Source organism: Streptantibioticus ferralitis (assembly GCF_029223525.1).
In the GTDB taxonomy this organism is placed as follows: domain Bacteria; phylum Actinomycetota; class Actinomycetes; order Streptomycetales; family Streptomycetaceae; genus Streptantibioticus_A; species Streptantibioticus_A ferralitis.
On sequence record NZ_JARHTQ010000038.1, the window covers coordinates 1 to 55,752 of the forward strand.

A 55,752-nucleotide genomic window follows, 5' to 3' on the forward strand; every position below is an offset into this window, starting at 1 on the left:
GGCGGGGTGTCTCCGCGGGTGGCTCCCCGCACCCGGAACGGATCCTGCTGGGAAGTTCGATCGCCACCCTGCGGGGACACCCCGCCACGTCCCCTTCGGTCTCCTGCGCGCTGCGGCTTGGTGGGTTGCGGAGCCCTGGCGAACCGCTACGCGCTCCCGGCCCGGACGAGTCCCGTCTCGTACGCCAGGACGACCGCCTGGACGCGGTCCCGCAGGTCCAGCTTGGTCAGGATGCGGCCGACGTGCGTCTTGACCGTCGCCTCCGACAGCACCAGCCGCTGGGCGATCTCCCCGTTGGACAGCCCCTGCGCCACCAGCAGCAACACCTCGCGCTCGCGCTCGGTGAGCCGGGACAGCTCCGCGCTGGTGGGCTGGTCGCCGCTGGGCGGGAGCATGGGCGCGAAGCGGTCCAGCAGGCGGCGGGTGGTGCTGGGGGCGACGACCGCGTCGCCGCTGTGGACGGCGCGGATCGCGCCGAGCAGTTCGCCGGGCGGCACGTCCTTGAGCATGAAACCGCTGGCCCCGGCCTTGAGCGCGGCGAACGCGTACTCGTCCAGGTCGAAGGTGGTGAGGATCAGCACCCGCGGGCCGTCCTGGTCCGGGTCGCGGTCGGCGCTGCCGCAGATCCTGCGGGTGGCCTCGACCCCGTCGAGCTTCGGCATGCGCACGTCCATCAGCACCACGTCGACGTCGGCCGTGCGCAGCACCTCCAGCGCCTCCGCGCCGTCCCCCGCCTCGGCGACCACCTCCATGTCCGGCTGCGCCTGCAGCACCATCCGGAAGCCGGTGCGCAGCAGCACCTGGTCGTCGACGAGCATTACCCGGATCGCCATTCCCTCAGCCCTCATCCCTCTGCGTTGACAAATCTGATGGAGCGTCAGCGGCCGGGCTTGAGCGGCAGCGCTGCGCTGATCCGGAAGCCTCCGCCCGGCCGCGGCCCGGTGTCCAGCGTGCCGCCGACCATGGCGATGCGCTCCCGCATGCCGATCAGGCCCTGGCCGAGGCCGTCCGCCCCGCCCTCCTCGTACAGCTCGTGCTGCGCACCGCGCCCGTCGTCCTCGATCAGCATCTGCAGTTCGGAGTCCCCGTAGGTGATGTGGACGGCCGCACGGGCGTCCGGGCCGCCGTGCTTGCGGGTGTTGGTCAGCGCCTCCTGCACGATGCGGTACGCGGTCAGCTCGACGCCGCTGGACAGCGGCCGCGGTGTGCCGTCGACGGCGAAGTCCACCGGCAGACCCGCGCCGCGCACCTGGTCTATGAGGTCGCCGAGCTGGTCGACGCCGGGCTGCGGTACGTACTCGCCACCGCTGTCGTCCGACGCGCGCAGCAGTCCGAGCAGTCGGCGCATCTCGGCGAGTGCCAGGCGACCGGTCTGCGAGATGGTGGACAGCGCCTGCTTGGCCTGGTCCGGTGAGGCGTCCAGCACATAGGCGGCGCCGTCGGCCTGCACCACCATCACCGAGACGTTGTGCGCCACCACATCGTGCAGTTCCCGGGCTATCCGGGCCCGCTCGGCGGCGACGGCGGCCTTCGCCTGCGCCTCGCGTTCCCGCTGCAGCCGCTCGGCGCGCTCCTCCAGCTGCGCGTAGTACGCGCGCCGGGTGCGCAGACTGTCGCCGATCACCCAGGCGAGCGCGAACGGGATGGTCATGAAGACGGCGGTGACCATATGCCCCCAGGTGGTCTCCGCACCGGACGGCCAGCGCAGTTCGTACAGCCCCGCCGCGCTCAACGACCCGAGCAGCGCGAGCCTGCGGGCCCACCGGGCGCCGACCGAGGCGACCGTGTAGACGATGACGAGCATCGCGAAGTTGCCGGGTGTGGGGGTGATCTGGAAGACCAGCTGTGCGATGCCGGTGGCGATCGCGAGCAGCAGCATCTTCTCCGGCGCCCGCCGACGCAACGCCACGACCAGCGAGAGCGCCACCGCGGGCGGAATCTCCAGCTCGTTGCTCTGCGAAACGATCTGCAGCGCCGAGAGCCCGAGCAGGACGAACGCCCAGAAGCCGTCGACCATCGTCGGGTGTCTGCGGAAGAAGTCGTAGAGGCGCTGCACGTAACCCAGCGTAGGCACGGGTGATACGTGATGGGGTCAACCGCTAGAGCGATCCTGGGCGATACCCGCTACTCCGCAGGGTGGATGGCCGGTCGCCACGGAGTCACCGCCTACGGTGGAGCGGTGACGACGCGGTGGCAGGGGTGGCGGGAGGCCACCGAGCGTGCGCTGTACGGCCCGGACGGGTTCTTCCGGCGGCCCGAGGGCCCGGCCGGGCATTTCACGACGTCCGTACACGCGTCGCCGCGGTACGCGGCCGCCGTGACGGAGTTGCTCGACAGGGTCGACAAGGCGCTGGGATGCCCCGGCGAGGTGGCGCTGGTGGACATCGGCGCCGGGCGCGGGGAGCTGCTGCACGGGGTGCTGGAGTGCGTGCCCGCGAAGCTGGCGGGACGGCTGACGCTGTACGCGGTCGAGCGCGCAGGACGACCGGACGGCGTGGACCCGCGGATCCAGTGGTGCTCCGGACCGCCGCGCGGCGTGACCGGGCTGCTGTTCGCCAACGAGTGGCTGGACAACGTCCCGGTCGAGGTGGCCGAGACCGACGGGCACGGTACGCCCCGCTACGTTCTGGTCCGCGCCGAGGACGGAGCGGAGCGGCTGGGCGATCCGGTGGCCGGAGCGGACGCCGCCTGGCTTGACCGGTGGTGGCCGATCGCGGGCGCGCCGGGCACGCGCGCCGAGATCGGGCGGCCCCGGGACGCGGCGTGGGCCGAGGCGGTCGGTTCGCTGGCCCGTGGTCTGGCGGTCGCCGTGGACTACGCGCACGAGCGGGACACCCGCCCGCCGTTCGGTACGTTGACCGGCTTCCGGGCGGGGCGCGAGGTCGATCCGGTGCCGGACGGCTCATGCGATCTGACCTCGCATGTGGCGCTGGACGCCTGCGCCGCCGCGTCCGGCGGGACGCAGGAACTGCTGCTGTCCCAGCGGTCCGCGCTGCGCGCCCTGGGGGTCGGCGGCCGGCGCCCGCCCCTCGCCCTGGCCTCGACCGACCCGGTGGGCTACGTCCGTGCCCTGGCCGCGGCCACGCAGGACGCGGAACTGACCGCACCGGGCGGGCTCGGTGACTTCCGCTGGCTGGTGCGGCCGGTCGGCATTCCGGCGGAGGCGGTTTTCACCGCCGGAACGCCGTCGTAGGAGACTGTCCCCATGACGGAGACCACGGTCGGCATCGGCGGCGCCGCGGAAGGCACCGACATGGTGCTCAACATCGGCCCCCAGCACCCCTCCACGCACGGCGTACTGCGGCTGCGGCTGATCCTCGACGGAGAGCGGATCAGCCATGCCGAACCCGTCATCGGCTATATGCACCGCGGCGCGGAGAAGCTCTTCGAGGCACGCGACTACCGCCAGATCATCATGCTCGCCAACCGGCACGACTGGTTGTCGGCGTTCAGCAACGAGCTCGGCGTCGTCATCGCCGTCGAGCGGATGCTCGGCATGGAGGTACCGGAGCGCGCGGTGTGGACGCGCACCCTGCTCGCCGAGTTGAACCGGGTGCTGAACCATCTGATGTTCCTCGGCTCATACCCCCTCGAACTGGGCGGTATCACCCCGGTCTTCTACGCGTTCCGCGAGCGCGAGGAGTTGCAGAACATCCTGGAGGAGGTCTCCGGCGGCCGGATGCACTACATGTTCAACCGGGTCGGCGGCCTCAAGGAGGACCTGCCGAACGGCTGGCTGGGCCGGGCCCGCGAGGCGGTGGCCGACGTGCGCTCCCGGATGGACGTCTTCGACCGACTCGTCCTCGGCAACGAGATCTTCCGCGGTCGCACCCGCGGCGTCGGCGTCCTGACCCCGCAGACGGTGCACGCCTACGGGGTCAGCGGACCCATCGCCCGCGCCTCCGGCGTGGACTTCGACCTGCGGCGCGACGAGCCCTACCTCGCGTACGGGGAGCTCCAGGACACCCTGAACGTCGCCACCCGCACCGAGGGCGACTGCCTGGCGCGGTTCGAGTGCCTGCTGGAGCAGACACACAACTCCCTTGACCTGGCGGACGCCTGCCTGGACCGGATCGCCGAACTGCCGCCCGGGCCGATCAACCAGCGGCTGCCGAAGGTCCTCAAGGCCCCCGAGGGACACACCTACGCGTGGACCGAGAACCCGCTCGGCATCAACGGCTACTACCTGGTCTCCAAGGGCGACAAGACCCCGTACCGGCTCAAGCTGCGCTCGGCCTCGTACAACAACATCCAGGCGCTGACCGAACTGCTGCCGGGCACGCTGGTCGCCGACATGGTGGCGATCCTCGGCTCGATGTTCTTCGTCGTCGGCGACATCGACAAGTAGCCGCCGACGCCCGGCTACTGGGCGCGCAGCGCCCGTACGTCGATCTGCTCGGTCTCGTCGTGCGCGGTCAGGTCGATGACCTCGGGGTCGTCGTCCTGGCCCGCCGCGTGCTCGGCATACGCCTCGTCGCCGATCACATCGGCGAGGTCACGCGCCGCCGGGGTCTTCTGCACTCCGAAGAAGTCGAAGCCGCCCTGCGGACGCTTGGCGACCGCGTTACGGGCCTGGGCGTACGGGAGTACGGCGGCCGACGCCGGGACGAGGCGGGGCTGCTCGGGAAGCGGCGCGTGGTCCTCCTGGGTGCGGGCCCGCGGCGCCGGGTCCTGGCGGGCGCGGGTCTCCAGGGCCTTGGCCTGGCCGCGCTCTTCGCTGGCCGCCGCCCGCTGCGCAGCCTGCTGACGGGCAGCGTTGCGCTCGAAGTTGCGCAGCGCGTTGGCGGCCTTCAGATACGCGGACGCGCTGACCGGGTTGCCGTCGGATGCCGTGGAGGAGGTGATGGCGCGCGGTGCGGCGGCCGCCTCGATCGCCAGCCTGCGGCGGCTTTCCAGGGCGCGGGCCCGCTCGCTCTCCGCGGTCGCGTACCGCCGCAGCAGTTCCGCGTGTTCACCGCGCAGCCGGGAGAGTTCGGTGCGCTTGGCGCGCAGTGTGCTCTCCAGCCGACGGCGGATCTCGCGGGACTCCTCCACATCGGTCTCAAGCTCGGCTATGCGCTCGTCGGTACGCCATTCGTCCCGTACCCGGGCGGCGGTCAGCTCTGCGACCCGCTTGCCCGCGGCGCGGTCCCAGCTGCGCAGCAGGACCGCGCCGGTGCACGCGGCGGCGGCCGCCGCCGCGACGAGCGCGCGGAGGACCACCGCATGATCACCGCTGGGACTGAACCAGGCACCGACGGCGAGGGCCGTTGCCGACCCGGCGACCGTCAGTGGGAGAAGGAGCCTGTGCAGCGGCGGTGAATGGCGGTGTCGTCCACGTGGCATGGCTTGAAACTTAGCGTGCGAAAGGGGCTTGTGGGAGGGGACTGCCCGATTCATCCCGTTCTGTTCTGTCACATATCGGATTGATCTTGCTTAACTCTTGATCAATCCCTTCGATTTGAGGTAGTCCGTGGCGACATCTGATGGCTTCTTCCGCTCCGCGTCCACCTGCTTGTCGAGAGCGGTCAGATCGGCGGTGGTCAGCGCCTTCGTCAGCTTGTCGAGCGCCTCGGCTATCTGCGGCGAACCCGCGTGCTTGGCGTTCACCACCGGCAGCACGTTGTCGGCGTTCTGCAGCTTCTTGTCGTCCTGCAGCAGGACCAGGCCGAACTGGTCAAGAGTGGCATCGGTCGTTGTGGTCAGCACCAGTTGGTCGGTGGCGTCCTTGACCGCCTGCTTGGACTGCGGGGTGCCCACGCCCTTGGGGTCGATGCCGGTCACATCGATGCCGTAGGTCTGCTTCAGTCCGGGCTCGCAGAACGGCCGGTCCGGGCACTCGTCGCCGGCCGCCAACTTCACCGGCGCCTTGGACCCGCCCAGATCGCTCAGGGTTTGCAGATGGTGTTGGTCCGCGAAGGTCCTGGTCACCGCGAACGCGTTCTGGTCGACCGCGCCGCCGGCGCTGAGCACCTTCAGCCCGCGCGGCTCGGCGAGCTTGGTCAACGCGGCCACGGTGGCGTTCACATCGGACGAGGCGACGGGCTTCGCCTTCGGGCCGTTCGCCTTGGCGTTGAGGAACTCCGCGAGCGTCGCCGCGTACTCCGGGACCACATCGATCTGGCCCTTCTCCAGGGCGGGTTCGTACAGCTCGCGGTTGTTCAGCGTCTGGACCGACGTGGAGTATCCGGCGTCGCTGAGCACCTTCGCGTAGAGCTGTGCCAGGACCGAGCTCTCGGTGAACCCGGCGGAGCCGATCACCAGCGAGCCCTTGCCGCCGGAGCCGCCCGAGGCCGACGGGTCGCCGCCCTTCTGCTCCAGACTGCCGCCACCGCAGGCGGACAGTCCCACGGCCAGTACCACCACGGCCGAGGCCGCGCCGACGGCGCGTATGCCGCGCAGACCCTTGTTCATTCGGTTACCCATCTCTTCGGCAGTCCACGGGAGTTGACAGATTGGCGACGGGCGCGGCGCCGGTGGCGCAGCGGGTCGGTGAGCCGCGACAGGGCCACGAAGGCACCCTCGACCAGCAACGCGAGCACGGCGACCAGCAGCGCTCCCGCCACCACCTGCGCTGTGTCATAACGGTTGAAACCGGCTGTGATCAGTCGCCCGAGGCCGCCGCCGCCCGGCAGCGCGGCGAGCGTCGCGGTCGCCACCACCTGCACGGCGGCGGTACGCACCCCGGTCATGATCAGCGGGAAGGCCAACGGGAGTTCCACCCGGGCCAGCAGTTGGCCGCCGGTCATCCCCATACCGCGCGCCGACTCCACGACATCCCGGTCGACCTCGCGCATTCCCACATACGCGTTGGTCAGCAGCGGCGGTATGGCGAACAGCACCAGCGCGATGATCGTCGGCCACTGCCCGTACCGTCCCAGCGGGCTGAGCACCAGCAGCACCAGCACCGCGAAGGTGGGCACCGCGCGCCCGGCGTTGGAGATGTTGATCGCCAGTGCGCCGCCACGGCCGAGATGGCCCAGCAGCAGCCCGAGCGGCAGCGCGATGGCGCAGCTGATCGCCAGACAGACCACCGTGAGGTACAGATGCTCCCCCAGCCGGTGCCATACGCCGTCCCCGCCGGCCCAGTGGGCGCCGGTGGCCAGCCAGGTCCATGCCCCCGAGACCGCCCCCATCACACAGCCGCCTTCCGGGCGCGTATCCGTATTCGGCGCGCGGCGCGCGCGTTCGTCCGCCCTCGCGTCCATGGCGTGAGCAGCCGCTGCACGCCGAGCAGCAGCAGATCGGCGGCTATGGCCAGCACCACGCAGATCGCCGACGCGGTGAGCACCTGGGCCTTGAACAGGCTGTTCATGCCCTCGTAGATGAGGTTGCCGAGGCCGCCGTAGCCGACGATGGCACCGACCGTGGTGAGCGAGACCGCGGAGACCGTGGCGATCCGCAGCCCCGCCATCACCGCGGGCAGCGCCAGCGGGAGCTCGACGCCGAACAGCAGCCGCAACGGCCCGTACCCCATCCCGCGGGCCGCCTCCCGGGCGTCCTCGGGGACCGCCTCAAGGCCCGCCAGTATGTTGCGGACCAGAATCGTCAGCGAGTACAGCACAAGGCCGGTGACCACCACCGCCGCCGAGACCCCGAAGACCGGCAGCAGCAGTGAGTACATCGCCAGCGACGGCACCGTGTACAGGACCGTGGTGAAGCCCAGCACGGGACCGGCGGCCGGGCGCCAGCGCCGGGCGACCAGCGCCAGCGGAAACGCCAGCAGCAATCCGATCGCCACCGAGGCGCCGGTGATCCACAGGTGTTGCAATGTCGCGTCGGTCAACTCCTGGCTGCGGGAGCGCACATACTCCCCGCAGATCCAGTCGTTGGCCGCCAAGCAGTCAGAACCGGCCATCTCGCTCACCTCCCCCGTCTAACCCGTGACGCGAATCCAATGCCTCATGCGAAGCCTGGTACTCGCCGGACGCCGTGTCCTCGCTCGACGTCCTGTCCTCGCTCGATGCCTCGTTCTCTTCCCCGCGTTCGCATTCGATGTCGGAACGACCCTAACCCGCGGCACTGACAATCGCCCTCGGCCGCCACATGGCGGTAACACCGCCTTCACAACCCGCGTGCAATGTCAGCGGTGCGGGGTACGGTCGAGGCCACCGGCCATCGCGGCGACCAAGAGGCGACCAACGAGGACGCATGATCCGATTCGAGCACGTCACCAAGAGCTACCCGGACGGCACCACCGCCGTGGACGACCTGTCGTTCGAGGTCGCCGAGGGCGAACTGGTCACGCTCGTCGGCCCGTCCGGCTGTGGCAAGACCACCACCATGAAGATGGTCAACCGCCTCATAGAACCGACCGAGGGCCGGATCTTCCTGGGCGATGACGACATATCCAGCCTCGATCCGGTGGCGCTGCGCCGCCGGATCGGATACGTCATCCAGCAGGTCGGCCTGTTCCCGCACAAGACCGTGCTGGAGAACACCGCGACCGTCCCGCATCTGCTCGGCTGGCCGCGCCGCAAGGCCCGCGAGCGCGCCGCCGAACTCCTCGACCTGGTCGGGCTCGACCCCGCCGTGCACGGCGAGCGCTATCCCGACCAGCTCTCCGGCGGCCAGCGGCAGCGTGTCGGAGTGGCCCGCGCGCTCGCCGCGGATCCGCCCGTGCTGCTGATGGACGAGCCCTTCGGCGCCGTGGACCCGGTGGTCCGCGAACACCTGCAGTCCGAATTCCTCCGCCTCCAGGAGCAGGTCCGCAAGACCATTCTGTTCGTCACCCATGACATCGAGGAGGCGGTACGGCTCGGCGACCGCATCGCCGTCTACGGCAGCGGGCGGATCGAGCAGTTCGACACGCCCGCGACCGTGCTGGGTGCTCCGGCGACGCCTTACGTCGCCGACTTCGTGGGCTCCGACCGGGGTCTGAAGCGGCTCTCGGTCACCCTGATCGAATCCGGTGACCTCGAACAGCCGCCGGTCGTAAGGCTGGGCGACGGCGCGCGGGAGGCCGCCGGACGGCTGGCCGACGAAGGCGCCCGGTGGGCCGTGGTGCTCGACGGCGAGGGCACGCTGCACGGCTGGGTCGCCGCCGACGCGCTCGGCGACGGGGCGGTGCGCGATCACGCGCGTCGTATGGAGGCGTGGCTTCCCGTCGGGTCCAGCCTCAAGCAGGCGTTCAGCGCGATGCTGCAGCACGATGCGGGGTGGATCGCCGTCCTTGACGGCGACCACTTTCTTGGGGTGCTCACCCCGGGGCGGCTGCATTCCGCTCTACGGCGGTCCATCGGGGCGGATTTGCGGGATGTTGAGCGGGGAGAGGTCCCGCTGGACGCGGTTCCTGGGGCGTGATCTTGCCCTTGGCGGGGGTTCCCCGGGGGGTGAGCTGCCGTTGGCGGGGGTTCCCCGGGGGGTGAGCTGCCGTTGGCGGAGGTTCCCGGGGGGTGATCTTGCCGTTGGCGGGGGTGCTGTAGGTCTCCGCCCGCGGGCGGGGGGCATCGCGCCCGGGGGCGGGGGCATCGCGCCCGGGGCGCGGCCGGGCACGGTGGACGGCAGCGGCCTCGCGCCCCGGTCCGCCGGGGTGGGTGTCAGCGGCCGCGCGCCCGGGGGCGGCCGGGGTGAGCCTCAGCCAGATTCGCGCCCGGGGCGGCCGGGCAGGGTAAGCGGCAGCGGCTTTCGCGCCCGAGCCGGGCGGCGGGGTGTCAGCAGCCTCGCACCCCGGGGGCTGTACGGGCGCGGGCTCGTGCCCGGGGGCGGCCGGGGTGCGTGTCAGCGCCTCGCGCCCCGGTCCGCCGGGGTGGGTGTCAGCGGCCGCGCGCCCGGGGGCGGCCGGGGTGAGCCTCAGCCAGATTCGCGCCCGGGGCGGCCGGGCAGGGTGAGCGGCAGCGGCTTTCGCGCCCGAGCCGGGCGGCGGGGTGTCAGCAGCCTCGCACCCCGGGGGCTGTACGGGCGCGGGCTCGTGCCCGGGTCGGCCGGGGTCCGTGTCAGCGCCTCGCGCCCCGGTCCGCCGGGATGGGTGTCAGCGGCCGCGCGCCCGGGGGCGGCCGGGGGCGAGGGCGCGGGCTCGTGTTAGCGGGGGCGGGCCGGGGTGGGGCCGTTGTTCTCGTCGTCGGGGAGGCGGCAGACGCGCTCGAGGAACATCGCCGCCGCGCACACCGCCGCGCCGGTGAGTACCGAAAGGCCCGCGTACAGCGCCTGGTCGCGGCGGGAGGGAGAGTCCATCGGCGAGGTCAGCAAGAAGACCCCGACGCCGCCGTAGAGCCCGGCGACCAGCGCGGCGACCAGCGCACTGGCATGCCCGAAGACCACCGCGCGGGCGGCCAGCAGCGGGTCCACGCCCTTGGCGCCCGGCCGCCGCTCGCGCTGGGCACGCAGCCTGGCCCGCAGCGACAGCGCTGCGGCCGCCAGCACCACGGCGATCAGCCCGAGCACGATCGGCGCCGCGGCGGGTACGCCAGGCAGCGTGCCCACCGCGTCCCACAGCCGGGCACCGGCCCAGCCCAGCACTCCGGCCAGCAAGAACAGCCCGACCAGCACCCGGAACCGAAGCTGCTTCAACAAGGTCTCCTCATCACAACGCTGCCCCACGGCGCCTCCGGCCGGACGGCGCCCCAAGCCTCAAGGCAACGTCTACTCCGGCAGGCGCAGTTCCACGTCCCCGCGCGGTGTCACGCCCTCACGGCCCACATGCGACAGCAGTTCCTCGACCGGCCCACGGCCCGGCAGCTCGGCCGCCGGGTCCACGTCGTGCCACGGTACGAGAACGAAGGCCCGCTCATGCGCCCGCGGATGCGGAAGGGTGAGCAGCGGGTCGTTGGACACCACGTCCTGGTACGAGACGATGTCCACGTCAATGGTGCGCGGGCCCCAGCGCTCGTCCCGGACCCGGACGAACGCCTCCTCGATCGCATGGGCCCGCTCCAGCAGCGAGCTCGGCGGGAGGGTGGTCTTCACGAGCACCACGGCGTTGAGGTAGTTGGGCTGACTGCCCGGCTCAACGCCCCACGGTTCGGTCTCGTACACCGGGGAGACCGCCTTGACCCGCAGACCGGGGGTGTCGGCGAGGGCGTCGATCGCGCCCTGGAGGGTCTCCAGGCGGTTGCCAAGGTTGCTGCCGAGCGAGACCACCGCCCATTTGGGGTTGTGCAAGGTGGTGTCAGCGGCATCGACGCGTTCCTCAACGGAGGCGGGTACCGGCTGGACGGTGGGGTCGGAACTCACGGGCGCCTCCTATGGATGGTGATGGTCACGTCGTCAAACGGAACGGTGATCGGGGCATGCGGCTTGTGCACGGTCACCTCGACCTCTTCTACCGGCTGGTGCGTCAGGCACTGGTTCGCGATGCGCTCGGCAAGCGTCTCGATGAGGTTGACCGGCTCCCCTTCGACGACCCGTACCACCTCTTCGGCCACCACGCCGTAGTGCACGGTCTTCGTCAGGTCGTCCTCCGCCGCGGCGCGGGACGTGTCGAGTCCGAGCACCAGGTCCACCAGGAAGTCCTGGCCGTTCTCCCGCTCCTCGGGGAAGACCCCGTGATGCCCGCGGCCCTTCAAGCCGCTTAGCGCGACGCGATCCACGAGACATCACTCCTGCTGGTTGTCGGACAGACGGGGGTCCGCCGGTCGTGTGCGGGTCGGCCCGGTTCGCGACTCCACGCCGGAGCCACGAGTCGAAGGTACCTATCGAATCTACCTGCGAGCACCGACAACCCGTGCTGACGGGGTCCCGCCCAACGCCTCTCGGGCCGCCTCGCCCTGGCGGAGACCGCCTGGGCGAACTCGCATGCAGGCGCCTTTACCCGACACTTGGGCGGCCACTCCTGCCTTGGGAAGTTCTTGGCTCGAACGGGTGGCTCGACATGCCCCGGCTGACCATCGGTCGCCTCTTGGACACCAGCCGTACCGCTAGACGCCAGTCGCACCATCTCCGTACTCGTCGTCGTCCTCGTCCTCGGTGCCCTCGGCCATGACCGGGGAACCGTGGTGCGACCACAGCTTCCAGCCCTGCCGGGTGCGCCGGAAGACATTCGTGGCCACCACCAGACCGCCGACCAGCTCGCCCGCGGAGCCGTCCGGCTGGGCGGGGCCGCCGCTGAGGATGTTCTCGCTGCAGGTGACCAGCGCGGCGTCGCCCGCCACCGCCACCTCGACGTCGGTGAGGAAGAACTGCATGTAGTCGGTGTTCGCCATGATCAGTGCGTACGAGCGCAGCACATGGCCGCGGCCGCGCAGCACCGGCCACCCCGGGTGCACCACGGTCACCGAGTCCGCCAGCGGGCCGTCCAGCAGGATGTCCTCCAGAGCGGGCAGGTCGCCGCCCTCCACGGCGTCGTAGAAGGCCTGGTTGACGCGCTCGACCGCCTCCCGCTGGTCTTCCCGCCCGGTGGTCACCCGGCTCCCTCGATCGCCCTGGCCACCCGCACCGCGTCCGCGGTCGGCCGCACGTCGTGGACCCGTACCGCCCAGGCGCCCTCTCGGGCCGCGATCGCGGAGACCGCGGCCGTCGCCGCGTCCCGCTCCCGCGCGGGCGGCGGATCGCCCTGCTCACCGGCGAGCACTCGCCCGAGGAACCGTTTGCGCGATGCCGCCACCAGCAGTGGCCGGCCCAGCTCACGCAGCCGGTCCAGATGCGCCACCAGCACCAGATCGTGCTCGGCCTCCTTGGCGAAGCCGAGTCCCGGGTCGATCACGATGCGTTCCGGGTCGACACCCGCCGCGACCACGGCGTCAAGGCGCTGCCGCAGTTCACCCACCACTTCCGTGGCGACGTCCCGGTAAACCGCCCGGCTGTTCATGTCGATGCTGGCGCCACGCCAGTGCATCACCACGAACGGGATCCGGGCGGCGGCGGCCATCGGCACCATCGCCGGGTCGGCGAGGCCGCCGCTGACGTCGTTGACCATCCGCGCCCCGGCCTCGACGGCCCGCTCGGCGACCGACGCCCGCATGGTGTCCACGCTCACCACAGCCCCGGCGGCGGCCAGCTCCCGTACGACCGGGATCACCCTGCGCAGTTCCTCGGCCTCCTCGACACGCTGAGCGCCCGGCCGGGTCGACTCACCGCCGACGTCGACCAGGTCGGCACCGGAGGCGATCAGGTCGAGGCCGTGTTTGACGGCGAGCTCGGGGTCGAACCACAGACCGCCGTCGGAGAACGAATCGGGCGTGACGTTGACCACGCCCATCACCGCGCACCGGTCCCATTCGGGCAGACCGGCCACCCGGCCTCGTGCATTCACCATGCCCAAAGCGTAGGGCCTGACCGGCCGGATCTCCGTTGGCCCGGCGGGGCCCATGCGTAGGGCCGGTCTCCCACGTGGGAGACCGGCCCTGAGGCACCGCGAGGTGTCAGGCCGCGCGGCCGCCGACCGCGGACAGCCGCTTGTGCTCGGGGTGAGCGCAGTCGCGTTGCTGCGGCTCCCGGCTGACGAAGGGGATCCAGCGCCGCACCCGGGCGGGCAGTTCCAGGGTGATGAAGGCCTCGGCCTGCATCACGGCGAAACCGATCCGGGGCAGGTCGCGGTGGGTCGGGAAGACCATGAACCGCGGTTCCCAGGTCGGCTGGAACTTCGCGTTGAACTTGTACAGCGACTCGATCTGGAACCAGCGGGAGAGGAACACCAGCAGCCCGCGCCAGAAGCGCAGCACCGGTCCAGCGCCGATCCGCTCGCCGCGGGCGAGCGCGGAGCGGAACATCGCGAAGTTCAGCGACACCCGCGCGATGCCCAGCTCCTGCGCGTTCTGCAGGGCGTGCACGATCAGCAGCTCGTTCATGCCCGCGTCCGCCGAGCGGTCGCGGCGCATCAGCTCCAGCGAGATGCCGTCATCGCCCCACGGGACGAAGTGCAGCACGGCCTTGAGGTCGCCGTGCGGCGACGGGTCGTTCTCCTCCGTCTTGTGCGCGGTGACGACGACGCAGTTGCCGTCCTCCGGGTCGCCGAAGCGGCCCAGCGCCATGGAGAAGCCGCGCTCGGTGTCGGTACCGCGCCAGTCGGCGGCGGCCGAGCGGATCCGGGCCCGCTCCGCCTCGTCCAGGTCGCTCACCCGGCGCATCCGGCAGCTGTAGCCGTTGCGCTCGACGCGCTTGACCATCTGCCGGACGTTGCGCATCGCACGGCCGGACAGGGAGAAGGCAGCGGTCTCGACGATCGCCTCGTCGCCCAGCTCCAGGGCGTCCAGGCCGGTCTCCCGGGTCCAGACCTCACCGCCGGTCTCGGAGCAGCCGACCACCGCCGGAATCCAGGCGTGCGCCCTGGCCTCCTCCATGAACCGCTCGATGGCGCCCGGCCAGGCCTCCACATCGCCGATCGGGTCACCACTGGCGAGCATCACGCCGGAGATCACCCGGTAAGAGACCGCGGCCTTGCCGGTCGGCGAGAAGATCACGCTCTTGTCCCGGCGCAGTGCGAAGTGGCCGAGTGAGTCACGGCGCCCGTGCCTGTCGAGCAGCCCGCGGATCTGCTCCTCGTCCTCCGGGCTGAGCACCGCGGTCGGGTGCTCAGGGCGCAGCACCAGGTACGCGGTGCTGAGCAGGATCAGGAAGCCGAGGCCGCCGAGGGAGTAGCCGACGATGTCAGCGGTGCGGTCGTGCACGTAGTGCACCGGGCCGCCGAAGCCGAACAGTCCGTAGAACACCGTCATGACCCGGTCCAGGAAGGACGGGTTGCCGATCTCCGAGTTCGGGTGGGCGTTGACGATCAGCAGGCCGATGCCGAAGCTGACGACGGACAGCACCACGAAGTTGAACGCCGCCCGCCAACGGGTGCGCGGGTCGGACAGCGCCGTGAACTGGCTGCGGTGTGTGAGCAACACCACCAGGAGGCCCACCGAGAGGACGGTGTTGACTATCGACACCCGGTGGTGCAGCACCTCCGCCAGCAGACCGGCTGGCAGCAGCGCCACGGCGGCCATCCAGGCCCGCCGCTTGCGGCGCTTGAGGCCGTGGGCGAGCATCAGCATCAGCAGACCCAGAATGATCGAGGCTGCTGCCGCGATGCTGCTCACCGCGCCCGGCAGGTATCCGGCCCAGGCGTGTACGCGGCTGTGCCGGAGCTGCGGGATGATCCCGGTCGCGAGGTCCAGCAACCCGATCACGGCGCCCACGGTGCCCACCAGTGCGGGCACCTTGCTGCTCGGGGTGAACCGCGGGAGGCGTGCGCGTGAATCCTGTGTGGCGGACGACTCAGTCATTGATGCCGCCCCCTGACGGAACCCTTTTAAGGCGTTCGGCATCTTTGTGTGCAGACATCGGTCTCCCAGCCCCGATAAGTGGATCTTCCGGTCCGATGTGCGTCGGCCGTGCAAGCTCTGTGCGCCCTTTAGGACGAGAGCTTTGGCCGTGAGGTTCCACTTGCCGGGGCTGGACGACCGGTCCACCGAACGGAAAGCGCCTCATGGGTCTCACTAGTAAGAAACTCCTGGTCCTGGTCATCGTGCTGGCGGTGGCCTTCTTCGTCGCCACCATCTGGCTGTGGCCTCGGCTGTCCCGTCAAGGGGTCAAACCCATAGCGGGCCGGATCGGCCTGCTGTTCGGTGGCCAAATGGCGATCCTCGCCGCATTGGGCCTGTCGATCAACTCGTACTTCGGTTTCTACGCCTCGTTCGCCGATCTTTTCGGTACGAACCAGGATCCCGGCCAGGTCGTGGACTACACCGCGGGCGGCACCAGCGGTAAGGACGGTCTGCAGCACCTCAGCTCCCAGGGCGTCGGTGTGCCGGGCGGCGGGTCGCCGGAGAAGGCGGGCCGTATCGACAAGGTCCAGATAAAGGGCCCCAAGACGGGCCTCACCACCCCGGCCTATGTGTACCTGCCGCCGCAGTACTTCCAGAAGGGATACAGCAGGCAGAACTTCCCGGCCACGGTGATACTCACCGGCTACCCGGGCACCGCCGAGTCGCTGATCACCCGGATGAAGTACCCGCAGACAGCGACGGAGCACATCCAGCAGGGCAAGATGCAGCCGATGATCATGGTGATGCTGCGTCCGACCGTGGCTCCGCCGCGCGACACCGAGTGCATGGACGTCCCCGGCGGCCCGCAGGTGGAGACGTTCTTCACCAAGGACCTGCGGCAGACCATCTCCGCGAACTACCGCGTCGGCAACGCCTCCCAGAACTGGGGCATCATGGGCGACTCCACCGGTGGCTACTGCGCCCTGAAGATGTCGATGCGGCACCCGGACAGCTTCTCCGCGGCCGTTTCGCTGTCGGGCTACTACAACACCCACAACGACCCGACCACCGGCGACCTGTTCGGCGGCAGCAAGCAGCTGCAGAACGAGAACGACATGATGTGGTGGCTGAAGAACAAGCCCGCGCCGAAGATCTGGGCGCTGGTCACCAGCAGCAAGCAGGGTGAGTGGGACTACAGCCGCACGGTGGCCTTCATGAACGCCGTCAAGCCCCCGATGCAGATCTCGTCGATCATCCTGCCGAGCGGTGGTCACAACTTCACCACGTGGAACCGCGAGGTGCCCAGCGCCCTCGACTCGCTGAGCCAGCACGTCACCCAGTAGCACCCATCCCCTGCGGGGGCGCACCGTTCAACGCGGCCGGGAGGACAAACGTCCTCCCGGCCGCGGCGCGTTTCGCCCTTCCGGCGGATTTGCGGTCTGGGGTGCGGGCCCTTTTCGGCAGCGCGGCCGCCCGCCGGGGCGCACCCAGTGCGGGGCGCCGGTCGCAGTACGGGGGGCGCCACGGCACGCAGGCGGGCCCGGTACGAGGGCGGGCTCCACGGCACGCAGGCGTGCCCAGTACGGGGGGCGGGTGCCGGGGGTCCTGGCCGTGCCCTAGCGGGCCAGTATCAGGCTCATCGCCTCGGAGCGTGTGGCGGAATCGCGCAGCTGGCCGCGTACGGCGGACGTGGTGGTCTTCGCGCCCGGCTTACGGATACCGCGCATCGACATGCACATGTGCTCGCACTCGACGACGACGATCACACCGCGCGGTTCCAGGATCTCCATCAGGGAGTCGGCGATCTGCGTGGTGAGACGTTCTTGCACCTGAGGGCGGCGGGCGTACACATCGACCAGGCGAGCCAGCTTGGACAGACCGGTGATCTTGCCGCTGGTGGCCGGAATGTAGCCGACGTGGGCGACACCGTGGAACGGCACCAGGTGGTGCTCACAGGTGGAGTACACCTCGATGTCCTTGACCAGCACCATCTCGTCATGGCCGAGGTCGAAGGTGGTGGTGAGCACCTCCTGCGGCGTCTGCCAGAGGCCGGCGAAGACCTCCTTGTAGGCCCGCGCCACGCGTGCCGGAGTCTCCCGCAGACCCTCGCGGTCCGGGTCCTCTCCGACCGCGATCAGAAGTTCGCGGATGGCGTTCTCGGCCCGCTTCTCGTCGAACTCGCCGACGGGAGCCGCGTCGACCAGCGTCACCGGGTCGGTCATGGGAGCCTCGTTCCTGGTACACGTAAGACTTGTGCAAAGCGGAAATGCCGCGCCTCCCAGGCTAGAACCTGGGAGGCGCGGCATTTCATTCCGGGCCGGTACGGCCGGGCTCAGCTGTCGCTGGGGCTCGGCTTGCCGGTGTCCTCCGGCAGCTCGACCGTGTCGGTCGGCTGGGCCTGCGGCTGCTTCACCGTGGAGACCGTCGGCTGGGTGCTGCCGTTGGCGGTACCCGCACCGTTGGCCATCGCCAGCTCGCGCGGCGAGAGCACCGGCGGGCGGGTCGAGGGCGTACGGCGCGAGGAGCCGGTCCACGCCGGGCGGGTCGGACGCTTGACCACCGGCTTGAAGATCTCCGCGACCTCCTCCTTGTTCAGCGTCTCCTTCTCCAGGAGGGCCAGAACCAGGTTGTCGAGGACGTCGCGGTTCTCGACGAGGATCTCCCACGCCTCGTTGTGCGCGGTCTCGATCAGCTTCTTGACCTCTTCGTCGACCAGGCCCGCGACCTCTTCCGAGTAGTCGCGCTGGTGACCCATCTCACGGCCGAGGAACGGCTCGGAGTTGTCGGTGCCGAACTTGATCGCGCCCAGCCGCTCGGTCATGCCGTACTGGGTGACCATCGCACGGGCGGTGGCGGTCGCCTTCTCGATGTCGTTGGCGGCACCGGTGGTCGGGTCGTGGAAGACCAGTTCCTCGGCCGCCCGGCCGCCCATGATGTACGCCAGCTGGTCGAGCATCTCGCTGCGCGACTGGGAGTACTTGTCCTCGTCCGGCAGCACCATCGTGTAGCCGAGGGCGCGGCCGCGCGGCAGGATCGTGATCTTGTGTACCGGGTCGCTGTTCGGGCAGGCCGCGGCGACCAGGGCGTGACCGCCCTCGTGGTACGCGGTCGCCTTCTTCTCCTTGTCGCTCATGATCCGGGTTCGCTTCTGCGGTCCGGCGACAACGCGGTCGATGGCCTCGTCCAGCATCTTGTTGTCGATGAGCTTGCGGTCGCTGCGCGCGGTGAGCAGCGCGGCCTCGTTGAGGACGTTGCTCAGGTCGGCGCCGGTGAAGCCGGGGGTGCGGCGGGCGACGGCCTGCAGGTCGACGTCCGGAGCGACCGGCTTGCCCTTCTGGTGGACCTTGAGGATCTCCAGACGGCCCTGCAGGTCCGGACGGTCGACGGCGATCTGGCGGTCGAAGCGGCCCGGGCGCAGCAGCGCCGGGTCCAGGATGTCCGGCCGGTTGGTGGCGGCGATCAGGATGACGCCGCCCTTCACATCGAAGCCGTCCATCTCGACCAGCAGCTGGTTCAGCGTCTGCTCGCGCTCGTCGTGACCGCCGCCGAGGCCGGCACCACGGTGCCGGCCGACGGCGTCGATCTCGTCGACGAAGACGATCGCCGGGGCGTTCGCCTTGGCCTGCTCGAACAGGTCGCGGACCCGGGAGGCACCGACACCGACGAACATCTCGACGAAGTCGGAACCGGAGATCGAGTAGAACGGCACGCCCGCCTCGCCCGCGACGGCGCGTGCGAGCAGCGTCTTACCGGTACCGGGCGGACCGTAGAGCAGTACGCCCTTGGGGATCTTGGCGCCGACGGCCTGGAACTTGGCGGGCTCCTGCAGGAACTCCTTGATCTCCTGGAGCTCCTCGACCGCCTCGTCCGCGCCCGCCACGTCGCTGAACGTGGTCTTCGGCGTGTCCTTGGTGATCAGCTTGGCCTTGGACTTCCCGAAGTTCATCACCCGGGAGCCGCCGCCCTGCATCTGGTTCATCAGGAACAGGAAGACCACGACGATCAGCACGAACGGCAGCAGCGAGAGCAGAACGCCGACGAACGGATTCTGCTTCGACGGCGAGATGGTGTAGCCCTCGGGCAGCTGCGTGCCACCGCGCTGGTGGTCATCGACCTGGGTCTGCAGCTTCGCCGCAAGGTCGGCGCCCTGGCGGCCGATGTAGCTGGCCTTGATCTTGTCGCCCAGGTCCTTGCCGTCGACCTTGGCGCCCGGCTTCAGCTGGACCGAGATGGTCTGCTCGTCGCCGGTGGTGATTTTGGCTGACTGGGCCAGCCCCTGGTCGACCGCGGCGACGACCTGGCCGGTGTCCACCGTCTTGTAGCCGCCCGTCGAGCCGACGACCTGCATCAAGACGACCACGGCAAGGACGGCCAGCACGATCCACATGACCGGCCCACGGAAGTAGCGTTTGACGTCCATCCATGCGGGGCGGCGACGCCCCGTCCCTCCTGCCACAGTGAGAGCACCTCGGCCCCTTCGGCCGCTGTGCGCTAGCTAGGTGTTATGACCCGACCTTCGGACGGTACCTCAGCATTGTCACCCGAAGCTGCCGAGGACCGTTAACAAACCCCTCTTCCCTTGCTCCAACGGCAGGAAACCGGGGTCGGTTCCCCGGCCCCCGGACCGGGTTACCGCGGACTCGTCCAGACGGTCGGCGTGTCAGCCGCCGTAGACGTGCGGGGCCAGTGTGCCGACGAACGGCAGGTTGCGGTACTTCTCCGCGTAGTCCAGCCCGTACCCCACCACGAACTCGTTGGGGATGTCGAAACCGATATATGTCACATCGATGTCGACCTTGGCCGCCTCCGGCTTGCGCAGCAGGGTGCACACCCGGAGCGAGGCCGGACCGCGCGAGCTGAGGTTGGACAGCAACCAGGACAGGGTAAGGCCGGAGTCGATGATGTCCTCGACGATCAGCACATCGCGGCCGGCGATGTCGGTGTCGAGGTCCTTGAGGATACGGACCACGCCGGAGGACTTGGTTCCGGCGCCGTACGAGGACACCGCCATCCAGTCCATCGTGACGTCGGAGGACAGCGCGCGGGCCAAGTCCGCCATCACCATCACAGCGCCCTTGAGGACACCGACGATCAGCAGGTCCTTCCCGGCGTAGTCCCTGTCGATCTCCGCGGCCAGCTCGGCCAGTTTGAGGTCGATCTCTTCCTTGCTGATGAGCACCTTCTCAAGGTCGGTGCCCATGTCCTTCTCGTTCACCCGCGCTACTTCCTGCAAGGCCTACCGGCTCGGTACGTCATTCGGCTGCGGTCGTCCGCCGGAAAACCAGTTTGCCATTCGCGCGGCGGGCCTCGACGCCCCCGGGCAGGTTGATGGGGCCCTGACCACGCCAACCGGTGATCAGCCGGTCGGTTTCCTCGATGTGACGGGAGAACAACGATCCGGCCGGGCTGCCCGCCATGATGGCCGCGCGGCGCAGGACCCGGCGGCGTACGGCGGACGGCAGGGAGAACAGCTTGGCGGGGTCCAGCGCGTCGTCCGGGTCGCCGTCCACCGCGGCCTCCCGGGCGGCCGCCACGGCCCACTGGTCGAGTGCGTCGGCATCGTCGCGAAACAGCTGGGCGGTGCGGGCGAGCGAGGCGACCACCCCGCGGCCGAGCGACTTCTCCAGGACCGGCAGCGCCTCGTGCCGGACCCGGGCGCGGGTGTACGCGGGGTCGGCGTTGTGCGGGTCCTCCCAGACGTCGATGCCCTGGGCGACGCAGGCCTTGCGGGTGGTCTCACGGTCGAGCAGCAGGAACGGACGGCGGTAGCGGCCGCCGGGCCCGGAGACCGCGGCCATGCCGGACAGCGAACGGGTGCCGGAGCCGCGGGCGAGTGCGAGCAGGACGGTTTCCGCCTGGTCGTCGCGGGTGTGTCCGAGCAGCACGGCGGCGGCGCCGAGCGAGTCGGCGGCGGCGTCCAGGGCGGCGTACCGGGCGTCGCGGGCGGCGGCTTCCGGGCCGCCCTGGCGGCCGACGGTGACGCCGAGCGCCTCCACGGGGTCGAGTCCGAGGTCGCGCACCCGGTGCACGACGTCGAGGGCGCGGGTGGTCGAACCGGCCTGCAGTCCGTGGTCAACGGTGACGGCTCCGGCCCGTACGCCAAGCTTGCGGGCCTCGAAGGCGAGGGCGGAGGCGAGCGCCATGGAGTCGGCGCCGCCGCTGCAGGCCGCGAGAACCAGCGGCCGGTCGCTCAAGGCGCAGGTGGTGGCGGTGGTGGAGGTAGCGGCGGGGGTGCGGGCCAGGTCGTTGAGCACGTCGTGGAGTACGCGGCGGACCGCCAGGCGTATCGCGGCGACCGCGGGATGGGGACCCATATCCATTCCTCCTGAAATACACAGCCCACCTGAGGATTATGGGAGGGCCGTGGGGGGATGACGGAGCGTGGCTAGATGGTGACAGATATGGAGCGCTACCCGAGCATCGCACGCCTACCCATCGGCCATGGTCCCTCGGATGGGTGAACTGTGGGGCGCTCAGGGTTCACGTGTCAGAGCGACGATGCACCCTTGCGATCCAGTCCGCCGGTTTGGCGATCTCCGTCTTGGTGGGCAGGGTGTTGGGCGAGGTCCAGATCCGGTTGAAGCCGTCCATACCGACCTCGTCGACCACGGAGCGTACGAAGCGTTCGCCGTCGCGGTACTGGCGCAGCTTGGCGTCGAGGCCGAGCAGCTTGCGCAGCGCCTGGTCGAGCCGGCCGGCGCCGGTGGCGCGGCGCTTTTGGAACTTCTCCCGGATCTCGGCGACGGACGGCACGACGTCCGGCCCGACGCCGTCCATCACGTAGTCGGCGTGGCCTTCGAGCAGCGACATCACGGCGGTCAGCCGGGCCAGGATCTCGCGCTGGGCCGGGGTCTGGACGATCTCGACGAGGCTGCGGCCCTCACCGCTGTCGGAATCGCCCTCCGGCCGGGCGCCGACGAAGGACTGGGCGGCCTCGCGGACCCGCTCCAGCAGCGTCGCGGGGTCGACCTCGGTCTGCGCCAGGAACTCCTGGATCTCCGACTCGATGTGGTCGCGCAGCCAGGGCACGGCAGTGAACTGGGTGCGGTGGGTCTCCTCGTGCAGGCAGACCCAGAGCCGGAAGTCATGCGGGTCCACGTCGAGTTCCCGCTCCACGTGGACGATGTTGGGGGCGACGAGCAGCAGCCGCCCGGAGCGCGGCTCGCCGGGCTCCGGGACGGCCGGGCCCGCGGGCAGTTCGCGGGTGGCGGGGGCGAAGGTCTCGTACTGGCCGAGCACCCGGGAGGCGAGGAACGACAGCAGCGCGCCGACCTCGACACCGGTGACCTTGCCGCCTACGGCGCCCAGCACCGCGCCGCCGGGGAGCGCGCCGCGGCGCGCCTGCATCTTGTTGAGCAGCGGCTTGAGGATTTCGCGGAAGCCCGCCACGTTGGCCTTGACCCAGCCTGCGCGGTCGACGACCAGTACCGGGCTGCCGTTCTCGTACGAGTCGGGGCCGCCGGAGCCGTACATCCGCGTGAAGGACCGAACGTGTTCCTCGGACGACTTGGCGTGGCGGCGCAGTTCGGTCACCACGGCGCGCGCCTCGTCACGGCTGACCTCCGGACCCGGCCGTACCAGTCGGGTCGCGGTCGCCACCGCGAGGTTCCAGTCGACCATCTCCGCACCACCGATGCTCGTCATGGGTTCACGGTACGTGGCGTCGGTCGGCTTTCGCCGCCCGGCGCCGAATTCCGCACCTCCCGGGTGCTGGCCCCCAGCCCCCCCGACCGGGGGTTCTCCCGGGCCTCCGCAGGCCCGGCCCCGCGGCCGAGGGCCAACTCCGGGCGCCCGTACGGCCGTCCGCCGCCCGAGCACGCGGCGGTTGCGCATGAACCGCCGCTTCGGCGTGGCAAGCGGTGCGAGACCGCCACCTGCGGCAGTCGGATGACCGCCGAGCCGCGCCATCCCGGCTGTTCGCCGTCGCGGCGAAATCGCCCAGCGTCCCCTACGGCACGAAGCGGCGCACCCGGAGGCCGGCAACCCAGCGATCACCCACCGGACAGCCGCTGACCTGAGGCCGTCGAAATACCGCCGAGCCGCGCCATCCTGGCTGTTCGCCGTCGCGGGGCGGAACTGCCTGGCGTCCCCTACGGCGCGCCGGGTCGGTGGCGGAGCAGTGGGCATCGGCGGCATCGGCGGGCCCGGCCGCCGTCGGAAAGGTCGTCACGGCGCCGATACGTGCCGCAGAAAGGCGCTCCGGGGGCGCGAGCCCCCGGAGCGTCAGCGGCAGCCGCAGTTGGTGACCGTGGAGGCCAGGCGGTCCAGGGCGGAGACGGCGGTGTCGGCGTGCGCCGTGCCGGAGGCCATGAAGGCGAACAGCAGGAGGCGGCCGTCGGCGTCCACCACCGTGCCGGCCAGGGTGTTGACGCCGGTGAGGGTGCCGGTCTTGGCGTGTACCAGGCCCGCCGCGTCGGAGGCGGTGGTCTCCTGGGAGCCGCGGAAGCGGTCGCTGAGGGTGCCGGTGAACCCGGCGATCGGCAGTCCGCTGAGCACCGGCCGCAGCTGCGGGTGGCCCGGGTCGGCGGCGGTGAACAGCAGGCGGGCGAGCAGCTGCGCGGTGAGTCGGTCATCGCGGTCCAGGCCGCTGCCGTCGTGGAACGTGGTACCGGCGAGCGGCAGCCCGAGCTTGCCCAGCGCCTGGCTGATCGCCTGCGCTGATCCGTCGAAGCTCACCGGCTTGCCGAGGCTGATCGCGGTCTGCCGGGCGAGCGCCTCGGCGATGTCGTTGTCGCTGTTGGTCAGCATCCGTTCGACCAGCGCGGACAGCGGCATGGAGTCCACCTCGGCGATCCTGGCCTCTTCGCCCGCCGGTGCGGTGCCGGGGCCCACGTTGCCGTCCACGGTGATCCCGCGGTCGCGCAGCAGGCCCGCGAAGGTCTGCGCCGCCGAGCCTGCCGGGTCGGCGACGCGCGGGGCGGCCTCGGTGGAGTTGGGGTCGACGCGGCCCTCGTCGGCCATGAGCGCGGTGACCGGCGTGATGTTGTCGCCGACGTCGAGGGCGCGCAGCAGCGGCCCCGAGTAGAGCGAGGTGTCGTAGCTCAGCCGCACGTTCGTCCAGCCCCGCTCCTTGAGCGTCCTGGCGGTGGCGTCCGCGAGATCGCGCAGGCTCGCCGGGTTGGAGTCCGGATCGGCGCCGGGCGGGGTCGGTTGCGCGGTGAGCGTGGGGTCGCCGCCGCCCACGAGGACGATGCTGCCCGGGGCGCCGCCGGGGACGACGGTGGTGGGGATCCGGAAGTCCGCTCCCAGGCTCTGCAGGGCGGCAACCGCCGTGGCGATCTTGGTGGTTGAGGCGGGGGCGGAGGGGGTGTCCGCGTCATGGCCGTACAACTGCCGCCCGGTGGCCGCGTCCAGGACCACCCCGGTGCGCACCGCGCCGAGCGCGGGGTCGTCGAACAGCGGGGAGAGCGCGTTGTCCAGGCCCTGCGCGGTGGGCAGCGGTACGGCGGAACCGGTCTGCGGCGCCGGGCCCGGGCCGAGCCCGGCGAGCACCTCGGGTGCGCTCGGCGGGACGCCGGCCGCCGTGTCACCGGTATGGCCGGTACGGCCCGCACCATCCCGCCCGGCCGCCCAGCTGCGCTCCGCCACTCGCTGGCCGCCCGACCAGGGGCCGGTCGCGGCGATCGCGACCAGCGCGATGACCAGGCCGACGGCGCCGGCGCCGACGGCCACCCGCACCGCCCCGTCGACCCGCCGCAGCTCGGTGGCCGCCCACGCCGTACCCCGGCCTAGGCCCGCTCGGCGGAGCAACGCGGCGGCGCGGGGCGACACCAGGCTCGCCCAGCGCCATACCCGATCAGAATGCCGTACACGATCAGCAAGCCGTACGCGATCAGAATTGATCCGGCTCCGGTCGCGACCGATCATGAACGGACCCCTCCGCGGCAGCTGCGGACAGCGTCCGGGACGCGGCCGGAACCGCCCGCTCGCGGCCGGTCACGTCCCACCCGTCGCCCGCCACCGCCCTCAACGGTCGCCCTTCGGGCGGCTGCGAGCCCCCGCCGTCGCACTCTGGACCAGCCCCTTTCGCGACCACACACCTGCGTGGGGGACACTTAATCATCCGAAGTATGTGCTGATCACGGCTGATGTTGGAGGAGCCTTGGAGTTCGACGTAACGATCGAGATCCCGAAGGGTTCGCGGAACAAGTACGAGGTGGACCACGAGACCGGTCGTATCCGCCTGGACCGACGGCTCTTCACCTCGACCATGTACCCGGCCGACTACGGCTTCGTCGAGGACACCCTGGGCGAGGACGGCGACCCGCTGGACGCCCTGGTCCTGCTGGACGAGCCGACCTTCCCCGGCTGCCTCATCAAGTGCCGTGCGATCGGCATGTTCCGGATGACCGACGAGGCGGGCGGCGACGACAAGCTGCTGTGCGTGCCGGCGTCCGACCCGCGGGTGGAGCACCTGCGTGACATCCATCACGTGAGCGAGTTCGACCGCCTGGAGATCCAGCACTTCTTCGAGGTCTACAAGGACCTGGAGCCGGGCAAGTCGGTCGAGGGCGCCAGTTGGGTGGGCCGCGCCGAGGCGGAGGCCGAGATCGAGGCCTCGTACAAGCGGCTGAAGGAGCACGGCGGCCACTGAGCCCGCCTCGCGCCGAAGCGCTGAAGGCCCCTGCCACCGTTGCGCGGCAGGGGCCTTCAACACGCTTGGGGACAGCGGCGGTTGGCGCTCGCCGGATTGTCCGCCGACCCGGTCCGCCGCCGGTCAGAATCCGCGGGTCCGCTTCGCGGCGCGGCGCGACGGTCCGCCGCCCGGGAACTTGATGACCATACGGGCGACCTCGCCACCGAGGTTGACGCCGATGGCCACCGCCAGCGCCAGGGCGGCCGCCTTGGCGAGCGAGGCGACGCCCGCGTCCTGCTTCCCCTGGGTGAAGGCGAGCAGACCGAAGTACGTCGCGCTACCCGGCAGCAGCGGCCCGATGGCGGCGGTGACGTACGGCAGCGCGGAGGCGAACCGGTACCGCGACAGCATCTGGCCGAACAGGCCGACGAGTCCGGCGGCGACGGCCGTCGCGGCGATCGGCGAGAGCCCGGCCTGGTAGTGCAGCGCCCCGTAGACGACCCAGGCGACACCGCCGTGGAGCGTGACGATCGCCAGCACCCCCCGCTCGCACTGCAGCATCACCGCGAAGGCGAGCGTCAGCGCCATGGCAGCGAGCAGCTGAACCGGCGCGTTCTGGTAGGTGTGCAGCGCCTCGTCGGGGTTGAGCTGGGCATGCAGGCTCACCCCCACGTACAGCACCATCGTCACCCCGAAGACGATGCCGACGATCAGGTACATGACCTCCAGCAGCCGGGCGGAGGCGGTGATGTAGAAGCCGGTCAGACCGTCCTGCACACCGGCCACCAGGGCCCGTCCGGGGATCAGCGCGTACAGCCCACCGGTGATCACCGCCGAGGACTGGATGTGGCCGCCGCCCGGCAGGTGGGAGCCGTAGAGGTTCATCAGCACGCCCATCGCGGCGGCGGGCATGGCCGCGGCGACGAACTGGTAGAACTCCGGCAGCCCACGTCCCGCGCACAGCCAGGCCAGCCGGTCGCCGAGCATCGCGCCGATGGCGGCCGCCACGAAGACCGTCGGGCCACCGCCGACCAGCATGCTCGCCGCGCCCGCCAGGAACCCCGCGGCGGCGGTGAGCAGCCAGCCGGGGTACGGGTGCCGGTTGCGGCGGATCTCGGCGAGCGTGCCGTAGGCGTCCTCAAGGGTCGCCTCGTGCGCCATGATGTCGTCGATCAGCCGGAAGACGGCGGCGAGCCGGGTGTAGTCGGTGCCGCGGCGGCGGACCGTGCGGCTCGCCGTGATCGGGTCGTCGACCAGCGACGGCTGGTGGCTGATGGACAGCAGGGTGAAGGTGACGGTCGGTTCGACGCGGTCGAGTCCGTAGGCGTGGGCGACACCGAACATCGCCGCCTCCACGTCCTCCGCGCCCTCGCCTCCGGCCAGCAGCAGCTCGCCGATACGCAGCGTCAGGTCGAGGATGCGGGGTACCGGAGGCCCTTCGGACTCCGGCTTCTCGGACCGCTCCGGCGCCGGGCGTTCGGCGACCGGTATCCGCAGCATGGCGCGCATCCGGTCCTGCCAGGGCGCCTCACTGGGGAGCCGAACGACGGGTATGCCCTCGGGCGGGGTGAAGGCGGGGTGCTGCGCCGCCGAACGGGAGGGCAGAGGGTGGTTTCCGGTGGTGCTGCCGCTCGCCGGGGAGCCCGCCGCGAGGGTGGGCGGCTGAAACGCCGAACCCTCCGGTTCCGGTACGGGCGGCAGGGGCACGCCGAGCGGTGGGGTGAAGGCGGAGCGCGCCTCGTCAGAGTCGGGCTTGGCGTCCTGCGGGCTGGTACCCAGCGCGCCGCCGTCACCAGTCCGCTTGCTCTCCGTCACCTGTTGCGATCCCTTTCCCGCTCCTCTTCGCCGGTTTACCAGACAAGGCTACGGGTAGAAACCAAGGTTCAGCGCTTGGCCGCCCGATGCCTGCCACGCTGGTGGACGACGACCGGTGCTGGGGCAGCGCCTTCCCAGTCGGGGGCAGTGGCAACCGCCTTCGCCGACTTGCGCCGCGACCGCAGGAATTCGATGGCGATCGGGACCACCGAGACCAGCACGATGACGATGAAGATCGCTTCGACGTTGTCGCGGATGAACGCGATCTGGCCGAGGAAGTAACCGAGCACCGTGATGCCCGCGCCCCACAGCGTGCCGCCGATGAGGTTGAAGAGGATGAACGAGCGGTAGTTCATCCGGCTCACCCCGGCGATGATCGGGGTGAAGGTCCGTACGATCGGCACGAAGCGCGCCAGGATGATCGACTTCGGGCCGTGGTGCTCGAAGAACGCGTGCGCCTTCTCGACGTTCTCCTGTTTGAAGATCTTCGAATCAGGACGCCGGAAGAGGGCCGGTCCGACCTTGCGTCCGAACAGGTATCCCGTCTGGTCGCCGAGGACCGCGGCCACCGCCACCAGCAGGCACACCAGCCAGAGCGGGTAGTGCAGATACTGCCCGTTGGCGATCAGCAGGCCGGTGGTGAACAGCAGCGAGTCACCTGGCAGGAAGAAGCCGATCAGCAGCCCTGACTCGGCGAAGACCACCAGCAGGATGCCTATCAGGGCGAAGCCGCCCAAGTTCTCGATCAGTTGCTGGGGATTGAGCCAGGCGGGGCCCAAGGCGAGAGTCGTCACGGGTGGCGTGCTCCTGGTCGTGGGCTCCGGGCTGGCTCGTGCCACGTCCGGAGGCGTCGGGTGCCCACCAGTATGAACGTCAGCCTGGTAGGGCCAGTTCCCCGCGTGCGGCGGGCCGCGTCGGGGCAGGCTCAAGGGCATGAGTATCGATGACTACGGCGGCGGACAGCCCAGCCAGTCCGACATCCTGGTGGTGACCACGAACGACGTGCCCGGACACCGCGTGGAGCGGGTGATCGGTGAGGTCTTCGGACTGACCGTGCGCTCCCGGCACCTGGGGAGTCAGATCGGTGCCGGACTGAAGTCCATGATCGGCGGCGAGTTGAAAGGGCTGACCAAGACCTTGGTGCAGACCCGTAACCAGGCGATGCAGCGCCTGGTGGAGCAGGCCAGGGCCCGGGGTGCGAACGCCGTGCTCATGATGCGGTTCGATGTGACCGAGGCCGCCGACGTGGGCACGGAGGTGTGCGCCTACGGGACGGCCGTGGTCCTGGCCCGGGAGAGCTGAGCGCCCCCGGGCCGGTGTCCGATCACGCGCTGCGGGCCGCGTTCGCCATGATCGCGTCCCGAAGGAAGGCGGCCATGCCGGGTTTGATGGCCTCGTAGTTGCCCTTGAAGCGCTCATCGGCCACGTACATCCCGCCGAGCCCGGTGTGGATCTGGTACGGGCAGTCGTAGAAGAAGCGGCAGATGTGCTGCCGGTGCTCCTCGGCGAGGTCCATCGCCTCCTCCGACTGCGGCGCGGCTCCGGTTTCCATCAACGCGGCTATCTTGGCGTTGATGTCGGCGGCGTCCGCGTTGATGCGCAGCCAGTCCTCCTTGGTGTACGTCGCGGCCCTGCGCTGGGACTGCCGGTACGCCTCGGTGTGGCCCCAGCGCTGCTCGACCTCCTCCGCGTAGTCGTCCGGGTCGTAGTCCGGTCCGAAGACCTCGAACTTCTCCTCGGGCGTCAGGTTGATTCCCAATTTCCTTGCCTCCATGGCTCGTTCGACGGCCGCGGCCATCTGCCGCAACCTCGCGATCCGGTCCGTCAGTACGGAGTACTGGCGGCGCAGATGCTCCGCCGGGTCCGCCTCCGGATCGCTGACGAGGACGGCGATCTCCTCCAGCGGGAAGCCGAGTTCGCGGTAGAACAGGATCTGCTGGAGCCGGTCCAGGTCGACGTCCTCGTACCGCCGGTGGCCCGCGTGGCTGCGGCCACTCGCGGTGAGCAGCCCGATCTCGTCGTAGTGGTGCAGGGTCCGCACCGTGACGCCGGCGAGCGTCGCGACCTGTCCGACCGAGTAACTCATCGCTCCGTCCTCTTCTCGTCGCCGCGAGTTCTCGTCGCCGCGAGTCGGCTTCTTCTCGCGGCGAGCACTTCTTGTCGCCGCGAGATCAGGTTGGGCCCTCACGTCGCGTGAGGTGCAAGCGGGAATCACCGGCCGGGTCGATCGGGCGGTGGCTTGCGCAGGCGTGCGGCGAGTACCGCCACGTCGTCCTCGGCGGCAGTGGTCATCAGTTTGGCGAGGATGCGGTCCAGCAGGGCGTCAAGGCTGATGTCGACGGGCGCGGCCAGGTCCGTCAGGCGGCGCAGCGAACGGTCGATGTCCTCGCCGCGCCGCTCCACCAGGCCGTCGGTGAACAGCAGCAGCACGGCACCGGCCAACGCCGGCCGTTCGACCGACAGGTAGCCGCCGAGGCCGGTGCCCAGTGGCGGCCCCGGCGGGACGGGCAGCAGTTCGATGTGGCCGTCCCTGTGCAGGGCGGCGGGCGGCAGGTGGCCCGCGCTGGCGTACGTCACGGTCTCCCGCTCCGGATCGGCGACCGCGAGCAGGCAGGTGGCGGGCCGGTCGGTGCCGGTGCCGATGATCAGCGCGTCGAGCTGTTCGAGGATCTGGTCCGGCGGCAGATCGGCGGCTGCCAGGACCCGCAGCATGGAGCGGTAGTGCCCCATGTCGACGGCCGCCTCCACGCCGTGGCCCATCACGTCCCCCATCGCCAACAGGGTCCGCCCGCCGGAGAGTTGGACGGTGTCGAACCAGTCGCCGCCCACCAGGGCGGTGCTGCCGGCCGGCAGATAGCGGGAGGCCACCTCCACCGTGGGCTGCGGGGTGGCGGGCTCGGAGAGCAGCGCCCGCTGCAGTTCCAGGGCGATGCCGTGTTCGCGGGTGTAGTGGCGGGCGTTGTCCAGGCTGATCGCGGCGCGGCCGGCCAGGTCCTGGGCGATGATCACGTCCTCCTCGGTGAAGTCCGGGGAGTCCCCGGCCCGGAACAGCGTCACGGTGCCGATCGGATGGCCCCTGGCGACCAGCGGTACCACCATTCCGGAGTGGAACCCGGCGGCCCGGCAGCGGGCCACGCGCTCGGTGTTCGCGGGGGCCCGGCCCGCCCCGGAGTGGGCGAACCCGTTGTCGACCAGCGGCCGTCCGGTCTCCAGACAGCTCGGGATCGCCGACCCGTTCCGGTACCGCACGTACTCCCCCGAGGCCTCGAACACCCCCGCCTGGCCGCGCAGCGACGGCACCACCGACACCGCGGCCCGGCGCAGCCGCAGGACCCCGCGCGGCGGCGGCCACAGCCCGTCCGCCTCCTCGGGCGGTACGACCTCGACGGTGACCGCGTCGGCGAGCACGGGGACCAGGAAATCGGCTAGTTCCGCGCAGGTGGTGTCCATCTCCAGGGTGGTGCCGATCCGGGTCGCCGCGGTGTCCAGCAGGGCGAGCCGCTCGCGGGCCTTCTCCAGGTCGTGCTGGACCTGCCGGGAGGCGCTGACCTCCAGCACGATGCCGATCAGGCCGATGACCCGGCCGTCCTGTTCCAGCCGGTGGTAGGCGCCGTGCCAATAGCGGCGTTCGTGGCCCGAAGCGGCCCGGGTGTGCCCGCTGGACGTGGCCTCCCGCGGCGTTCCGTCGGCCAGCACCTGGCGCAGCACGTCCTCCCTGGCTTCGAGCGCGGGCAGTACCTCGGCGATGGTCCGGCCGGTGTGTTCGGCGGCGGGTACGCCGTTCATCCGGGCCAGTGCGGGGTTGACGTAGACGTACCGCAGCTCGGTGTCCAGCACGCCGATCCCGGCGGTGGTGCCCTCCAGGATCTGGCGCAGGACCGGACTGGTCAGCGGGTCCGGAGGATCGGTGGCCACCGGAGTCCTCCTCGTCTGCCGTCGCGCCTGTCGGTATGGCCCGCATCCATCCTGATCCGTGGCCGGATCACCCGCATCCGGGCGTCAGCGAGCGGGCGGAAGCCGGTTGGCCACTTCTGCATGTTGCCTCAGGCGACAGATGGTCATTACAACTAGATGGGCGTACTGTGATCGAAGCGGCCCGGTGGCCGGATGCGCTGCGGGACCGTCAACGACGGGGGCAGAGCCGAGCCCCGGCTTCCGGGGCTGCCGACCGGAGGAGGAGAGACCGCCTTTGTGCGGGATCACCGGATGGATCTCCTACGACCATGACCCCGCCCGCGAGCAGGCCACGCTGGACGCGATGACCCAGACCGTGGCCTGCCGCGGCCCGGACGCCTCGGGGGTCTGGCTGGACCGGCACGCGGCGTTCGGACACCGCCGCCTCGCCGTCATCGACATCGAGGGCGGCAAGCAGCCGATGTCCGTCGAAGCCGACGGACGCACCCTGCTCGTGACGACCTACAGCGGCGAGATATACAACTACCGTGATTTGCGGGCCGAGTTGACCTCGCTCGGCCACACCTTCCGCACCAGCAGCGACACCGAAGTGGCGCTGCACGCCTACCTGGAGTGGGGCGAGGGGTTCACCGAGCGAAGGCGGTGAGCGGCGGTCGGACGACTTCCGTAGCCGACGGGGCGTCAACCCGGCCCCCGGCAGGGAACCCTCACCGGCAGGAGAACCCGCCCCGCCCCCGGCAGGGGATCACACGTCGGCGAGGAACGGCTTCAGGCGGCCCTGCCGGGCACGGTCGACCAGGGGGGTGCCAAGGCGGCCGGCGAGCGGGACGAGGACGGCGGCCAGCACGATGCCCACCACCGCGCCGACCAGCACATCGTGCGGGTAGTGCGCACCGACGTACACCCGCGAAGCACCCATCGCGGTGGCCGCCAGCACGGCCAGCCAGCCGATCCTGCGGTGGATCAGGAGCAGCGCGACGGCGGCCGAGAACGCGACCACCGTGTGGTTGCTCGGGAACGCCCAGTCCCCCGGTCCGGCGCACGTCTCCAGGTTGAAGCTGTGCGGAATCTGCTGGCAGGGCCGCCTTTCCTGGACGACGGACTTCAGCAGATCGTTGGCGACGTAGGCGACGACCACCACGATCGGCGCGGCCAGCACCCGCGTCATCATCCCGGACGGCTGCCGCCGGGCGGACCACCAGACGAGCAGCATCAGAACGGCGAAGATCACGATGCCGTACGCCGACCAGTACTTGATGAGGCTGTCCAGCCAGCTGGGCGCGGTGCGTGCCCAGTCGGTGATGTCCGTGTACAACCCGCCGTCGATCTGTGAGCCGTCGAAGGCCAGGCTGACGAAGGTGCTGTGGGCCACATCGGCGACAGGCGGTGCGAGCACGGGCGGCGTTCCTCCGATAATCAACGACGAGCGGCGGGCCGTACCGGCCCGCCAAATGTCTACAGACTCGTAGACTGTTGGCCAACTGTAGTCGACGGGAAAGGGGACGGAATCCCGTGACGGACATCGCGCGCCGCCCGGCCGGCGAGCTGGAGGCGGCCGTCCTCGCCGCCTTGTGGGCCGCCCACACCCCGCTGACACCACCACAGGTCCAGCAGTCGCTCGGCGGCACGTTGGCCCGTACAACGGTCGCCACGATCCTCGCCCGGCTGTACGACAAGGGCACCGTGGTGCGCAGCCGAGCCGGCCGCGCCTACGCCTACACCCCGGCGGTGGAGGACGAGGCCGCGCTGGCCGCCCGGCGCATGCACAGCGAGCTGGAGAAGGGCGACGACCGCAGCGGGGTGCTCGCCCGTTTCGTCTCCCGGCTCTCCCCCGACGACGAGCAGGTGCTGCGGCTGCTGCTCTCCCAGCCGCAACCGACGCCGAAGGGCGCCTCCCCCGACACGTCCCACGAGTCGGGTTCGCCCAGCCGACAGGGTGCACCGGAACCGAGGAGGCAGCAGTGACCTGGGCCGTCTGGGCGCCACTGCTCGCGCCACTGCTCGCCGTACCGGCCGCCCGCCGACTGGCGGACATCCTCGCGCCCCGGACCGCGGCGCTCCTGCTCGCCGCGACCGCCGCACTCCTCGCACTGCTCAGCACGGGCTCGCTGGCCCTGCTGACCGCCGCCGGGCTGCTGCGGATGCCGGTCATCGCCGCCCTCGGCCATCTGTCGGCGCCGCTGATGCGCCGTAGGAACCCCATCGACATGCCGGTCGGCGCGCTCGCAGCGCTCGCGCTGGTCGCCGTGGCCGTCGTGGCCCTCCGCGCCGCGCGTCGGCACCACACCGACCTGCTGCGCGCGGCGAGCGCCGTCGACCGGCACGGCAGCGCGGGCGATCTGACCGTTCTGCCCGATCCGGGGGCCGACGCCTACGCGCTGCCGGGCCGCCCCGGCCGGGTGGTGGTCACCGCGGGCATGTTGCGCAAACTCGACGCCAGCGAGCGCGAGGTGCTGCTCGCGCATGAGCGCGCGCATCTGCGCGGGCGCCACCATCTGCTGATCGTCTGCGCCGATCTGGCCTCCTGCCTGCATCCCGCGCTGCGCGGGCTGCAGGCGCCGCTCTCGTTCCATCTGGAGCGGTGGGCGGACGAGTCCGCCGCGACGGTGGTCGGCGACCGGCGGCTGACCGCCCGCGCCGTGGGCCGGGCGGCGCTGGCCGCGTCGGCCGCCCCGGCCGGACGCCGCCCCGCGGCGGCCCTCGCCGTCGCGGCCGGTCCGGTACCGCGCCGGGTCGCCGCGCTCCTGGAGGCGCCCCGGCCGCGCACACCCTGGTCCCGGCTGATCGCACTGCGCCCGGCGGCCGCCATCGCGGCCGTACTGGCCGCCTGCGTCCTCGCATCCGGGGTGAGCACGCTGGTGGCGGCGCACGACCTGCACGCCAACATCGAGTCCGCCCAGGGCCCGCATGAACACGACCATGGCCACGACCACGACCTGGTGCCCATTCCGGGCTAGGGCTGCCCGGCGGATCCTCGACGGCCGTCCCGGTCGGCTCGGCACCGCCGGTCCACCGCCCCGGCTACGGCGGGGGAAGGCCATCCGCCGCCCCGGGGGACGCGACGACCACGCCCGCGAGGCGCGGACGCACCGGCGAGGCCCCCCGCCGAGACGGCGAGCCACCACAAGACCGGCACTCACCGCTCCACCACGGCCCACGGACCAGCCCCTACGCCGGAAAATCCGGCCCCGGCGGCAACCGGATCCGGCCCGCCGCACGCCGTACAGCACGAGCCCGTATGCTCCGGGTCGCCGCGCGGCGCAGCGCACCACGATTTGCGTCTACACTCACGTAGACCTTCGCTGGACCGTCAGCACCGTCATCGACCGTCTTGACCGCCATTGAGGCTGGGCTCACAGCCGCAGAGGGGCGCACATGAACCTGACCCACGGATCACAGCTAGCCGTCAACGTCCTGGATCCCACCTCACTGCTGTCGTCGTTCGGCGCGATCGGCATCCTGGTGGTGCTGTTCGCCGAGACCGGCCTGCTGGTGGGCTTCTTCCTGCCCGGCGACTCACTGCTGTTCACCGCGGGCCTGTTCACCACGACCAGCTCGAAGTCAGTGATCCATCTGTCGCTGACCTGGGTGCTGATCGCCTCGGCGGTCGGCGCGCTGCTCGGCGCGCAGACCGGTTACCTCCTCGGACGGCGTGGCGGCCCCGCACTGCTCGCCCGGGTCAAGAACCCCAAGCTCCACGAGGCCGTCGAGCGCTCCGGCGAGATGCTGGAGAAGTACGGCTACGGCAAGGCGATCGTGCTGGCCCGCTTCATCCCGTTGGTGCGGACCGTGCTGAACCCGATGGCGGGCGCACTCGGCGTACCCGCCAAGGTCTTCACCATGTGGCAGATCGTCGGTGGACTGGTGTGGAGCCTGGGCGTCACCCTCGCCGGGCACGCGCTGGGCTCGACCATCCCGAACATCGACCACTACCTGCTGCCGATCATCGCCGTGGTGGTCATCCTGTCGCTGATCCCGGTGGCCCTGGAGATCCGGCGGGCCCGCCGGGCACCCGCGAACGCGGCCGGCGCGGTGAACCCGACGCCGGAACACAAGGCGTAAGCGCCACGTACCGCCCGATCCGTCAGCCCGTCGGCGTGCTTCCCCGCAGGAACGCGTCGCCGTGCTGGCGGATGTGCGTTTCCAGCGCCTGCAGGGCGCTGTCCACGGCCTCGTGTGAGCCCGATCCGCGCTGCTCGGCGTAGTAGGCGGCGCCGAGCTTGCGCAGCAGGTCGTGCCCGGTGCGCTGCGCCTGCACCTCTTCGACCTTCTCCTTGCCCACATCCAGTCCGCGCTGGGCGACTTCCTTGGCTCGGTCCAGGAATCCGGTCATGCCGTGCCCTCCGTAACATCGGTGCGTACCAGATCAACGTTTCCGCCTGAAGACGGAGTTCCGCACCCGGGCGGCGGACCGGCTGAGCCATCCGGGGTTCCGCCGATGTTTCTCGTCGAGCGCTTCCGGTCAGGTACCCGAACAAGCGATACTCCGAATCAGGAAGCCCATCACATAGCCGTAGGTCGCCGCTGGTGACCGTGGCGAGAGCGAGGCTGCAGGATGTTCAGGAACGGACTCGAACCGTGGCACATCATCCTGGTCGTGCTGGTGTTCGTGTTGCTGTTCGGATCCAGGAAGCTTCCGGACGCCGCGCGCGGCATCGGCAAGTCACTGCGCATCCTGAAGTCGGAAACCCGCGCCCTGCGGGAGGATGACGCGGACACCGGCGATTCGGCCGGTTCGAGCGGCAGTGGCTCGGCCGCCCCCGGCGCGGACACCGCCGCCCAGGAGGGCAAGTCCCAGGAGGCCCTGGAGCACAAGCCCGCCCCGCAGTCCGCCTCGGACCCCAGCACGGCCAAGGACCGGCACCACACGGCGTAGCCGCTCCGCCAACTCCCCGCGCCCGGCCGGTTGTTGACGGCCACTTGACGAAGTGCGGCGGCGCACACTGGCGGCCCCCAGCGCACTGGCACAGGATCGGAAGGCCCGCAAGCCACGGGAATTCGGATCACCACGGTCAGTGCGGCTGGCCCATCCGTCGAGGGAGCGCTACGGACATGACCAATGTCGCCGTCATCTACTACTCGTCCACCGGAAGCACGTACAAGCTCGCCGAGGCCGCGGCGGCCGCCGCGCAGAAGGCGGGCGGCGAAGTACGGCTGCGCAAGATCGCCGAACTGGACCCGCAGGCCGCCGCCTCCACCCGCGACGGCGCGGCCGAACACCGCGCCGCCACCGCCGACGTCCCCGAGGCCACGCCCGAGGACCTGGAATGGGCCGACGCCATCCTGCTCGGCACCCCCGTCCACTTCGGCCTGCCCGCACCGCAGTTGATGCACTTCATCAACGGCACGTCCGCGCTCTCCATCCCGGGCAGGCTGCTCGACAAGGCGGTGTCCGCGTTCGCCTCCGGCTCCGCGAACCAGGGCGGCCAGGTCAGCGCGATCCTCGCGCTGCACAACGCCATCTGCCACTGGGGTTCGGTCATCGTCCCCACCGGCTCCACCGACCCGGTGCTGTACGAGCCGAACAACGGCAACCCCTACGGCGTCAGCAGCACCACCAAGAACGAGACCGGCTACGTCCACGACGAGAACCTCGCCGCGATCGACTTCCAGACCCGCCGCACCATGGAGATCGCCGCGGCGATAGCCCGCGGCGCCGAGGCCGTCTGACGCCATGGCCACCGTTGACGACCACCGCGCTCCGTTCGCCGCCACGGTGGCCACCATCTGCCTCGTCGGCATGGTCGCCGTCGGCCAGTTGTACGTGACGATTCCGCTGATGCCCCGGATGAGCGCCGCATGGGGTGTTTCGCAGGCCTCCGCCGCATGGACGACGACCACCTTCGCCGTCGCCTATGCGTGCGGTTCGCTGCTGAGCGGTCCGCTGTCGAACCGCTACGGCCGGCGCGCGGTGATGACCGTGAGCACCGCGGCGATGGCCTTCGCCACCGCCCTGGTGCCGTGCGCCACCAGCCTCGGCACCGGCTCGGCGTTCCGCGCGTTACAGGGGTTGCCGGCCGGGGCGTTCGTGCCGATGTCGTACTCCTATCTCAGCGCGCGGGTTCCGGCGCGGCGGCTGCCGCTGGCGCTGACCACCGTGTCCTGCTGCCTGGGCGGCACCGTGGTCATAGGCCAGGTCGAGGCGCAGCTGCTGGAGTCCGCGTTCGGCTGGCGGGCGGTCTTCTGGATCACCGCGCCGTTGCTGCTGCTGGGCGCCGGGGCCACCGCCAGGGTGCTGCTGCCCGACCCGGCGCGGTCCCCGCGCCGGGCGGCGCCCGGCCCGGTATCCGGCGCCGCGCTGCCGGTGCGGCGGCTACCGCTGTACCTGGTCACCCTGACCGTCGCCGGAAGCCTGACGGCGGTCTACACCGGGGTTCAGTTGTACGGGCCCAAGGAACTGGTCGGCCATGACGGCGCGATGCTCGCGCTGCGCGCCAGTGGCCTGCCGGCGCTGCTCGCCTCGGTACTGGCCGCGCCGCTGCTCGGCCGGATCCCCGCGCCCCGGCGGGCGGCGGGCTGCTCGGCGGTGGCCGCGGCGGGGCTGGTGGGCGCCGCGGTGTGCGCGAACAACGTGGTCGGGCTGGCGGTCGCGCTGTTCGTCTTCATGCTGGGCCTGGCCAATGTCGGCCCGGCCCTGGTGCAGACGATCGGCAGCAGTGCGGGGGCCGCGCAGACCACCGCCATCGCCGTCTACGGCTTCATGCTCAACCTCGGCGGCGGCGTGGGCGCCCAACTACCGCCGCCCATCGGGAACCTGTCCGCGCTGACGCTGGTCCTCGCGGCGGTACTGGCGGTCACCGTGGCCGTCATCGGCCTGACCGCCAGGTCATCCGGAAAGCCGGTGCTCGAAGCACGCGTTCCGGTGCCCGACTACCTACCGGCGGGCAACCCTACGGCGGGCCACAGCCAGACCATGTCGAAGATGAGGGGGCAATGACGATGGACGCCGCCATGGTGGACGAATACCTCGGCCGGATCGGCGCGACCCGGCCGCGGCGCGCGGACCTCGACGCGTTGCGCGAACTACAGGAACGGCATGTGCTGTCGGTGCCGTTCGAGAACCTCGACTACCACCTCGACGAAGACATCTTCCTCGACGAGCGGGTGGTGCAGAAGATCGTGCGCGACCGTCGCGGCGGCGGGTGCTACGAGTTGAATCCGTCGTTCGGCTTCCTGCTGACGGCGCTCGGCTACCAGGTCGGCATTCTCGGCGCCCAGGTGCGCCGCCCGGACGGCCTCGGCTCACCGCTCGGCCACCTGGTGCTACGGGTGGATCTGGAGGAACCCTGGCTGGTCGACGTGGGCTTCCGGAAGAACAGCAGACTGCCGTTGCGGATCGCCTCGCCGGACGTCCAGCCGGACCCGCACGGCGACTACCGGTTGACCAGGACGGAGAACGGCGCGATCGACGTGTCCGCGGACGGTGCTCCGCTGTACCGGGTGGACGACCGGCCGGTCCGGCTGCAGGACTTCCGGCCCACCTTGTGGTGGTTCCGCACCTGCCCGGACTCCCCGTTCCTGCAGGACCTGTTCTGCTCGCTGCCCACCACCGACGGCCGGGTCACCCTGAAGGGCGATCGGCTGACCCGTACATCCGGCGGTGAGCGGTCCACCGAGGTACTGCCCGACGACGACGCGATCCGCGCCGCGTACCGCAAGTTCTTCGGCTTCGAACTCGACACACTGCCGACCGCGCCAGTGGTCGCGCCGGGCTCCTCCGGCGTCCAACTGGACTGAGACCACAGCGCAATTCAGCAGCGACATCGCAGCGCCTCCAGGAGTGGCTATGACTTCGCAATCCGTCCCCAGCGTTGACGTCGGCAGCGATGAGCCGATCACCGATGTGACCGACCCCGCACAACTGCCCGTTGTGTTCATGCACGCCTTCAACCGCGGCGATCTCGACACGATCGACAAGCTGTTCGAGCCCGGTGCGATAAGGGTGCTGACCCCCGGCGAGGTGGTCACCGGCGAAGGCCGGCGCAGTGCGACCCGCAGTTTCCTCAAGCTCGGCATTCCCATCAGGCTGACCGTCCGGCACAGCTACGTCTATGACGATCTCGCCCTGCTTCTCGGCGACTTCCTCATCGAGGGGACGAAGCCGAACGGCGAGTACGTCCGTATGGAGGGCACCGCGACCGATGTGGTGCGCCGGGACGCGAACGGTTTCTGGCGGTACGCGATCGACAACCCGCCCGGCACCGAACGCGAGGTGGCCCGCCCCTGACCGTCAAGTCCAACGACCATTAACGGAACCGTCGTTCGCACGGCGAACGGCGGTTCTCGGCCGCCTCGGCGACTACCGGCCAAAGGCTGCGACCAGTTGACAAAGTGCGGCGACAGCAATGGCCGCGCTCCCTGCCCTGGAACAGGATTGGGTCACCCGGCCGACCACGTGGCGTCGGCGCGGCGTACCCATTCGTGAGAAGCATCCGTGAGGGAGCACTACGGCCATGACGAATGTCGCCATCATCTACTACTCGGGCACCGGAAACGTCCACAAGCTCGCCGTCGCCGCGGCCGCCGCGGCGGAGAAGTCGGGTGCCGATGTGCGCCTTCGCAGGGTTCCCGAACTGGTCAACGAGTCCCTCGCGCCGGACTTCACGGAATGGACGCAGGCCTGGGAGGAGCACGCGGCGGCGGTCCGGGACGTCGCCCTGGCGAGCGTCGACGACCTCGACTGGGCGGACGCGGTGCTGTGGGGCACTCCGGGCCGTTACGGGCTGCCGGCCGCGCCGCTCAAGCAGTTCATCGACCAGTCCTTCGCACTGCACGCCCGGCGTGGTCTGGTGAACAAGGTGATGTCCGCCTTCACCTCCACCGGAACCCAGCACGGCGGCCAGGAGAGCACGATCCTGTCGCTGAGCAACGTCTTCTACCACTGGGGCGCGATCATCGTCCCGCCGGGCGTTGTCGACGACATCCAGCTGGCGCCGTCCAACGGCAACCCGTACGGGGTCAGCGCGGTCGCCGGGCTGCAGGCCGTTCCCGGGCATCTGGCGGAGAACGTCACCGATGACAACCTCGCCGCCATCGAATTCCAGACCCGGCGCACGATCGAAATCGCCACCGCACTCCGCAAGGGCCTTTCGGCGGACTGAACGGAACCACTCCTCGTCACCCCCTCATGGGGCCCGCAATGAGCGTGTGCGGGCCCCGCTTTCATGGTGCCGCGATAACGCTTGCGGTTATCCCCGCAGGTGTGCCGAACACCCACCGCGGCCGTGTGACCAAGGTGACAGAGTCCCTGGGACGCGCTTTCTCCGCCGTGCGCCACGGTGCCAGCATGTTATGTGCCGACGAACCCGTGTGCCGGTTTCACGCTGAGGAAGAGGACAGATGTTTAGGATTCCCAAGAACAAAAACCTTCTCTATCTCGGAATCGTGGCCGAGCAGGCTGCGGTCAAGAATGGCGACACGGCGATCACACTTGACCACGATCTGGAAAGCCTGGGAGTTGGCCGGGAGCTGACCCTCAGGCAGTTCGCCCATCATGTCGCCGATATCGCCAACCGGTTGTGGGCCGCCGGGGTGCGCCCGAGCGAGCATGTGGTGATCCACAAGTCCGCCAGCTTCGACATCTGCGTCTACGCGTGCGCCGCCGCCCGCATCGGCGCGGTGCCGGTGATGCTGTCATCCCTGTTGGACGGGCCGACCGTGGCCGCGCTGCTCGACCGGCTGAAGGGCGCCTCGCTGCTCACCGACGAGGCCAAGTTGATCGGGCCGTTGGCTGATGTCCCGTTGCCGGAACTCACCGCCCGGGTGGTCACGGTGACCGGCTCCCACCCGGCGGCCGTTTCGATGGCCGACCTGACGGGCGCACCGGAACGCAAGCCGGTGCTGCTGGACGCCGACCAGCCGGCGCTGATGACCCACACGTCGGGAACGACCGGCATACCCAAGCTGGTCGTGCACACCGCACGCTCGATCGGTGCCCGTGAGGCCTGGCAGAACCGTGTGGTGTCCATGATCCGCAAGCCCGAGACGGTGCTGATGCACGTGAGTTACGTGCACTCGCGGATGTACCCCGGGTTCGCGGTGCTGGCCAAACGCGGCATGCCGATGGTCTTCCTGAAGGACGCCCAGCCCGACAAGGTCGCCGACGCACTCGTCGAACACCGGCCCGGAGTCTTCGAGACCCACCCCAACTCCTTCCTGGAGTGCGAGGCGATACTCGACGACCCGCGCGACCCGATCGCCAGTGTGCGGTTCTTCAACTCCACGTTCGACGCGATCCACCCGAGCACCATGCACAAGTTCCTGCACGCCTCGAAGCGCCGCCACCCGGTGTTCCTCCAGGTGTACGGGCAGAGCGAGTGCGGTCCGATCGCCGGGCGCACGGTCACCCGTAAGAACGCGCTCACCATGGACAGCCGCTGCCAGGGCTATCCGCTGCCGGGGCTCGGCAAGTACCGCCTGGTCAGCCGCAACGGCGCCAAGCCGACGCGGGAGACCCCCGGATACATCGATGTGGCCACCGCCGGGCGGGCGTTGACGTACTACGGCGAGGAGGAGCGGTTCAACAAGCAGGTGATGGATGAGTGGTGGCGCGGCAACGACGTCGGCTACCGCACCAAGTGGGGCTGTCTGCACCTGCTGGACCGTGAGGTGGATGTCATCCCGACCATCCACAGCACCCTTGAGGTGGAGGACACCCTGCTGCACCGGCTGGCGGAGCTGACCGAGTTGGTCATCGTGCCGGGGCCGGAGCAGCAGCCGGTTCCCGTGGTGTGCACCAAGGACGACCGTCCGCTGGACCTCGCCCGCTGGCGCGAGGCGGTCGCCGACCAGGCGCCGATGTCCGACCCCGTGGAGATGCGGCTGTCCGATCTGCCGCGTACCGCGACCGCGAAGATCCAGCGCATCGAGCTGGCCCGGCGACTGCGCGAGGACCTCGAACAGGCCTCCTGAGCGGGTCACTTGACCCAACGCGCGGATCGCGCGCCGTACGCCGACCTGACACTTTCTCCGGAGGGGGGTTGTGGACGATGTTCCGGACATTCATTATCCAGGATATGAAGATAAACGAAGGTGTGGAGTGGGCAGTGCACTGCTGCCTGAACCTGTCCTGGGTCGCGCCGGATCGGACTGTGACCGCGGCCAAGCTGGCCGCCTTCTACAACCTGCCGACCGCCTACCTGAACAAGCAGTTGCAGGCCCTGGGACGGGCGGGCATCGTCTCCTCGATCTCCGGCCCACGCGGCGGCTTCCAGCTCGCACGGCGGCCGGAGAAGATCACGCTGATGGATGTGATCGCCGCGATCGAAGGCCCTGAACAGGCCTTCCGCTGCACCGCGATCCGGCAGCGCGGACCCGCGGGCGACCTCGACGCGGCGGACGGTTACCGCAAGCCGTGTGCGGTCTCCCAGGCCATGCGGACCGCCGAGTTCGTCTGGCGCAAGGAGCTCGCCTCGCGCACGGTGGCCGACATCAAGGCCGCCGTGGAGCGCAGCACCCCGCAGGCACCGGCCCGCGTCCGCCGCTGGTTCGACAACTCCCGTACCTGACCGAACCGTTACCCAAGGCCACTCCTCGGCCTGGAAGGCACCGCATAGGAGGTGATCCTGGATGCCTGATATCCCGTTAACCCGCTCGCTCATGACAGTCCCAGGCTCCACCCGTCCCCCGCCCCCACCAGGCCGACCCCGAAAGCCATGACCTCCGCTTCAGATGCGAACCGATCAGCCCGTCTCCACCGCTTCACTCCTCCCGAGGGAAAGGGACTGCAATGTCTTCTGCAGCCGTAGACGCCGCAACGGCACCGCGGCGCCGCCACCTGGGCCTGCTGCTGGCCCTGTTGGCATTCGCCCAACTCATCATCTCGATCGACTACAACATCGTTTACGTGGCGCTCCCTGACATCGGCCACGGGCTGGGCTTCTCCTCGCAGACCCTGCAGTGGGTGATCAGCGCGTACGCGGTGGCGTTCGGCGGCTTCCTGCTGCTCGGCGGGCGGGCCTGCGACCTGTTCGGGCCGCGCCGGATGTTCGTGCTCGGGCTCTCCCTCTACGGCGCCGCCTCGCTGATCGGCGGACTCGCGGTGAACCCCGCGATGCTGATCGCCGGGCGCGCGGTGCAGGGCATGGGCGGTGCGTTCCTCTTCCCCGCCACCCTGACGCTGGTCGGCACCAGCTTCGCCGAGGGCAAGGAGCGCAACCGTGCCTTCGCAGTCTGGGGCACCGCCGGTGGTAGCGGCATGATCCTCGGCTCGCTGCTCGGCGGCGTGCTGACCCAGGCCTTCGGCTGGGAGGCGGTCTTCTACGTCAACGTTCCGCTGGCCGTCATCGCGATCCTGTTCGCTTTCCCGCTGATCGCCCCGGACGCCGCCCACGCCGTTGGCCGCAAGTTCGACCTCGCCGGTGCGCTGACCGCCACCGTCGGCGTGACCGCCGTGGTCTTCGCCCTGGTCCAGGGCCCGGTCTCGGGTTGGGGCGCGCCCACCATCGTGGTCGCCGCGATCGCCGGTGCGGCCCTGTTGCTCGCCTTCTTCGTCATCGAGAAGCGCAGCTCCGACCCGCTGATGCCGCTGCGGCTGTTCGGCAACCGCAACCTGAGCACCGGCGTCGGCGTCACCTTCCTCTACATGGCCACCTTCGGCACCCTGCTGTACTTCCTCACCGTCTACTTCCAGAGCGTGCACGGCTACAGCGCCCTGCAGACCGGTCTCGCCTACCTGGTTCCGATGGTCGCCATCTCCGCCGGCGCCCAGCTGGCCGGTCGGTTCGCGACCCGCTTCGGCATCCGCGCCATCATGATCGCCAGCCTGGTCATCGGCGGCGTGGGCACCGTGATCGTCGGCCTGACGATGTCGGCGGGCGCCTCCTACGCCGTCCTGATCCCGGGCCTGATCGTCCTCGGCCTCGGCCAGGGCGCCGGCTACACCCTGATGTTCGGCGCCGCGGCCATCGGCGTCGACGCCTCGGAGCAGGGCATCGCCTCCGGCGTGGCCTCCACCACCCAGCAGGTCGGTGGCGCGGTGGGCCTGGCGATCCTGGTCGCCATCGCCAACTCCGGCACCAAGGGCCTGACCGGCCAGGCACTGCGTACGGCCACCACGGGTGGCCTGCGTGAGGCGATCTTCATCGCCGCGGCCGGTATCGCGGTCACGACCGTCGTCGCCCTGGGCTTCAAGCGCCCCGGGAAGACGGCTCCCGTCATCGAGCCCACCGAGCAGCTGGCGTCGATCGTCGACGAGCAGGTGGCCCAGGTCTGATCCCCGTCCCACCCCCAAGCTCCGCCCTCGCGCTCTATTCCCCCGGGAGCGCGAGGGCGGATCCTTGCCCGCAAGTCCCGCCTGCTTGTGGGGACTTCTGGGGGCAAGCCCCCAGACCCCCGGGCGCGGGGGCGGATCCCTGCCCGCAAGCTCCTGCTGCTTGTGGGGACGTCTGGGGGCGAGCCCCAAGGCCCCCCGGTGCGAGGCCGGATCCCTGCTCGCAAGTCCGGTCTGCTCGTCGGGACTTCTGGTGGCGAGACCCCAGGCCCCCCCGGCGCGAGGCCGGACCCCTGCTCGCAAGTTCCGCCTGGATGTGGATCCTTCCGGGGCAAGGTCCCCGACCCCCGGGCGCGGGGTCTCCGTCTGGCGGCCATGCCCCCAAGCCCCGCGGGTCAGGCTTCGGAGGGCTTCTCCCCCATCGCGGCTCGCAGCCAGTCCAACGTGCCGATGGACAGCAATTCATCGGCCAGGCGCCTGGCTGTGCTGGTGACCAGACGTCCGCGGCTGCTGTCGATCCACCGCTGGGCGTTCTCGTAGCCCTGCGACCGGTATTCGATGCCCTGGAGCAGGCACTCAAGCTTGTCCGCGTCCCGCGCGCAGATCGCTTCGGGCGTCTGCCGCGCCTCGTACTCGGCCACGGTCGCGCGCACTGCACTGGCGAGCACATCGGGCATCCCAGCAACCTGATCCCCCGTCACCGTCACAGGATCAGCCGCTGTCGCGTACTTCTTGCCGAGGCGGTTCACATCACCGGTCCGAGCCTCCTGCGAGTCATGCCACACGGCCAGATGCGCGGCCTGCGCAGGGTCGGCGCCCTCCAGGGTGGCGATGACCGAGGCCAGCAAGGACGTCCGCCACGAGTGCTCGGCAACGCTCTCCGGATCCCGAACCCCCGCCATCCACCAGCCGGTACGGCGAACCTGCTTGAGCGTCCCCGCCTCGAACAGGAAACGCGCAACCGCCGTCAAATCGTCGTCCATCGCTGTCCCATCTCTCCGAGACGGAGCATCCCTCTCGGGGCACTGGTCACCAAGCCAGCGGTTTATTACGGCCGTTGAAGCATTGCAACTCCGCCGCGCGGCGTACTCTGAAGGTCAAGCCCTCTGGCGGGTTGCCGTGTATGCGTGTCCACACCGCCGTGCTAACTCCGCAAACTGCTCTGGGGAGCCAAACGCCCATCGTCACGCCTCTGACGCGTGCCGGGAGTACCGTTCTGGACATCGAGGCCGGAACGGAGTTCATGATGCCGGATTCTCTGAACGATCGGGCGGGGATCGGGCGGCGCATCGCGCAGGCCCGTAAGGCACGAGGGCTGACACAGACCGAGCTGGCCCGGCGCATCCCATGCTCGAAATCCCTCATCGCGCAGGTCGAACGAGGCCACAAGCCAGCGAGTCCGTCACTCACCGCCGGTGCCGCCCGTGCCCTCGGGGTCAGGCTGGAGCAGCTCACCGGGCAGCCCTACGAAGATGCGCGACAAGGTCGCGTGCACAACACCATTCCGCATATTCGCCGGTCCCTGCTTTCCTGGGACCTTCCTGACGAGGATTTGCCGGCTCGCCCGGCCGAAGGCCTCGCCTCAGACGTTGCCGGGGCATCGCTACTCGGCCGCAGAGCCCGCTATGCGCAGCTTGGGCAGATGCTGCCCGCACTCCTCGACGAGTTGTGCACTGCCTGTCACGCTGCCGACGGCCGTGAACAGCACCGCCTTTTCGGCATGCTGTCGGAGGCGTACACCGGAGTCACCGCGATCGCCTATGCGGTCGGCGAGTTCGACCTGCGTTCGCTGGGCATGGACCGGGTGCAATGGGCCGCGCAGCAGTCTGGTGATCCGCTACGCGTGGCCCGTACCCAGTGGCAGCGGTCCACACTATTCATGCAGGCCGCCGCATACGACCGCGGCATACGGCTGCTCGACAGGATCCGCGGTGACCTCGGCGACGACATCGCCCGCATGGAACCGGTGATGCTCTCCGTGTACGGGGCCGCGCATCTGCGATCAGCCATGTTCGCGGCCCGCGCCTCGAACGCCCAAGCCGCCTGGGACCACATCTCCGAAGCACGTGACACGGCCCGGGTGCTGGGGGCTGACGCCAATCACTATGGGCTGGAGTTCGGGCCGACGAACGTCGACATTCACGCCTTGGGAGTCGCGGTCGAGTTGTACGACGGGCCGCGAGTCGCCCGCCTGGCGGAGTCGACGAGGCTTCCGGCCGGGATCGCGCCGGTGCGGGCGGGACGCTGGTACATGGACCTGGCGAAGGGCTGGCTGGACTACGGCCAGCGCGACAACGCCATCGCAGCGATCACGGCTGCCCGGAAGGTGTCACCGGAGCAGGCTCGGAACCACCCTCAGGTCCGGGAAACGGTGCGAACTCTCATCGAGTTGGAGAAGTACCGGAAGGATTCGCTGGTCGGGCTGGCTCACTGGCTGGGCATCGCGTGAAGTTTCACGGCTTGTGAAACTCACCCCGTTGCATAGTGGGCAGGCTGTGTGTTGTCGACCACACACCGCTCATGGAGTCAGTCTTGACAAGCCATCAGACGCCCCTTGTGTTCATTTACGACCGCTGCGCTACACAGGACACGAGGGAGTTGGAGCGCCGACTCAAAGCCTGCGCCGAGTACGTCAGCACGTATGGCTGGGGCTTCGGTGGCTGGTGGCGCGACAGCGGCGACTACGCCCTCACGAACGACCGCCGCCCCGCCTTCGACACACTGCTCCGGACGATGCAGGCCGTAGGGGACTGCCCGCGGGTGTGCCTGGTCTACGACTGGGATCGCCTGAGCCGGGACGTACAGGCCCGTGACCTGATGACGCGGCACGTGCTCTTGCTCGGCGCCTGGGTGGAGACCTGCGACGGCGAGAAGCGCACCCCCAGCGGCAAGCACCGGCAGGTGGGGCGCCTGACCTCGGGGCCGGTCAGCCCATGAACACCGCCCGACGAGTGGGCCCGTTGGACGGGCTGGGCGGCCGGGGTGTCCCAGTCGTGCAGCTCGGCTCCGGCGACTTCCCCGCCGCCTTGTCCTGATCCGCCCGCATCGGCGGCGACACGGAGCGGTGGAGGGGAAGCCTGCACGGTGGCGCCGGCGCCTGGCAGGCGGTAGCGGCTGCCTCCAGACAGGTGTGGCGCGTGCCCAGATCTCCTCGGCATGCTCCGTCCTCAACGGGCCGCCGGCATCCACGCGACGGGCTCGTTCGGCCCTTGTGGCCCAACCCTGCCCGGTTCGCCCGCCGACTCGCGACGTGGCCCAAGTGGCTACCGGGAGAGCATGCTTGCGTAGGCTCGCCGCATGGACTGGAGCGGGAGGACCTGGGGCGTCACCGGCCCGGAGCAGCAGGCGTACTACCCATGTGACCGTCTCGTGGAAGGCCCAGCCGAGGGATGGACACGGGCCGTCGACGTCGCGGCGCCGCCCAGCCTCGGCTTCCGTTGGCTGCGGCAGTTGACCCTCGCGCCGTACAGCTATGACTGGATCGACTTCCGCAGACGCAAGAGTCCGCGTGTACTTGTCTCAGGACTACCGGACCTAGCCGTCGGACAGCCGTTCCTCGTCTTCGAAATCGCCAGCTTCGCGACCGACAGGCACATCACCGGTGTACTCGCGGCCCAACTTGCCGAACCGCACGGGCAGATGGCGGTGAGCTATACCGTGCGTCCGCTCGGGGACGGCTGCCGCCTGGTGGTCAAGGTCGTCACCGAAGCCCGGGGACCACTCGCCCGCAGACTGCGCCGCAGGCTGCTCGCCTGGGGCGATCTTGTCATGATGCGCAAGCAGCTTCTGACGCTCAAGAAGCTGGCCGAGCGCGATGCCAGCGCATAGACCGAGGCTCTCAAAGGACGGCCGAGGAGAACACCGCCCAGTTCCGGCTGCCGAAGCGGGCCACCGCGTATCCGTACGGCAGCCGCAGCACGGCACCGGCCAGCATGGGAGTGGCCACCAGCAGGAACTTCTCGCCGGGCGTGAAGCCCAGGCCGGTCCTGGGAGACATGAAGAGCACCAGGACCGACCACAGGCTCCACACCGAGAATCCGACGTGTCCGCACAGGACCGAAACGATCAGGTTCCGGCGGGCGACGTACCGCGCTCCGCGCTCCCAGAAGCGCTCGCCCTCCGGATCCCAGCGCTCGATCCGTTGCCCGGCACGGGACGGCGTGCGATGCCCGAAGTTGGACGGTTCGTTCGTCATCCCTCCTCGGGCTTCGCCCAACTGACGTTACGTCACTTCTGCAGGGCCCGGTCCACCATCGGCCCGGCCGCACCGGTGTAGGACGCCGGGTCGCACAGCTCGGCCAACTCGCGGGGGCTGATCCGGCCCTCCAGTTCCGGGGCCTGCGCCAGCACCTTGTGCAGCGGGCGCCCGGACTTCTCCGCGGTGGTGGAGGCCCAGGTCAGCAGCTGCTTGGCCGCGGACTTCCCCAGCTGCGGTGCCAGCACCGCAGCGATCCGCTCCGAGACGACCTGGCTGCCGGTCATGTCGAGGTTGTCCCGCATCCGCCCGACCCGAACGGTCAGCCCCTCGGCCAGCTCGACCGCGGTGTGCGCGGCGCCGCCGGTGAGCCGCAGACACTCCCGCAGCAGCTGCCACTCGGCGTGCCAGGCACCGGCCGAACGCTCGTCCTCGGAGACCAGGCACTGGGTCAACCCGGCCGACAGCACCGGGACTTGCAGGGCGGCGCTGCGCAGCATGGTGGCCAGCACCGGATTGCGCTTGTGCGGCATCGCGGACGAACTGCCGCGGCCCAGCGCGGTCGGCTCGGTCACCTCGCCGACCTCGGTCCTGGTCAGCGACTGCACATCGACCGCGATCTTCCCGAGCGCCCCGGCGGTGAACGCCAGGGCGGACGCGAGATCGGCGATCGGGGTGCGCAGCGAGTGCCAGGGCAGCACCGGCCGGGCGAGCCCGGTCTCGGCGGCGAAGGCGTCCAGCAGCCGGTCGAGGTAGTCGCCCGGGTCCGGCCGCCCGCCGTGCTGCCCGCCGCCGTCGATCGCCGCGTACTCCAGGTACCCGGCCAGGGTCCCGGCCGCGCCGCCCAGCGCGACCGGGAGGCCCGATTCGAGTACCTGGCCGAGACGGTGGTCGGCGTCCAGCACCAACTGCCGCCAGCCCGCCGCCTTCAGCCCGAACGTGGTGGGCACCGCGTGCATCGCCAGGGTGCGGCCCGCCATCAGCGTGTCCCGGTGCCGCCCGGCGAGACCGGCCAACGCGGTGGCGGTGCGCCCCAGGTCCGCCCGGATGAGCCGCAGCGTCCGGGCGGCGACCAGCATGGCGCCGGTGTCGAAGATGTCCTGACTGGTGGATCCGCGGTGGACGTACTCCGCGGCGGTCAGGTCGACATCGGCCACGATCCTGGACAGCGCCTGGACCAGGCCGACCACCGGGTTGGCGGTCTCCCGTGCGGCGACCGCCAGGGCCCGCAGGTCGAGGCGTTCGGCGCGGGCCACCGTGGTGATGGCGTCCGCCGCGCTCTGCGGCAGGGTGCCGAGCCCGGCCTGGGCACGGGCCAGCGCCGCTTCCGCGTCCAGCATGGCCTGTAGCCAGGCCTGGTCGCAGACCGCCTCCTCGGCCGGGGTTCCGGCCCGAACCGGCGACAGCAGCCCGGTGTCCGCGTGGGCGTCCGGCGGCCTGGTCATACGACCACGCCGGTCAGGTCGATGTCGTTCACCACCGGACGGACCGCCGTCGGCACATGCGCCACCGGCGGCAGGGCCAGCACCGCGCGGGCGATCGCGTCGGAGTCGCCGAGCGTCACCGAGTCGACCCCGGGCCGGATCCCGGCCGCGGTCACCCAGTGCACGGACTCGGTGGGTACCCCGTAGGCGAACCGGCGCGGATGCGCCCGGCCGCGCGCGTCCAGGATCCGGTACGGCGTCTCGGTGACCGCGAGACCGCCGGTCTCGTAGACCGTGCCGTGCGAGCCGGAGATGCGGTACGGGGCCGCCTGGTCGGTCTGCAGCAGGTGCAGCAGCAGCGGATCGTCGGTGCGGCGCAGGTCGGGCTCGGGCAGCCGGGCCTCGATCAGCGCGGTGGACCGGATCGGCGGCCCCGGCACCACCGTGGACTCGGCGACGAACGCCGGGGTCGTGGTGTCGAGCCGGATCTGGGTGCCGGGACCGGTGATGACCAGGATCCCGGCCTCGATCAGCGCCATCATCTCCTCGATGCGGGAGACCGGCGGGCCGATGGACAGGAAGGCGTTGAGCGGGGTGTACCAGCCCTCCAGGTCGTCCCGGTGCGAGTTGCCCTCCAGGCCGCCGTGGTCGACCGCGAGACGGATCTCGTTGCGCAGGTCGCGCAGCACGTCGAGGGCCGCCTTGAGCGGGCCGCTGAGGTTGCCCTGCCGGGCCGCGGCGACGTCCTTGGCGAGGTAGTCGAGCAGCCAGGCCTTGAAGTCCTCCCGGTCAGCGAACTCCCGTCCCAGGTACGGCTTGGACAGCCGCTCCCAGTCCCACCGGTCGGCGATCCCGATGCCGCACGCGTCGAGCAGCCCGTCCCGCTCGGGCCCCTCGGGCAGCGCCAGGTACCGTTCGACGAACGCGTCGCGTTCGCCCTCGCGGCCCCGGGCCTGCAGCAGGGTGCCGTAGTAGACGCTCTCCACCTCGCGGGAGATCAGCGGCCACAGCTCGGTCGCGAAGACCAGCGGCTCACCGTCCTGGGCGCGTTGCCGCAGCCCGGCGATGAACTCGGCGGTGAGCAGCTTCGGGTAGTACCGCCCGAAGGCGCCCTTCTCGTTCTCACCGCGGGCGTGGTAGGGGACGCCGCGTCGCGAACTCGCGTACAGCCGGGGCTCCTGGCCGGACGGCCGGTAGACGAGGTGGTCGCCGACACGGTCGAAGCGGCCGCCGCGGCCGACGGTGAACAGCGCCATGTGGTCGAAGAAGTTCAGCCCGAGACCGCGCAGCAGCACGGCCTGGCCGGGCTCGATCCCGCTCAGGTCGAGGTCAGCGGGGTTGGCCGGGGTGATGTAGGTGAGGTAGTGGATGCGGGCCAGGCTCGCCGTGCGCGCCTCGCGGGGGGTCAGCCGGGCCGGTACGTGCCCCTGCGCCAGGATGACGGCGTCGAGTTCGTTGAGCCGGGTGCCGTCCTCCAGGCGGACGCCCTGCGGGCCGCCGGAGACGCCGTGTGTGTCGGCCATGGCCACGGCACGGGACCGGTGCACATGGATGGTCACGTGCTCGGGGGCGCCCGCGACGACCCGCTGGAAGCTGTCGTGCAGATAGCGCCCGTAGAAGGCGCGGGTGGGGTAGGAGTCCGGGCCGAGCTTCTCGGCCTCGGCCAGGGTTTCCTCGTCGTAGCTGTCGAGCTGGCTGAGTACGGAAAGGCTCTCGGCCCATTCGTACAGGGTCGGTCCGGGCTCTATGGGCCCGTCGATCCGCGAGCTGTCATCGGTGAAGACGGTTATCTGCGACGCCACCGTGTTCATCAGGAGGTGGCGGGACTGCTCCGGGCGCCATACGGTTCCGGCGCCGGGGGCGGACGGGTCGACGACGTGCACGACCACGGTGGCGTGCGAGGGCGCCTTCCGCTCGTTCGCGCACAGCCGTTCCACCACGGACAGCCCGCGGGGTCCGGCACCGACGACGCAGACCTCGACATGACTGCTGCTCATGCGGGCACTCCGTTTCTGGGCAGGGAAGCATGGGGTCGACTACTCATCGGGGAACCGCGGACGATCGCGTACGGGCGATCGCGCCGCGTTGATCGGCCGAGGGCCGTGGCCATGACCGTGCAGGGGACGGCGAGGGCCGCTACGCGCTCTTCTTCTCGGGCTCGGCGTCGAGCGGCTCCGGGCCCGCGGCGGGCCGGTCCGGCTCCGCGTCGTGCTTCTGGGCCTCGACCAGGCGGGCCAGTTCCAGCCGCTTGATCTTGGTGGTCGCGGTCTGCGGCAGGTCCTCCAGCCGCCACTGCACCGGCGGGGCCATCTTCGGCAGCCCGGACACCGCGGACTTCCAGGCGATCTGGTCCAGCGGCACGTCGTCCCGGGTGCACACCACCGGGACCGGGGTGCCCTTCGGGTCCTGGACGATGATGACCTCTATCAGCTCCGGCATCCGGGCGAACAGCTTGTCCTCGATCTCCAAGGTGCTTTCGATACCGGGGATTTCGTCGACCTCGCGGTCGAGCAGGTGCAGACAACCCCACTTCGTGCGGTAGCCCAGGTCTCCCATGCGCCACCATTCGCCGCTGGCCTGCTTCTCCCAGCGCTGGTGCTCGCCGAGGTAGGTCACGATCCGGCCGTTGCTGGAAACCTCGATGTATCCGGGGGACTTCTTCGTGGGGGTGTTGCCGTCCCGGCTCACCACCCGCACTCCGGTCATTCCGGGGAACGGCCGCCCGACGCACCGGCCGTCGGCGTCCGCACCGCGGTTCTTGGTGTAGGTACGCGCGGCGATCGGACCGACCTCGCTCTGGCCGTACGCCTGGGCGAAAAGCGGCTGCTTGCGCTCGGAAGCGCCGAGCAGGGTGTGCACGGTGCGCGGGTGGATGGCGTCGAAGGTGCTGCTGAAGTACTTCACGTTGGCCAGCGGCTTGCCGGGGTCTTCGGCCAGGACTTCCCAGCGCAGGAACGTGTTGGGATGTGCCTCGATGAATCCCGGCGGAACCTGGGTGAAGATCTCGCCGACGCTCTTCGGTTCGTCGTCCCTGAGCACGATCAGCGGATGCCCCTGCAACACGGAAATGGGCATGGCGGTGAACATGCGGGAGTGCACGAACGAAACGTGCAGTGCGATCGGCTCCCGCTTCTTGACCGCCATGGCGACGATCGTGCCCTGCGGACGGTAACGGGACTGGAACGTATGGCCGGTGTGCACCGCGAGTTTCGGCGTCCCGGTGGTCCCGGACGTGTGGGTGATGAGCGTCGGGTAATCCGGTGGCATGGTGATGGCGGGCACCCGCTTGACACCCGCGAACGACTTCAGCTCCGCGGCGCCCGAATAGCTTCCGGAGGTGAGCAGTACCCGCTCGGAAAGGTCGAACACCTCGGCCGGCAGGTCGTTTTCCAGCTTGGCCTGGTCGGTGATCAGGAACGGCTGGTCCACCCTGCGCAGCAGTTCGGCGACGGTGGCTCCGTCGAGCTTGGGCGACAGCAGCACGGGCACGGCGCCGACCCGCACGACCGCACAGGCCAGCAGGGAGATGTCGAAGTTGTCGGACTTGTGGACGACGACCCGCTCTCCGGGTCGGACCTTCGCGGCCCACAGGCGGGACGCGAAGTCGTCGACCAGATCCGCCACTTCGGTCAGTGTCGCGCGACGGCCCAGCTCCGGGGCTATGTCCAGGTCGTGGTCGAGGATGACCAGACTCGCCGGGTGCCGGGCCGCCGCTCGTTCGAAGAGCGTGCCGAGCCGGATCCCCTTGTTCCCTATTCGTTGCAGAAACATGTACCCGCCCTCTCGGAAGGTGGCGATCGCCGGAACTGCGGCGTCACCGCTGTTCGATGACGTCCTTGATGCGCTTGAGCGTGTCGTCGAGGTCCTGCTCCAGCTTGGCGGTCCAGTCGACGACGAACTGCTTGCGCTGCTCCTCGTCCAGGTCGGCCACGATGTGGTGGATTCCGGCGGTGGCCCTGCCCATCCGGAAGTGGTGGGTCAGTACGGAGCCGTCGGCCGCGGGCTCGATGTCGAATCCCCAGATGCTTTCCTGGTCCTCGCGGGCGTGGGTGAGCATCATCCAGCGGAAGGTACGGCCGGGTTCGGCGGCGATGACCTTGGATTCGGTGTACCAGATACCGCGGATCAGCGGCGCCCAGGCGACGACCTCCTCGCTGCGGTCGTTTTCCCCTCGGAAGACCGCGCCAACTGTGCGCGGCTCACCGGAAATCCACTCGCCACCCCGGCATTCGGGGCTCCATTCGGCGCTGCGGGTCAGGTCGCTGACCACGGAGTAGACCTCGTCGGGAGTGGCCGAGACAGGTATGTCGGCGCGGAGTTCGAAAAGCGGCGAGATTTCGATGATGGATTGGCTCATGTCCGCAATCCTCCAGAGGAACTGCCACACCAGGAAAGGGATGCGGTAAGGGTCCGTCAGGTTTGCCGTTCAACACGAATGTTGTTGATCACTACTCGGCAGAAGAAGACCCGGCGGGTGCGGTACCGGTCCGCAGAATCAGCCGAATTCCGTGGGCCTCCCCCGCCTCCACCGCGCGATGCGCCTCCGCGGCCTCGCTCAACGGCAGCGTCCTGGTCCGGCGCGGCCGCAACCGGCCGTTGGCCAGCAGCCGGTTGATGGCCACCGCGGCCTCCGCGAGCTCCGCGGTGGTCGCCTGTGAGATGGCGAATCCGACCGCCGAGCAGTCCTTGAGGTACAGCGGTCCCACCGGCAGGACGGGACGGGTCCGCATCCCGGCCAGCAGCACGATCCGGCCACGCTTCGCCAACAGGCCGACCGCGGTGTCCAGATCGTTGTGCGCGGCGGTGTCCACATGCAGGTCGACGCCGTGCGCACTGGCCTGCAGAACCCGCTTGGGCACATCGGGGTCCCGGTAGTCGATGACCTCGGCGGCGCCCAGCGACCGGCAGTACTCGGCGTCCCGTGCGCTCGCCACCGCGATGACCCGGGCCCCCGCCTCGGCGGCCATCACCACCACCGCGGCGCCGACGTTCCCGGCGGCGCCGAGGACGACCACGGTCTCCCCCGGCCGCATCCGGCCGTGGGTGAACAGGGCGAGGTAGGCCGTGGCGGCCGGATGGGCCATGGCGACCGCGTCACCCGGGTCCACCCCGTCGGGCAGGTGGTAGAGCCGGTCGACGGGGACCACCGCCTGGTCGGCGGCGGCGCCCTGGCGGCCGCCGTGGCCGAGGCTGTTGCACCACACCCGGTCCCCGACGGCGAACCCGGGGGCGCCGGGTCCGGCCGCGGCGACGGTACCGACCAGGTCGCGGCCTATGACGAAGGGGAACTCGACCGGGGTGCGCCACGCACCGGACCGGACGAAGGTGTCCACGTGGTTGACGGTGGCGACCGTGACGTCCACGAGCACGTCATTCGGTCCTGGCTGCGGAGTGGGCAGCTCGCCGTAGCGGATGATCTCCGGTGGGCCGAGCTGCTCGATATAAGCGGCACGCATGGTCATGGATTGTGAACGCGGCCCCAGCGCCCGCGGGCAGGTGCGCGCGGGGTGTGTCAG

52 protein-coding genes and 2 pseudogenes are annotated in these 55,752 nt (G+C 70.3%); 23 read left to right on the top strand and 31 right to left on the bottom strand.

What is annotated here, in order from left to right:
• Positions 1-146 precede the first annotated feature (146 nt).
• A complete protein-coding gene (locus tag P2L57_RS34575) occupies positions 147-833 on the bottom strand; it encodes a response regulator (RefSeq protein WP_275821509.1) in 687 nt (228 codons plus the stop codon).
• Between the two features lie 44 nt (positions 834-877).
• Positions 878-2,056: a sensor histidine kinase gene (locus tag P2L57_RS34580; RefSeq protein ID WP_275821511.1), complete on the bottom strand. Its 1,179-nt coding sequence runs from the start codon at positions 2,054-2,056 to the stop codon at positions 878-880.
• An 84-nt stretch (positions 2,057-2,140) separates the two neighbouring features.
• Here P2L57_RS34580 and P2L57_RS34585 point away from each other — a divergent pair, with 84 nt between their 5' ends.
• Complete coding sequence (locus tag P2L57_RS34585) at positions 2,141-3,193, top strand: SAM-dependent methyltransferase (RefSeq protein ID WP_372516050.1); 1,053 nt, start codon at positions 2,141-2,143, stop codon at positions 3,191-3,193.
• Between the two features lie 12 nt (positions 3,194-3,205).
• Positions 3,206-4,348: an NADH-quinone oxidoreductase subunit D gene (locus P2L57_RS34590; protein ID WP_275821515.1), complete on the top strand. Its 1,143-nt coding sequence runs from the start codon at positions 3,206-3,208 to the stop codon at positions 4,346-4,348.
• 14 nt (positions 4,349-4,362) lie between these two features.
• Here P2L57_RS34590 and P2L57_RS34595 read toward each other — a convergent pair whose 3' ends face one another.
• From P2L57_RS34595 to P2L57_RS34610, 4 genes are all read right to left on the bottom strand, one after another.
• Complete coding sequence (locus tag P2L57_RS34595; RefSeq protein WP_275821517.1) at positions 4,363-5,325, bottom strand: hypothetical protein; 963 nt, start codon at positions 5,323-5,325, stop codon at positions 4,363-4,365.
• Positions 5,326-5,415: 90 nt separating this feature from the next.
• Positions 5,416-6,393: an ABC transporter substrate-binding protein gene (locus P2L57_RS34600; RefSeq protein WP_275821623.1), complete on the bottom strand. Its 978-nt coding sequence runs from the start codon at positions 6,391-6,393 to the stop codon at positions 5,416-5,418.
• Positions 6,390-7,115, bottom strand: coding sequence for an ABC transporter permease (locus P2L57_RS34605; RefSeq protein WP_275821519.1), 726 nt, complete (start codon positions 7,113-7,115; stop codon positions 6,390-6,392). The genes P2L57_RS34600 and P2L57_RS34605 overlap by 4 nt, the downstream gene beginning before the upstream one ends.
• The gene (locus P2L57_RS34610; RefSeq protein WP_275821521.1) at positions 7,115-7,837 is read right to left on the bottom strand and encodes an ABC transporter permease; all 723 of its coding nucleotides are present in this window, start codon (positions 7,835-7,837) and stop codon (positions 7,115-7,117) included. Before P2L57_RS34610 ends, P2L57_RS34605 begins: the two co-directional genes overlap by 1 nt.
• 293 nt (positions 7,838-8,130) lie before the next feature.
• Between P2L57_RS34610 and P2L57_RS34615 the strand changes: the two genes are divergently transcribed.
• Positions 8,131-9,282 (top strand): betaine/proline/choline family ABC transporter ATP-binding protein, encoded by a 1,152-nt coding sequence (locus P2L57_RS34615; RefSeq protein WP_275821523.1) that lies wholly within the window; start codon positions 8,131-8,133, stop codon positions 9,280-9,282.
• Positions 9,283-9,999: 717 nt separating this feature from the next.
• Here P2L57_RS34615 and P2L57_RS34620 read toward each other — a convergent pair.
• The 6 genes from P2L57_RS34620 to P2L57_RS34645 form a co-directional block, all read right to left on the bottom strand.
• On the bottom strand, positions 10,000-10,488 hold the full coding sequence (locus P2L57_RS34620) for a DUF3180 domain-containing protein (RefSeq protein WP_275821525.1): 489 nt from the start codon (positions 10,486-10,488) through the stop codon (positions 10,000-10,002).
• Between the two features lie 72 nt (positions 10,489-10,560).
• On the bottom strand, positions 10,561-11,151 hold the full coding sequence (folK, locus tag P2L57_RS34625; RefSeq protein ID WP_275821527.1) for a 2-amino-4-hydroxy-6-hydroxymethyldihydropteridine diphosphokinase: 591 nt from the start codon (positions 11,149-11,151) through the stop codon (positions 10,561-10,563).
• Positions 11,148-11,507 (bottom strand): dihydroneopterin aldolase, encoded by a 360-nt coding sequence (gene folB / locus P2L57_RS34630; RefSeq protein WP_275821529.1) that lies wholly within the window; start codon positions 11,505-11,507, stop codon positions 11,148-11,150. Before folB ends, folK begins: the two co-directional genes overlap by 4 nt.
• Before the next feature lie 327 nt (positions 11,508-11,834).
• The gene (locus P2L57_RS34635; protein WP_275821531.1) at positions 11,835-12,320 is read right to left on the bottom strand and encodes a nuclear transport factor 2 family protein; all 486 of its coding nucleotides are present in this window, start codon (positions 12,318-12,320) and stop codon (positions 11,835-11,837) included.
• Entirely contained in the window at positions 12,317-13,171 is an 855-nt protein-coding gene (gene folP / locus P2L57_RS34640) for a dihydropteroate synthase (RefSeq protein ID WP_275821533.1), read from the bottom strand. Before folP ends, P2L57_RS34635 begins: the two co-directional genes overlap by 4 nt.
• Positions 13,172-13,277: 106 nt before the next feature.
• Positions 13,278-15,119: a phosphatidylglycerol lysyltransferase domain-containing protein gene (locus tag P2L57_RS34645; protein ID WP_275821535.1), complete on the bottom strand. Its 1,842-nt coding sequence runs from the start codon at positions 15,117-15,119 to the stop codon at positions 13,278-13,280.
• Positions 15,120-15,322: 203 nt separating this feature from the next.
• Here P2L57_RS34645 and P2L57_RS34650 point away from each other — a divergent pair, with 203 nt between their 5' ends.
• Entirely contained in the window at positions 15,323-16,444 is a 1,122-nt protein-coding gene (locus P2L57_RS34650) for an alpha/beta hydrolase (protein ID WP_275821537.1), read from the top strand.
• Positions 16,445-16,717: 273 nt separating this feature from the next.
• Here P2L57_RS34650 and folE read toward each other — a convergent pair whose 3' ends face one another.
• From folE to dacB, 6 genes are all read right to left on the bottom strand, one after another.
• A complete protein-coding gene (folE, locus tag P2L57_RS34655) occupies positions 16,718-17,323 on the bottom strand; it encodes a GTP cyclohydrolase I FolE (RefSeq protein ID WP_275821539.1) in 606 nt (201 codons plus the stop codon).
• Positions 17,324-17,433: 110 nt separating this feature from the next.
• Positions 17,434-19,521, bottom strand: coding sequence for an ATP-dependent zinc metalloprotease FtsH (gene ftsH, locus P2L57_RS34660; protein WP_275821625.1), 2,088 nt, complete (start codon positions 19,519-19,521; stop codon positions 17,434-17,436).
• 240 nt (positions 19,522-19,761) lie between these two features.
• Entirely contained in the window at positions 19,762-20,316 is a 555-nt protein-coding gene (gene hpt, locus P2L57_RS34665) for a hypoxanthine phosphoribosyltransferase (RefSeq protein WP_275821541.1), read from the bottom strand.
• A gap of 37 nt (positions 20,317-20,353) precedes the next feature.
• Positions 20,354-21,415, bottom strand: a complete 1,062-nt coding sequence (gene tilS / locus P2L57_RS34670; RefSeq protein ID WP_275821543.1) for a tRNA lysidine(34) synthetase TilS — start codon at positions 21,413-21,415, stop codon at positions 20,354-20,356.
• 166 nt (positions 21,416-21,581) lie between these two features.
• Positions 21,582-22,745, bottom strand: a complete 1,164-nt coding sequence (locus tag P2L57_RS34675) for an Rv3626c family coenzyme F420 biosynthesis-associated protein (RefSeq protein WP_275821545.1) — start codon at positions 22,743-22,745, stop codon at positions 21,582-21,584.
• 579 nt (positions 22,746-23,324) lie between these two features.
• Positions 23,325-24,872, bottom strand: a complete 1,548-nt coding sequence (dacB, locus tag P2L57_RS34680; protein WP_275821547.1) for a D-alanyl-D-alanine carboxypeptidase/D-alanyl-D-alanine endopeptidase — start codon at positions 24,870-24,872, stop codon at positions 23,325-23,327.
• A gap of 331 nt (positions 24,873-25,203) precedes the next feature.
• Between dacB and P2L57_RS34685 the strand changes: the two genes are divergently transcribed.
• Positions 25,204-25,695 (top strand): inorganic diphosphatase, encoded by a 492-nt coding sequence (locus tag P2L57_RS34685; protein WP_275821549.1) that lies wholly within the window; start codon positions 25,204-25,206, stop codon positions 25,693-25,695.
• Positions 25,696-25,818: 123 nt separating this feature from the next.
• Here the strand turns inward: P2L57_RS34685 and P2L57_RS34690 are convergent, their stop codons facing one another.
• Together P2L57_RS34690 and P2L57_RS34695 are read right to left on the bottom strand one after the other, a co-directional pair.
• The gene (locus P2L57_RS34690; RefSeq protein WP_275821551.1) at positions 25,819-27,492 is read right to left on the bottom strand and encodes a threonine/serine exporter family protein; all 1,674 of its coding nucleotides are present in this window, start codon (positions 27,490-27,492) and stop codon (positions 25,819-25,821) included.
• Between the two features lie 68 nt (positions 27,493-27,560).
• Positions 27,561-28,286, bottom strand: coding sequence for a DedA family protein (locus tag P2L57_RS34695; RefSeq protein ID WP_275821553.1), 726 nt, complete (start codon positions 28,284-28,286; stop codon positions 27,561-27,563).
• Positions 28,287-28,425: 139 nt separating this feature from the next.
• On the opposite strand from P2L57_RS34695, the gene P2L57_RS34700 reads away from it, so the two are divergent.
• Positions 28,426-28,794 (top strand): YbjQ family protein, encoded by a 369-nt coding sequence (locus P2L57_RS34700; RefSeq protein ID WP_275821555.1) that lies wholly within the window; start codon positions 28,426-28,428, stop codon positions 28,792-28,794.
• 22 nt (positions 28,795-28,816) lie between these two features.
• On the opposite strand, the gene P2L57_RS34705 is transcribed toward P2L57_RS34700, so the two are convergent.
• A complete protein-coding gene (locus P2L57_RS34705; protein WP_275821557.1) occupies positions 28,817-29,578 on the bottom strand; it encodes a MerR family transcriptional regulator in 762 nt (253 codons plus the stop codon).
• Positions 29,579-29,703: 125 nt separating this feature from the next.
• Entirely contained in the window at positions 29,704-31,407 is a 1,704-nt protein-coding gene (locus P2L57_RS34710) for a SpoIIE family protein phosphatase (protein WP_275821559.1), read from the bottom strand.
• A 274-nt stretch (positions 31,408-31,681) separates the two neighbouring features.
• Between P2L57_RS34710 and P2L57_RS34715 the strand changes: the two are divergent.
• Positions 31,682-32,044: pseudogene (locus P2L57_RS34715) on the top strand (asparagine synthase (glutamine-hydrolyzing)); the annotation flags it as partial.
• A gap of 108 nt (positions 32,045-32,152) precedes the next feature.
• Here the strand turns inward: P2L57_RS34715 and P2L57_RS34720 are convergent.
• Entirely contained in the window at positions 32,153-32,803 is a 651-nt protein-coding gene (locus P2L57_RS34720) for a phosphatase PAP2 family protein (RefSeq protein ID WP_275821561.1), read from the bottom strand.
• 116 nt (positions 32,804-32,919) lie between these two features.
• Between P2L57_RS34720 and P2L57_RS34725 the strand changes: the two genes are divergently transcribed.
• The 3 genes from P2L57_RS34725 to P2L57_RS34735 all read left to right on the top strand — a co-directional run bounded on the left by P2L57_RS34725 (position 32,920) and on the right by P2L57_RS34735 (position 35,469).
• Positions 32,920-33,372: a BlaI/MecI/CopY family transcriptional regulator gene (locus tag P2L57_RS34725; RefSeq protein ID WP_275821563.1), complete on the top strand. Its 453-nt coding sequence runs from the start codon at positions 32,920-32,922 to the stop codon at positions 33,370-33,372.
• Positions 33,369-34,364, top strand: coding sequence for a M56 family metallopeptidase (locus tag P2L57_RS34730; RefSeq protein WP_275821565.1), 996 nt, complete (start codon positions 33,369-33,371; stop codon positions 34,362-34,364). Before P2L57_RS34725 ends, P2L57_RS34730 begins: the two co-directional genes overlap by 4 nt.
• 418 nt (positions 34,365-34,782) lie before the next feature.
• Positions 34,783-35,469 carry a DedA family protein gene (locus P2L57_RS34735; RefSeq protein ID WP_275821567.1) on the top strand — a complete coding sequence of 229 codons (687 nt, stop codon included), beginning with the start codon at positions 34,783-34,785 and terminating at the stop codon, positions 35,467-35,469.
• A 22-nt stretch (positions 35,470-35,491) separates the two neighbouring features.
• Here P2L57_RS34735 and P2L57_RS34740 read toward each other — a convergent pair whose 3' ends face one another.
• On the bottom strand, positions 35,492-35,740 hold the full coding sequence (locus P2L57_RS34740; RefSeq protein ID WP_275821568.1) for a hypothetical protein: 249 nt from the start codon (positions 35,738-35,740) through the stop codon (positions 35,492-35,494).
• Between the two features lie 222 nt (positions 35,741-35,962).
• On the opposite strand from P2L57_RS34740, the gene tatA reads away from it, so the two are divergent.
• From tatA to P2L57_RS34785, 9 genes are all read left to right on the top strand, one after another.
• Positions 35,963-36,283 (top strand): Sec-independent protein translocase subunit TatA, encoded by a 321-nt coding sequence (gene tatA / locus P2L57_RS34745; protein ID WP_275821570.1) that lies wholly within the window; start codon positions 35,963-35,965, stop codon positions 36,281-36,283.
• Between the two features lie 176 nt (positions 36,284-36,459).
• A complete protein-coding gene (locus tag P2L57_RS34750) occupies positions 36,460-37,077 on the top strand; it encodes a flavodoxin family protein (protein ID WP_275821573.1) in 618 nt (205 codons plus the stop codon).
• A gap of 4 nt (positions 37,078-37,081) precedes the next feature.
• A complete protein-coding gene (locus P2L57_RS34755; protein WP_275821575.1) occupies positions 37,082-38,344 on the top strand; it encodes an MFS transporter in 1,263 nt (420 codons plus the stop codon).
• Entirely contained in the window at positions 38,341-39,144 is an 804-nt protein-coding gene (locus P2L57_RS34760; RefSeq protein WP_275821577.1) for an arylamine N-acetyltransferase family protein, read from the top strand. The genes P2L57_RS34755 and P2L57_RS34760 overlap by 4 nt, the downstream gene beginning before the upstream one ends.
• 49 nt (positions 39,145-39,193) lie before the next feature.
• Positions 39,194-39,634: a YybH family protein gene (locus P2L57_RS34765; protein ID WP_275821579.1), complete on the top strand. Its 441-nt coding sequence runs from the start codon at positions 39,194-39,196 to the stop codon at positions 39,632-39,634.
• Between the two features lie 226 nt (positions 39,635-39,860).
• On the top strand, positions 39,861-40,508 hold the full coding sequence (locus tag P2L57_RS34770) for an NAD(P)H-dependent oxidoreductase (RefSeq protein ID WP_275821581.1): 648 nt from the start codon (positions 39,861-39,863) through the stop codon (positions 40,506-40,508).
• A 238-nt stretch (positions 40,509-40,746) separates the two neighbouring features.
• Positions 40,747-42,318 carry a class I adenylate-forming enzyme family protein gene (locus P2L57_RS34775; RefSeq protein ID WP_275821583.1) on the top strand — a complete coding sequence of 524 codons (1,572 nt, stop codon included), beginning with the start codon at positions 40,747-40,749 and terminating at the stop codon, positions 42,316-42,318.
• A gap of 104 nt (positions 42,319-42,422) precedes the next feature.
• Positions 42,423-42,914, top strand: coding sequence for an RrF2 family transcriptional regulator (locus tag P2L57_RS34780; protein WP_275821585.1), 492 nt, complete (start codon positions 42,423-42,425; stop codon positions 42,912-42,914).
• Between the two features lie 221 nt (positions 42,915-43,135).
• Complete coding sequence (locus P2L57_RS34785) at positions 43,136-44,620, top strand: MFS transporter (RefSeq protein ID WP_275821587.1); 1,485 nt, start codon at positions 43,136-43,138, stop codon at positions 44,618-44,620.
• Between the two features lie 392 nt (positions 44,621-45,012).
• Here P2L57_RS34785 and P2L57_RS34790 read toward each other — a convergent pair whose 3' ends face one another.
• Positions 45,013-45,600 carry an HD domain-containing protein gene (locus P2L57_RS34790; protein ID WP_275821589.1) on the bottom strand — a complete coding sequence of 196 codons (588 nt, stop codon included), beginning with the start codon at positions 45,598-45,600 and terminating at the stop codon, positions 45,013-45,015.
• Positions 45,601-45,863: 263 nt separating this feature from the next.
• On the opposite strand from P2L57_RS34790, the pseudogene P2L57_RS34795 reads away from it, so the two are divergent.
• The 4 genes and pseudogenes from P2L57_RS34795 to P2L57_RS34810 form a co-directional block, all read left to right on the top strand.
• Positions 45,864-46,007 (top strand): annotated as a pseudogene (locus tag P2L57_RS34795) (helix-turn-helix domain-containing protein); the annotation flags it as partial.
• A 252-nt stretch (positions 46,008-46,259) separates the two neighbouring features.
• Complete coding sequence (locus P2L57_RS34800) at positions 46,260-47,066, top strand: hypothetical protein (RefSeq protein WP_275821627.1); 807 nt, start codon at positions 46,260-46,262, stop codon at positions 47,064-47,066.
• 83 nt (positions 47,067-47,149) lie between these two features.
• Complete coding sequence (locus P2L57_RS34805) at positions 47,150-47,554, top strand: recombinase family protein (RefSeq protein WP_275821591.1); 405 nt, start codon at positions 47,150-47,152, stop codon at positions 47,552-47,554.
• Positions 47,555-47,914: 360 nt separating this feature from the next.
• Entirely contained in the window at positions 47,915-48,445 is a 531-nt protein-coding gene (locus tag P2L57_RS34810; protein WP_275821593.1) for a hypothetical protein, read from the top strand.
• A 10-nt stretch (positions 48,446-48,455) separates the two neighbouring features.
• Here P2L57_RS34810 and P2L57_RS34815 read toward each other — a convergent pair whose 3' ends face one another.
• From P2L57_RS34815 to P2L57_RS34840, 6 genes are all read right to left on the bottom strand, one after another.
• Entirely contained in the window at positions 48,456-48,812 is a 357-nt protein-coding gene (locus P2L57_RS34815; protein ID WP_308292548.1) for an MFS transporter, read from the bottom strand.
• A gap of 32 nt (positions 48,813-48,844) precedes the next feature.
• Complete coding sequence (locus P2L57_RS34820; protein ID WP_275821595.1) at positions 48,845-50,257, bottom strand: nitrosuccinate lyase; 1,413 nt, start codon at positions 50,255-50,257, stop codon at positions 48,845-48,847.
• Positions 50,254-52,233: an FAD/NAD(P)-binding protein gene (locus tag P2L57_RS34825; RefSeq protein ID WP_275821597.1), complete on the bottom strand. Its 1,980-nt coding sequence runs from the start codon at positions 52,231-52,233 to the stop codon at positions 50,254-50,256. Before P2L57_RS34825 ends, P2L57_RS34820 begins: the two co-directional genes overlap by 4 nt.
• A gap of 139 nt (positions 52,234-52,372) precedes the next feature.
• Positions 52,373-54,007 (bottom strand): class I adenylate-forming enzyme family protein, encoded by a 1,635-nt coding sequence (locus P2L57_RS34830; RefSeq protein ID WP_275821599.1) that lies wholly within the window; start codon positions 54,005-54,007, stop codon positions 52,373-52,375.
• A gap of 43 nt (positions 54,008-54,050) precedes the next feature.
• Positions 54,051-54,593 carry an SRPBCC family protein gene (locus P2L57_RS34835; protein ID WP_275821601.1) on the bottom strand — a complete coding sequence of 181 codons (543 nt, stop codon included), beginning with the start codon at positions 54,591-54,593 and terminating at the stop codon, positions 54,051-54,053.
• A gap of 91 nt (positions 54,594-54,684) precedes the next feature.
• Entirely contained in the window at positions 54,685-55,692 is a 1,008-nt protein-coding gene (locus P2L57_RS34840) for an NADPH:quinone reductase (RefSeq protein WP_275821603.1), read from the bottom strand.
• Positions 55,693-55,752: the final 60 nt, after the last annotated feature.

What these genes read in the sequence shown, in the direction of transcription:
- P2L57_RS34595 (WP_275821517.1), bottom strand. Translation starts at nt 5,325, where the DNA reads ATGCCACGTGGACGACACCGCCATTCACCGCCGCTGCACAGGCTCCTT.
- P2L57_RS34575 (WP_275821509.1), bottom strand. Translation starts at nt 833, where the DNA reads ATGGCGATCCGGGTAATGCTCGTCGACGACCAGGTGCTGCTGCGCACC.
- P2L57_RS34810 (WP_275821593.1), top strand. Translation starts at nt 47,915, where the DNA reads ATGGACTGGAGCGGGAGGACCTGGGGCGTCACCGGCCCGGAGCAGCAG.
- P2L57_RS34820 (WP_275821595.1), bottom strand. Translation starts at nt 50,257, where the DNA reads ATGACCAGGCCGCCGGACGCCCACGCGGACACCGGGCTGCTGTCGCCG.
- P2L57_RS34735 (WP_275821567.1), top strand. Translation starts at nt 34,783, where the DNA reads ATGAACCTGACCCACGGATCACAGCTAGCCGTCAACGTCCTGGATCCC.
- P2L57_RS34705 (WP_275821557.1), bottom strand. Translation starts at nt 29,578, where the DNA reads ATGAGTTACTCGGTCGGACAGGTCGCGACGCTCGCCGGCGTCACGGTG.
- P2L57_RS34760 (WP_275821577.1), top strand. Translation starts at nt 38,341, where the DNA reads ATGACGATGGACGCCGCCATGGTGGACGAATACCTCGGCCGGATCGGC.
- P2L57_RS34825 (WP_275821597.1), bottom strand. Translation starts at nt 52,233, where the DNA reads ATGAGCAGCAGTCATGTCGAGGTCTGCGTCGTCGGTGCCGGACCCCGC.
- P2L57_RS34700 (WP_275821555.1), top strand. Translation starts at nt 28,426, where the DNA reads ATGAGTATCGATGACTACGGCGGCGGACAGCCCAGCCAGTCCGACATC.
- P2L57_RS34750 (WP_275821573.1), top strand. Translation starts at nt 36,460, where the DNA reads ATGACCAATGTCGCCGTCATCTACTACTCGTCCACCGGAAGCACGTAC.
- tatA (WP_275821570.1), top strand. Translation starts at nt 35,963, where the DNA reads ATGTTCAGGAACGGACTCGAACCGTGGCACATCATCCTGGTCGTGCTG.
- P2L57_RS34815 (WP_308292548.1), bottom strand. Translation starts at nt 48,812, where the DNA reads ATGACGAACGAACCGTCCAACTTCGGGCATCGCACGCCGTCCCGTGCC.
- P2L57_RS34835 (WP_275821601.1), bottom strand. Translation starts at nt 54,593, where the DNA reads ATGAGCCAATCCATCATCGAAATCTCGCCGCTTTTCGAACTCCGCGCC.
- P2L57_RS34605 (WP_275821519.1), bottom strand. Translation starts at nt 7,115, where the DNA reads ATGGGGGCGGTCTCGGGGGCATGGACCTGGCTGGCCACCGGCGCCCAC.
- folP (WP_275821533.1), bottom strand. Translation starts at nt 13,171, where the DNA reads ATGGTGAATGCACGAGGCCGGGTGGCCGGTCTGCCCGAATGGGACCGG.
- P2L57_RS34590 (WP_275821515.1), top strand. Translation starts at nt 3,206, where the DNA reads ATGACGGAGACCACGGTCGGCATCGGCGGCGCCGCGGAAGGCACCGAC.
- P2L57_RS34610 (WP_275821521.1), bottom strand. Translation starts at nt 7,837, where the DNA reads ATGGCCGGTTCTGACTGCTTGGCGGCCAACGACTGGATCTGCGGGGAG.
- P2L57_RS34645 (WP_275821535.1), bottom strand. Translation starts at nt 15,119, where the DNA reads ATGACTGAGTCGTCCGCCACACAGGATTCACGCGCACGCCTCCCGCGG.
- P2L57_RS34770 (WP_275821581.1), top strand. Translation starts at nt 39,861, where the DNA reads ATGACGAATGTCGCCATCATCTACTACTCGGGCACCGGAAACGTCCAC.
- P2L57_RS34675 (WP_275821545.1), bottom strand. Translation starts at nt 22,745, where the DNA reads ATGACGAGCATCGGTGGTGCGGAGATGGTCGACTGGAACCTCGCGGTG.
- P2L57_RS34585 (WP_372516050.1), top strand. Translation starts at nt 2,141, where the DNA reads ATGGCCGGTCGCCACGGAGTCACCGCCTACGGTGGAGCGGTGACGACG.
- folE (WP_275821539.1), bottom strand. Translation starts at nt 17,323, where the DNA reads ATGACCGACCCGGTGACGCTGGTCGACGCGGCTCCCGTCGGCGAGTTC.
- P2L57_RS34780 (WP_275821585.1), top strand. Translation starts at nt 42,423, where the DNA reads ATGAAGATAAACGAAGGTGTGGAGTGGGCAGTGCACTGCTGCCTGAAC.
- P2L57_RS34600 (WP_275821623.1), bottom strand. Translation starts at nt 6,393, where the DNA reads ATGAACAAGGGTCTGCGCGGCATACGCGCCGTCGGCGCGGCCTCGGCC.
- P2L57_RS34650 (WP_275821537.1), top strand. Translation starts at nt 15,323, where the DNA reads ATGGGTCTCACTAGTAAGAAACTCCTGGTCCTGGTCATCGTGCTGGCG.
- P2L57_RS34765 (WP_275821579.1), top strand. Translation starts at nt 39,194, where the DNA reads ATGACTTCGCAATCCGTCCCCAGCGTTGACGTCGGCAGCGATGAGCCG.
- P2L57_RS34790 (WP_275821589.1), bottom strand. Translation starts at nt 45,600, where the DNA reads ATGGACGACGATTTGACGGCGGTTGCGCGTTTCCTGTTCGAGGCGGGG.
- P2L57_RS34755 (WP_275821575.1), top strand. Translation starts at nt 37,082, where the DNA reads ATGGCCACCGTTGACGACCACCGCGCTCCGTTCGCCGCCACGGTGGCC.
- P2L57_RS34800 (WP_275821627.1), top strand. Translation starts at nt 46,260, where the DNA reads ATGCTGCCCGCACTCCTCGACGAGTTGTGCACTGCCTGTCACGCTGCC.
- P2L57_RS34785 (WP_275821587.1), top strand. Translation starts at nt 43,136, where the DNA reads ATGTCTTCTGCAGCCGTAGACGCCGCAACGGCACCGCGGCGCCGCCAC.
- tilS (WP_275821543.1), bottom strand. Translation starts at nt 21,415, where the DNA reads ATGGGTCCCCATCCCGCGGTCGCCGCGATACGCCTGGCGGTCCGCCGC.
- ftsH (WP_275821625.1), bottom strand. Translation starts at nt 19,521, where the DNA reads ATGGACGTCAAACGCTACTTCCGTGGGCCGGTCATGTGGATCGTGCTG.
- P2L57_RS34830 (WP_275821599.1), bottom strand. Translation starts at nt 54,007, where the DNA reads ATGTTTCTGCAACGAATAGGGAACAAGGGGATCCGGCTCGGCACGCTC.
- P2L57_RS34775 (WP_275821583.1), top strand. Translation starts at nt 40,747, where the DNA reads ATGTTTAGGATTCCCAAGAACAAAAACCTTCTCTATCTCGGAATCGTG.
- P2L57_RS34615 (WP_275821523.1), top strand. Translation starts at nt 8,131, where the DNA reads ATGATCCGATTCGAGCACGTCACCAAGAGCTACCCGGACGGCACCACC.
- P2L57_RS34840 (WP_275821603.1), bottom strand. Translation starts at nt 55,692, where the DNA reads ATGCGTGCCGCTTATATCGAGCAGCTCGGCCCACCGGAGATCATCCGC.
- P2L57_RS34740 (WP_275821568.1), bottom strand. Translation starts at nt 35,740, where the DNA reads ATGACCGGATTCCTGGACCGAGCCAAGGAAGTCGCCCAGCGCGGACTG.